Annotated in this window: 45 protein-coding genes (2 of these 45 running past the window's edge); 25 read left to right on the forward strand and 20 right to left on the reverse strand. The window is 73.7% G+C overall.

What is annotated here, in order from left to right:
- Positions 1–138 carry the end of an alpha-N-arabinofuranosidase gene (locus OKX07_RS17040; protein WP_265629179.1) on the forward strand. 1,401 nt of this gene lie to the left of the window's left edge, so only the last 138 of its 1,539 coding nucleotides appear in the window; the start codon falls outside the window, past its left edge; it ends in the stop codon at positions 136–138.
- A gap of 272 nt (positions 139–410) precedes the next feature.
- Here the strand turns inward: OKX07_RS17040 and OKX07_RS17045 are convergent, their stop codons facing one another.
- Entirely contained in the window at positions 411–1,097 is a 687-nt protein-coding gene (locus OKX07_RS17045; protein WP_265629180.1) for a TetR/AcrR family transcriptional regulator, read from the reverse strand.
- A 155-nt stretch (positions 1,098–1,252) separates the two neighbouring features.
- Between OKX07_RS17045 and OKX07_RS17050 the strand changes: the two genes are divergently transcribed.
- The gene (locus OKX07_RS17050) at positions 1,253–4,048 is read left to right on the forward strand and encodes an MMPL family transporter (protein ID WP_265629181.1); all 2,796 of its coding nucleotides are present in this window, start codon (positions 1,253–1,255) and stop codon (positions 4,046–4,048) included.
- A gap of 23 nt (positions 4,049–4,071) precedes the next feature.
- Positions 4,072–6,258, forward strand: coding sequence for a YhgE/Pip family protein (locus OKX07_RS17055; protein ID WP_265629182.1), 2,187 nt, complete (start codon positions 4,072–4,074; stop codon positions 6,256–6,258).
- A gap of 166 nt (positions 6,259–6,424) precedes the next feature.
- Here OKX07_RS17055 and OKX07_RS17060 read toward each other — a convergent pair whose 3' ends face one another.
- The 5 genes from OKX07_RS17060 to OKX07_RS17080 form a co-directional block, all read right to left on the reverse strand.
- Positions 6,425–7,474, reverse strand: a complete 1,050-nt coding sequence (locus tag OKX07_RS17060) for an ABC transporter permease subunit (RefSeq protein ID WP_265629183.1) — start codon at positions 7,472–7,474, stop codon at positions 6,425–6,427.
- Positions 7,471–8,583 carry an ABC transporter permease gene (locus OKX07_RS17065; protein ID WP_265629184.1) on the reverse strand — a complete coding sequence of 371 codons (1,113 nt, stop codon included), beginning with the start codon at positions 8,581–8,583 and terminating at the stop codon, positions 7,471–7,473. The genes OKX07_RS17060 and OKX07_RS17065 overlap by 4 nt, the downstream gene beginning before the upstream one ends.
- Complete coding sequence (locus OKX07_RS17070; protein ID WP_265629185.1) at positions 8,580–10,085, reverse strand: sugar ABC transporter ATP-binding protein; 1,506 nt, start codon at positions 10,083–10,085, stop codon at positions 8,580–8,582. Before OKX07_RS17070 ends, OKX07_RS17065 begins: the two co-directional genes overlap by 4 nt.
- Before the next feature lie 149 nt (positions 10,086–10,234).
- Positions 10,235–11,236, reverse strand: a complete 1,002-nt coding sequence (locus OKX07_RS17075; protein ID WP_265629186.1) for an ABC transporter substrate-binding protein — start codon at positions 11,234–11,236, stop codon at positions 10,235–10,237.
- Between the two features lie 321 nt (positions 11,237–11,557).
- The gene (locus OKX07_RS17080; RefSeq protein ID WP_265629187.1) at positions 11,558–12,604 is read right to left on the reverse strand and encodes a LacI family DNA-binding transcriptional regulator; all 1,047 of its coding nucleotides are present in this window, start codon (positions 12,602–12,604) and stop codon (positions 11,558–11,560) included.
- 401 nt (positions 12,605–13,005) lie between these two features.
- Between OKX07_RS17080 and OKX07_RS17085 the strand changes: the two genes are divergently transcribed.
- From OKX07_RS17085 to OKX07_RS17095, 3 genes are all read left to right on the forward strand, one after another.
- Entirely contained in the window at positions 13,006–15,324 is a 2,319-nt protein-coding gene (locus tag OKX07_RS17085; protein ID WP_265629188.1) for a cellulose binding domain-containing protein, read from the forward strand.
- Positions 15,325–15,462: 138 nt separating this feature from the next.
- Positions 15,463–15,864, forward strand: a complete 402-nt coding sequence (locus OKX07_RS17090) for a hypothetical protein (protein ID WP_265629189.1) — start codon at positions 15,463–15,465, stop codon at positions 15,862–15,864.
- A 110-nt stretch (positions 15,865–15,974) separates the two neighbouring features.
- Complete coding sequence (locus tag OKX07_RS17095; protein WP_265629190.1) at positions 15,975–17,060, forward strand: hypothetical protein; 1,086 nt, start codon at positions 15,975–15,977, stop codon at positions 17,058–17,060.
- A gap of 101 nt (positions 17,061–17,161) precedes the next feature.
- On the opposite strand, the gene idi is transcribed toward OKX07_RS17095, so the two are convergent.
- A complete protein-coding gene (gene idi / locus OKX07_RS17100; RefSeq protein ID WP_265629191.1) occupies positions 17,162–17,686 on the reverse strand; it encodes an isopentenyl-diphosphate Delta-isomerase in 525 nt (174 codons plus the stop codon).
- Between the two features lie 498 nt (positions 17,687–18,184).
- On the opposite strand from idi, the gene OKX07_RS17105 reads away from it, so the two are divergent.
- From OKX07_RS17105 to OKX07_RS17130, 6 genes are all read left to right on the forward strand, one after another.
- On the forward strand, positions 18,185–19,306 hold the full coding sequence (locus OKX07_RS17105) for an ABC transporter substrate-binding protein (protein WP_265629192.1): 1,122 nt from the start codon (positions 18,185–18,187) through the stop codon (positions 19,304–19,306).
- Positions 19,306–20,172 (forward strand): ABC transporter permease, encoded by an 867-nt coding sequence (locus tag OKX07_RS17110; protein WP_265629193.1) that lies wholly within the window; start codon positions 19,306–19,308, stop codon positions 20,170–20,172. Before OKX07_RS17105 ends, OKX07_RS17110 begins: the two co-directional genes overlap by 1 nt.
- Positions 20,148–21,014 carry an ABC transporter ATP-binding protein gene (locus tag OKX07_RS17115; protein ID WP_265629194.1) on the forward strand — a complete coding sequence of 289 codons (867 nt, stop codon included), beginning with the start codon at positions 20,148–20,150 and terminating at the stop codon, positions 21,012–21,014. The genes OKX07_RS17110 and OKX07_RS17115 overlap by 25 nt, the downstream gene beginning before the upstream one ends.
- Positions 21,011–22,417, forward strand: a complete 1,407-nt coding sequence (locus OKX07_RS17120) for an LLM class flavin-dependent oxidoreductase (protein ID WP_265629195.1) — start codon at positions 21,011–21,013, stop codon at positions 22,415–22,417. The genes OKX07_RS17115 and OKX07_RS17120 overlap by 4 nt, the downstream gene beginning before the upstream one ends.
- Positions 22,414–23,436, forward strand: a complete 1,023-nt coding sequence (locus OKX07_RS17125; RefSeq protein WP_265629196.1) for an aldo/keto reductase — start codon at positions 22,414–22,416, stop codon at positions 23,434–23,436. Before OKX07_RS17120 ends, OKX07_RS17125 begins: the two co-directional genes overlap by 4 nt.
- 425 nt (positions 23,437–23,861) lie before the next feature.
- Positions 23,862–25,127 (forward strand): hypothetical protein, encoded by a 1,266-nt coding sequence (locus OKX07_RS17130; protein WP_265629197.1) that lies wholly within the window; start codon positions 23,862–23,864, stop codon positions 25,125–25,127.
- A 10-nt stretch (positions 25,128–25,137) separates the two neighbouring features.
- On the opposite strand, the gene OKX07_RS17135 is transcribed toward OKX07_RS17130, so the two are convergent.
- The 6 genes from OKX07_RS17135 to OKX07_RS17160 all read right to left on the reverse strand — a co-directional run bounded on the left by OKX07_RS17135 (position 25,138) and on the right by OKX07_RS17160 (position 33,594).
- Positions 25,138–25,719, reverse strand: a complete 582-nt coding sequence (locus OKX07_RS17135) for a GNAT family N-acetyltransferase (RefSeq protein WP_416220796.1) — start codon at positions 25,717–25,719, stop codon at positions 25,138–25,140.
- Positions 25,720–25,899: 180 nt separating this feature from the next.
- Positions 25,900–27,453 carry a glycoside hydrolase family 43 protein gene (locus tag OKX07_RS17140; RefSeq protein WP_265629199.1) on the reverse strand — a complete coding sequence of 518 codons (1,554 nt, stop codon included), beginning with the start codon at positions 27,451–27,453 and terminating at the stop codon, positions 25,900–25,902.
- A 53-nt stretch (positions 27,454–27,506) separates the two neighbouring features.
- Positions 27,507–28,391, reverse strand: coding sequence for a carbohydrate ABC transporter permease (locus OKX07_RS17145; RefSeq protein WP_265629200.1), 885 nt, complete (start codon positions 28,389–28,391; stop codon positions 27,507–27,509).
- Complete coding sequence (locus OKX07_RS17150) at positions 28,391–29,404, reverse strand: carbohydrate ABC transporter permease (RefSeq protein WP_265629201.1); 1,014 nt, start codon at positions 29,402–29,404, stop codon at positions 28,391–28,393. Before OKX07_RS17150 ends, OKX07_RS17145 begins: the two co-directional genes overlap by 1 nt.
- Positions 29,405–29,412: 8 nt before the next feature.
- On the reverse strand, positions 29,413–30,702 hold the full coding sequence (locus OKX07_RS17155; protein ID WP_265629202.1) for an extracellular solute-binding protein: 1,290 nt from the start codon (positions 30,700–30,702) through the stop codon (positions 29,413–29,415).
- A 309-nt stretch (positions 30,703–31,011) separates the two neighbouring features.
- Positions 31,012–33,594: an ATP-dependent Clp protease ATP-binding subunit gene (locus OKX07_RS17160; RefSeq protein WP_265629203.1), complete on the reverse strand. Its 2,583-nt coding sequence runs from the start codon at positions 33,592–33,594 to the stop codon at positions 31,012–31,014.
- A 372-nt stretch (positions 33,595–33,966) separates the two neighbouring features.
- Here OKX07_RS17160 and OKX07_RS17165 point away from each other — a divergent pair, with 372 nt between their 5' ends.
- From OKX07_RS17165 to OKX07_RS17215, 11 genes are all read left to right on the forward strand, one after another.
- Positions 33,967–35,184 carry a toxic anion resistance protein gene (locus OKX07_RS17165; protein WP_265629204.1) on the forward strand — a complete coding sequence of 406 codons (1,218 nt, stop codon included), beginning with the start codon at positions 33,967–33,969 and terminating at the stop codon, positions 35,182–35,184.
- A 36-nt stretch (positions 35,185–35,220) separates the two neighbouring features.
- Complete coding sequence (locus OKX07_RS17170) at positions 35,221–35,739, forward strand: hypothetical protein (protein ID WP_265629205.1); 519 nt, start codon at positions 35,221–35,223, stop codon at positions 35,737–35,739.
- Complete coding sequence (locus OKX07_RS17175; protein ID WP_265629206.1) at positions 35,736–37,304, forward strand: AAA family ATPase; 1,569 nt, start codon at positions 35,736–35,738, stop codon at positions 37,302–37,304. The genes OKX07_RS17170 and OKX07_RS17175 overlap by 4 nt, the downstream gene beginning before the upstream one ends.
- Positions 37,301–38,593, forward strand: a complete 1,293-nt coding sequence (locus OKX07_RS17180) for a hypothetical protein (RefSeq protein ID WP_265629207.1) — start codon at positions 37,301–37,303, stop codon at positions 38,591–38,593. The genes OKX07_RS17175 and OKX07_RS17180 overlap by 4 nt, the downstream gene beginning before the upstream one ends.
- Positions 38,590–39,585, forward strand: coding sequence for a glutamate ABC transporter substrate-binding protein (locus OKX07_RS17185; RefSeq protein ID WP_265629208.1), 996 nt, complete (start codon positions 38,590–38,592; stop codon positions 39,583–39,585). Before OKX07_RS17180 ends, OKX07_RS17185 begins: the two co-directional genes overlap by 4 nt.
- Positions 39,582–40,715 carry a hypothetical protein gene (locus OKX07_RS17190; RefSeq protein ID WP_265629209.1) on the forward strand — a complete coding sequence of 378 codons (1,134 nt, stop codon included), beginning with the start codon at positions 39,582–39,584 and terminating at the stop codon, positions 40,713–40,715. The genes OKX07_RS17185 and OKX07_RS17190 overlap by 4 nt, the downstream gene beginning before the upstream one ends.
- A complete protein-coding gene (locus OKX07_RS17195; protein ID WP_265629210.1) occupies positions 40,712–43,063 on the forward strand; it encodes a serine/threonine-protein kinase in 2,352 nt (783 codons plus the stop codon). Before OKX07_RS17190 ends, OKX07_RS17195 begins: the two co-directional genes overlap by 4 nt.
- Positions 43,057–44,547, forward strand: a complete 1,491-nt coding sequence (locus tag OKX07_RS17200; protein WP_265631949.1) for a PP2C family protein-serine/threonine phosphatase — start codon at positions 43,057–43,059, stop codon at positions 44,545–44,547. The genes OKX07_RS17195 and OKX07_RS17200 overlap by 7 nt, the downstream gene beginning before the upstream one ends.
- 58 nt (positions 44,548–44,605) lie before the next feature.
- The gene (locus OKX07_RS17205) at positions 44,606–45,883 is read left to right on the forward strand and encodes a VWA domain-containing protein (RefSeq protein WP_265629211.1); all 1,278 of its coding nucleotides are present in this window, start codon (positions 44,606–44,608) and stop codon (positions 45,881–45,883) included.
- Positions 45,880–46,698 carry an FHA domain-containing protein gene (locus OKX07_RS17210; protein WP_265629212.1) on the forward strand — a complete coding sequence of 273 codons (819 nt, stop codon included), beginning with the start codon at positions 45,880–45,882 and terminating at the stop codon, positions 46,696–46,698. The genes OKX07_RS17205 and OKX07_RS17210 overlap by 4 nt, the downstream gene beginning before the upstream one ends.
- A gap of 118 nt (positions 46,699–46,816) precedes the next feature.
- Positions 46,817–47,755 carry a hypothetical protein gene (locus tag OKX07_RS17215; protein ID WP_265629213.1) on the forward strand — a complete coding sequence of 313 codons (939 nt, stop codon included), beginning with the start codon at positions 46,817–46,819 and terminating at the stop codon, positions 47,753–47,755.
- 396 nt (positions 47,756–48,151) lie between these two features.
- On the opposite strand, the gene OKX07_RS17220 is transcribed toward OKX07_RS17215, so the two are convergent.
- The 4 genes from OKX07_RS17220 to OKX07_RS17235 form a co-directional block, all read right to left on the reverse strand.
- A complete protein-coding gene (locus OKX07_RS17220) occupies positions 48,152–48,892 on the reverse strand; it encodes a hypothetical protein (protein WP_265629214.1) in 741 nt (246 codons plus the stop codon).
- Positions 48,893–49,080: 188 nt separating this feature from the next.
- Positions 49,081–49,566, reverse strand: coding sequence for a DUF6318 family protein (locus tag OKX07_RS17225; protein WP_265629215.1), 486 nt, complete (start codon positions 49,564–49,566; stop codon positions 49,081–49,083).
- A gap of 501 nt (positions 49,567–50,067) precedes the next feature.
- Positions 50,068–53,832 carry a S8 family serine peptidase gene (locus OKX07_RS17230; RefSeq protein WP_265629216.1) on the reverse strand — a complete coding sequence of 1,255 codons (3,765 nt, stop codon included), beginning with the start codon at positions 53,830–53,832 and terminating at the stop codon, positions 50,068–50,070.
- Between the two features lie 114 nt (positions 53,833–53,946).
- A complete protein-coding gene (locus OKX07_RS17235) occupies positions 53,947–54,324 on the reverse strand; it encodes a VOC family protein (protein WP_265629217.1) in 378 nt (125 codons plus the stop codon).
- Positions 54,325–54,474: 150 nt separating this feature from the next.
- On the opposite strand from OKX07_RS17235, the gene OKX07_RS17240 reads away from it, so the two are divergent.
- On the forward strand, positions 54,475–54,957 hold the full coding sequence (locus OKX07_RS17240; protein ID WP_265629218.1) for a PPOX class F420-dependent oxidoreductase: 483 nt from the start codon (positions 54,475–54,477) through the stop codon (positions 54,955–54,957).
- Positions 54,958–54,984: 27 nt separating this feature from the next.
- On the opposite strand, the gene OKX07_RS17245 is transcribed toward OKX07_RS17240, so the two are convergent.
- From OKX07_RS17245 to OKX07_RS17255, 3 genes are all read right to left on the reverse strand, one after another.
- Positions 54,985–55,449 (reverse strand): VOC family protein, encoded by a 465-nt coding sequence (locus OKX07_RS17245; RefSeq protein ID WP_265629219.1) that lies wholly within the window; start codon positions 55,447–55,449, stop codon positions 54,985–54,987.
- A gap of 5 nt (positions 55,450–55,454) precedes the next feature.
- On the reverse strand, positions 55,455–55,946 hold the full coding sequence (locus tag OKX07_RS17250) for a helix-turn-helix domain-containing protein (RefSeq protein ID WP_265629220.1): 492 nt from the start codon (positions 55,944–55,946) through the stop codon (positions 55,455–55,457).
- A gap of 66 nt (positions 55,947–56,012) precedes the next feature.
- Positions 56,013–56,498 carry an acyl-CoA thioesterase gene (locus tag OKX07_RS17255; protein WP_265629221.1) on the reverse strand — a complete coding sequence of 162 codons (486 nt, stop codon included), beginning with the start codon at positions 56,496–56,498 and terminating at the stop codon, positions 56,013–56,015.
- 113 nt (positions 56,499–56,611) lie between these two features.
- Between OKX07_RS17255 and OKX07_RS17260 the strand changes: the two genes are divergently transcribed.
- Positions 56,612–57,671, forward strand: partial view of an aminotransferase class V-fold PLP-dependent enzyme gene (locus OKX07_RS17260; protein WP_265629222.1) — the 5' portion only. It continues 26 nt past the right edge of the window; only the first 1,060 of its 1,086 coding nucleotides appear in the window; it begins with the start codon at positions 56,612–56,614; its stop codon lies beyond the right edge, outside the window.

Consider the following 57,671-nt stretch of genomic DNA (forward strand, 5'->3'; position numbering starts at 1 on the left):
CACGCGGCCCGCGTCGAGGCCGGGCACGTGACGACGCTCGACGACGCCCCGGTCACCGCGAGCGCCGTCGGCTCGACGACGCTGCGCCTCCCCCCGGAGTCCTGGACCGCCCTGGCCGGCACCGCCACCCTCACCTGACGGCGCCCACCCCCTCCCTCCTCCCCGCGAGAGAGCAATCCAGCACCACCCGCGCCGGGACTGGATTGCTCTCTCGCGGAAAAAGGGGGGCGGCGCCACCACCCCGGGCTACCACCCCCCGGGCGTGAGAGAGCAATCCAGCACCACCACCCCGGAGCTGGAATGCTCTCTCGCCCCACGAAGGGGGGCGGCGCCACCACCCACGGGCGTGAGAGCGCAATCCAGCAACTACACGCGACTGGATTGCTCTCTCACCGGGGGGTGGGGGTGGGTCAGAGGGGGGTGGTGAGGCGGTCGGCGACGACCGGGAGCCACGTGGCGGCGTCCTCGCGGGCGCGGGCGGCGGGGTGCGGGTCCCCGGAGAGGTCCGCCGCGTGCAGGTCGGCCAGGTAGCCGGCGGTGAGCACGCGCATCACCTGGCGCGCGGGCAGCACGAGGCGGCGGCCGAGCGTGGGCATGAGCCGCTCGATCTCGTCGGCGACCTCGTCGGTCATCTGGCGGTCCAGGTCGCGGTAGTGCTGCGCGACCTCGGGCTGGCGCATGGCCAGCAGCGTCAGCTCGGCGTTGATGACGCGCCAGCGGCGGTCGTCGGAGATGCGCTCGAGCAGGAGCTCGAGGAACCCGGTGATCGCGGCGAGGTCCATGCCGACGTCCCGCGTGCCCTCGTCCTGCGCGCACTCGCCCTGCGCGACGGCCAGGGCGCCACGCAGCTCGTGCAGGCGGCGGCGGTGCTCGCGGGCCGCGAGGGCGAGCAGCAGGGCGTACTTGCTCTCGAAGTTCGAGTAGAAGGCGCCGCGGGTGAAACCTGCGCGCTCGCAGACGGCCTCGATGGACGTCGCGTCGACGCCCTCGTCGGCGAACAGGTCGAAGGCCGCGTCGAGCAGCCGCTCGCGTGTGTGCTGGCGGCGCCGGGAGACCGTGGGGTCGGCGACGGCGTCCGTCGTGCTGGTCCCGCTCATCGTGCGCCTCCTCGCCGCCGGTCCGTGCGTCCGCTCACTGAGCCTACCGCTACCGATACAGCCCTGTATCGCATACAGTCCTGTATCGAGGCCGTGCTGTCGTGCGGCGCCCGGACGCCGCCGTCCTCCCCACCCCACCGAACCTGGAGCAGGCTGTGTCCTCTGCGCTCTACCGCCTCGGCCGTGCCGCGTTCGCGCGTCGGCGCGCCGTCATCGGCGCCTGGTTGGCAGCCCTGGTCCTCGTCGGCGCCGGTGCGGGCCTGCTCGGCGGCACGCTCGACAACTCCGTGACGATCCCCGGCACCGAGTCGCAGGCGGCGCTCGACCGGCTCTCCGCGACGTTCCCGGAGGCCGCCGGCACGTCCGCGCAGGTCCTGGTCGTCGGCGAGGACGGCGCGCAGGTCGACCAGCCCGACGTCGTCGCGGCCGTCGACGAAGCGATCGCGGAGCTCCTGGACGTCGAGGTCGTCACCTCGGCCGTCTCCCCGTTCGACACCGAGACGCCCGGCGCGTCGGCCGTCAGCGACGACGGCCAGGCCGCGCTGATCACGCTGTCCCTCGAGGGTGAGGGCGTCGCCATGGGCGACGAGATCAAGGACGGCCTGCGCGCCGTCGTCGACGACCTCGACGCCGCCCTGCCCGAGGGGTACGAGGCGACGATCGGCGGGCAGCTCTACGCGCAGGAGTTCCCCGGCCTGACCATCACCGAGGCGCTCGGCGTGGCCGTCGCGTTCGTCGTGCTGATCGTCACGCTCGGGTCGTTCGCCGCCGCGGGCATGCCGCTGCTCAACGCCCTGCTCGGGGTCGGCCTGTCGACGCTGCTCGTCTTCGTCGCCGCCGCGTTCACGTCGGTCACCAGCACCACCCCGCTGCTCTCCCTGATGCTGGGCCTGGCCGTCGGCATCGACTACGCCCTGTTCATCGTCTCCCGCTACCGCGAGATGCTGTCCACCGGCCTGCCCCCGCAGGAGGCCGCGGCGCGCGCCAACGCGACCGCGGGCTCGGCCGTCATCTTCGCGGGCCTGACCGTGATGATCGCCCTGGTCGGCCTGGGCGTGGCCGGCATCCCCTTCCTCACGACGATGGGCGTCGCGGGTGCCGCCGCCGTCGGCGTGGCCGTGCTCGTGTCGATCACGCTCGTGCCCGCGATGCTGGGCGTCGCCGGCGACCGGCTGCGTGCGCGCCCGTCCCGACGCGCCCGTCGTGCGGCCGCCGCGCAGCCGGACCCCGCGCAGCGGGTCGCCGCGCGTGCCGCCACCGGGTCCGGGTCGGCCGCGACGACGTCCGGCCCGACCGGCGGCGACGACTGGGACCTGCCCGCGCACCACAACCGCTTCTTCGCGGGCTGGGTCCGGCTCGCGACCGCGCGCCCGTGGATCACGGTGGTCGTCACCGTCGGCGCGCTCGCCGCGCTCGCGTTCCCCGCGCTGGACCTGCGGCTCGCCCTGCCCGACGCGGGCGTGCAGCCCGTCGGCTCGTCGCAGCGCATCACCTACGACCGCATCTCCGAGCACTTCGGGGCCGGCGCCAACGGCCCGCTCGTGATCACCGGCAGCATCGTCACCAGCGACGACCCGCTGCAGCTCATGGAGGACGTCGCCGACGAGCTGCGGGGCCTGCCGGGGGTCGAGGACGTGCCGCTGGCCACGCCGAACGCCTCCATCGACACCGGCATCGTGCAGGTCGTCCCGACGACCGGCCCGACCGACCCCGCGACCGCCGAGCTCGTCCGCGCGATCCGCGACCTGCGGCCGCAGATCCTCGCCGAGCACGGGTTCGACCTGTCCGTCACGGGCTTCACCGCCGTCGGCATCGACGTGTCCGCCAAGCTCGGCGCGGCGCTGCTGCCGTTCGCGGTGTTCGTCGTCGGGCTCTCGCTCGTCCTGCTGACCATGGTGTTCCGCTCGATCGCCGTGCCGCTGAAGGCCACGCTCGGCTACCTGCTGTCGGTCGCCGCCGCGTTCGGCGTGGTCGCCAGCGTGTTCGAGCACGGCATCGGCGCCGACCTGCTGCACGTGTCGCGGCTCGGGCCGATCATCTCGTTCATGCCGATCGTCCTCATGGGCGTGCTCTTCGGCCTGGCGATGGACTACGAGGTGTTCCTCGTGTCCCGCATGCGCGAGGACTACGTGCACTCCGGCAACGCCCGCGCGTCCATCGTCACGGGCTTCGTCGGCTCCGCGAAGGTCGTCACCGCGGCCGCCATCATCATGGTCGCGGTGTTCTTCGCGTTCGTCCCCGAGGGGGACTCGAGCATCAAACCCATCGCGCTGGGTCTGGCCGTGGGCGTCGCGGTCGACGCGTTCGTCGTCCGCATGACGCTCGTGCCGGCCGTCATGCAGATCCTCGGCGACCGCGCGTGGTGGATGCCGCGCGGCCTGGCGCGTGTGCTGCCGTCGTTCGACGTCGAGGGCGAGGCGCTGCACCGCGAGCTCGGCCTCGCGTCGTGGCCGGGCGACCCCGACGTCGTCGTCGCCGCGCGGGACCTGCGCCTCGCGGTCGCCGACGGCAGCGACGTCGTGAACCTCGCCGTGCGTCGGGGCGAGGCCCTGGTCGCGCGCAACGACGAGCCGGCGCGCGTGGCCGCGCTGCTGCTCACCGTCGCCGGCCGGCTCACCCCCGCGGGCGGCGACCTCAAGGTCGACGGGTACCTGCTGCCCGTGCGCGCCGCGGCCGTGCGTCGCCGCGTCGGGTACGTCGACCTGCGGGCGGAGGGCGTCGACGCGCTCGTCGCCGCGGTCGCCGAGCGGCCCGCGGTCCTCGCGGTCGACCGTGTCGACCTCGTCACCGACCCGCAGATGCGTGCGCACGTCGCCCGCACCCTCGCCCGCGCCGCCGACGCGGGGACGACCCTCCTGCTCGGCGTCGTCGGCACCGCCGACACCGACGACCTGGTGCCTGCCGGCACCCCCGTGACCACCCTCGCGCCGCACACCGGCGTCCTCGCGTGACCGCGCAGGAAGGACCGCAGCCGATGTCCCGCACCTCGCTGACCAGCCCGTCCGTCCGGCGGTGGCCCGCCGTCGTCGTCGCCCTCGCAGCGCCCCTCGCGCTCGTCGTCGTGCTGCTCGCGGCGTCGTGGGCGCCCGCCGACGGCCTGGCCCGCGTGCAGGCCGCCGTCGTCAACCAGGACGAGCCCGTGACGCTCGAGGGGCAGTACACGCCGCTCGGGCGGCAGCTCGCCGGCGCCCTCGTCGAGGGCTCGGACGACGCCGCCAACTACGACTGGGTCGTCACCGACGAGGCCGACGCCACCGCCGGTCTCGCCGACGGCACGTACGCGGCCGTCGTGACGATCCCGGAGAACTTCTCCGCCGCCGCGACGTCGTTCGCGGCCGGCGACGGCACCGCCGAGCAGGCGACCGTGGACATCGCGTCGCCCCGCGGGGCGACGGCGGTCGACCAGGTCGTCGCCTCCACGGTCGCGACGACCGCGACCCGTGTCCTCGGCAACCAGCTGACCAGCACGTACGTCGAGAACGTGCTCGTCGGCTTCTCGACCCTCAGCGAGCAGCTCGGCGACGCCGCCGACGGCGCCACGCAGCTGGCCGACGGGGTCCGGGCCCTGTCCGACGGCACCGGGCTGCTCACGACGGGCGCGGACGGGCTCGCGGGCGGCGCGACGCAGCTGTCGAGCGGCGTCGCGGCCGTCGCGGACGGCGCGAACAAGCTCGCGGGCGGGACGTCGCAGATCGCCGGCGGCGCACGCACGCTGGCGGACGGCGCGCAGCAGCTCGCCGGGGGCGCCGGACAGTCCGCGTCGGGAGCGCGGGAGCTCGCGAACGGCGCGACGACGCTGACGTCGGGGACGACGCAGCTCGCGGGCGGTCTGGCACAGACCTCGGCGCAGATCAGCGACCCGGCGGCCGGGCTGCCGGCGCTGGCGGCGGGCGCGGACGGCATCGCCGCGGGGACCCGGCAGCTCATCACCGAGATGCTCTCGACCGCGCAGCTCCTCGTCTCGGTCAACGCGTGCACGTCCCCGGACGACAGCACGACGTGCGCGATCGCGCTCGGCCAGGTGGCCGCGCTGGAGGCGCAGCTCGAGCCGACCACCGCAGACTCCCTCGTGAACGGTGCGGACGCGCTCGCCCGCGGGGTCGGCGCAGCGGTGACCGGTGACGGCACCGCCCAGAACCCCGGCCTCGTCGTCGGCCTGCAGCAGCTCGCCGCGGGGGCCGCGCAGGTCGACACCGGGACGCAGCAGCTCTCGGGAGGCGCGGGTCTGCTCGCCGACGGGCTGGACCAGCTCGCTGCCGGCACGTCCGGGCTCGCGGACGGCGCCGCGGACCTGGCCGACGGCGCGACGCAGGTCGCGAGCGGGTCCTCGCAGCTCGCGGCCGGCATCGCCCAGCTCGACGGCGGCGCGTCCCAGCTCGCCGACGGCACGGCGCAGCTCGCCGACGGCGTCCGACAGACCGACGACGGTGCGGCGCAGCTCGCCGACGGGTCCGCGGAGCTCGGCACCGGGCTCGGCCAGGCCGTCGAGCAGCTCCCGACGACGCCCGCCGACGAGCGCGCGAACCTGGCCCAGGTCGTGACCTCGCCCGTCGCGGCCCCGACCTCGACCGTCTCCGGGCCGCTGGGCCCGGTGTCGACGCTCGTCGCGGTCGCGCTCTGGATCGGCGCGCTCGTGCTGTTCCTCGTCATGCGGCCGCTGCCCGTGCGCGTCGCCGGGTCGACGCGGTCGGCGCTCGCGCAGGCCGCCGGGGCTCTCGCGCTGCCGGCGCTGCTCTCCGTGGTCGCGGGTGCCGCGGTCGGCGCCGTCGCGGGCGGGATCACCGACCAGGGCGCAGGGCGGACCGTCGGCCTCGCGGTCGTCGGTGCGGTGGCCGCGGTCGCGCTGGCCGCGTTCCACCAGGCCGTCGCCGCCTGGTTCGGCACCGCCGGCCGCGTGGTCGCCGTGGTCGCGGGCTTCGCGTTCCTCGTCGCCGGCCTGGCCGCGACGGTGCCGGCCTGGGTCGGCACGTCGGTCGACTGGCTGCCGCTCGGCGCCACCGCGGACGCGCTCGGTGCGGTCGTCGGGGAGTCCCCCGCGTCGCTCGGGGGCGCGATCGTCGCCCTCGTCCTGTGGGTGGCCGCGAGCGTCCTGGCGACCGCAGGTGCGGCGACCCGCGCCCGCCAGGCCGTCGGCACCCGCACCCTCGCCGCCTACGCCTGAGGCGGCAGGGGCTGGATCGCCTCTGGCGCCCCGATGGGGGTGCTGGATTGCTCTCTCGCGACCCTGGGGGTGGGTGGGGTGGGGCTGGATCGCCCTCTCGCGCTTGGGGTGCAGGGCGATCCAGCTCGCTACCTGCGCGTGAGAGGGCGATCCAGCCCCTGTCCGATCAGCGACGACGGACCGTCAGCACCCGCTGGAGGATGACGAACGCGAGCAGGACGACGCCGATGAAGACGCGCGTCCACCACGAGTCGAGGCCCTCGCGGGCGATGAGCACCTGGATCAGCCCGTACACCAGGACCCCGGCGCCGGTGCCGAGCACGAAGCCCACGCCGCCGGACAGCAGCGTGCCGCCGATGACGACGGCCGCGATGGCGTCGAGCTCCATGCCGATGCCGGTGAGGTTGAACCCCGACTTCGTGTAGAGCGCGAACAGCACGCCCGCGATGCCCGCGCAGGTGCCGGAGATGACGTACACCCACACGCGCGTGCGCGCGGGCCGCAGGCCCATGAGGTTGACCGCCGCGCCCCCGTCGCCCGCCCCGAGCCCGTACACGGACCGGCCGAACCGCGTGTAGTGCAGCACCACGAACGCGATGAGCAGGACGGTCAGCGCGATGAGCATGCTCGCGTTGATGCGCCACAGCTCGCGGCCCTCACCGAACTTCAAGCTCCACGCGGCGAGCGCCGAGAAGCCCTCGTCGTCGATCTTCAGGGAGTTGACGCTGATGACGTTGGCGAGCCCGCGCGCGAGGAACATCACGGCGAGCGACGCGATGAAGGGTTGGATGTCGAACATCTGCACCATCACACCGATGAGCAGCCCGCACGACGTGCCGATCAGCACGCCCACGATCAGCACGACCGGCAGCGGCAGGCCGGCGGTGAACATCTCCGCGATCGACAGGCCGACGAGCGCGACGACTGCCCCCACGGACAGGTCGATGCCGCCGGTGAGGATGACGAACGTCATGCCGACGGCCAGCACCAGCAGGTAGGAGTTGTCGACCAGCAGGTTCGACAGCAGCTTCATGCTGACGAAGTCGACGCGCTCGGTGGAGTACCGCTGCTGCCCGACGCCCAGCATCACCAGGAGCGTCAGCACCGTGCCCAGCACGGGCAGGAAGCGCCGGTCGAGGCCTCGCAGCGCGCGGCGTGCGCGGTGCGCGACGGCCACCACGGCGGAGTCGGGCTTGACCATCTCGTCGGTGCTCATGCCGTCACCTCCATGGCGCTCGTCGTCTCGACGGGGGCAGCCGGGGCGTCGGAGCGGTCGGCCCGTCGTCGGCCGCGCAGCATCGCGCGCAGCGTGGGCGACGCGGCCACGCACACCGCGATGAGCACGATCGCCTTGAACAGCGGGGTCGTCTGCGAGGGCAGCTGGAAGATGATGACGGCCCGCTCGAGCGTGCTCAGCAGCATCGCGCCGACCAGCAGCCCGCCCAGGTAGAACCGCCCGCCGTCGAGCTTGGTGCCGCCGAGGACGACGACCATGATCGCGTCCAGCTCCTTCATCAGGCCGATGTTGTTGGCGTCGGCCGCCATCGTGGGCGCCCCGTAGACCAGGCCCGCGAGCGCCGCGAGCACGCCCGCGATGACGTAGACGGTCCACGTGGTGCGCCGCGCCTGGACGCCCGCGAGGCGGCTGGCCTCGCGGTTGATGCCGATCGACTCCAGGAACATGCCCAGCGCGGTGCGTCGCACGACGAGCGCCACGAGGACGAACGCCGCGACCGCGATGATGACCGGCGTCGGGATGCCCAGGACGAACCCGGACCCGATCGTCTTGAACGGTGCGCTGGTCACGGTGGTGATCTGGCCCTGCGTGATGAGCATCGCGATGCCGCGCCCGGCGACCATGAGGATCATCGTCGCGATGAACGGCTGGATCCCGAGCCCGGCGACCATGGCCCCGTTGAACGCCCCGCCGAGCGCACCGACGACCAGCCCGAGCAGCACGGCCACCAGGACGGTGCCGACGTCTCCCGGGTCGGGCGCGTTGTCGAGGTACGTCAGCGACACCGCCAGGCCGATGGCCATGACCGCGCCGACGGACAGGTCGATGCCGCCGGTCGCGATGACCAGGCACATGCCGAGCGCGAGCAGCAGCGGTGTGGCGCTGTTGCGCAGCAGGTCGACGAGCTGGCCGAACAGGTGGCCGTCGCGGACCGTGACGTCGAGGAACCCGGGGCTCATGACGCCGCACGCCAGCAGCAGCGCGATCAGGGCGAGGACCGGCCAGAACAGACCGTGGTGGGTGACCTCACTCACGATCGCGGCGCCGCGGGACGTCGCCGGTGTCGCCGCGGGGAGGGTCGGGGTCATGCGTGGGCTCCGCTCTCGGCGATGGTCTCGAGGATCGTGGCGGTCGTGACGTCGTCGGTGTTGACGAGGTCGTCGACCTTGGCGCGGTCCCGCATGACGACGAGCCGCTGGCTCAGGCGCAGGACCTCCTCGAGCTCGGAGGAGATGAACACGACGGACATGCCGTCCTGGGCGAGCTCGGTGACGAGCTTCTGGATCTCGGCCTTGGCGCCGACGTCGATGCCGCGGGTCGGCTCGTCGAGGATGAGCAGGCGCGGGGCCGTCGCGAGCCACCGCGCGAGCAGCACCTTCTGCTGGTTGCCGCCCGACAGGTTGCGAATGAGCGCGTTCGGGTTGGCCGGGGTGATCTGCAGCGCGGTGATGTACTTCGCGACGACGTCGTCGAGCTGGCGGCGGGGCAGGGGTCGCCAGGTGCCGCGCCGGGCCTGGAGCGCGAGGGCGATGTTCTCGCGGACGGTGAGGTCCCCGACGATGCCCTCCTTCTTGCGGTCCTCGGTCGAGTACGCGATGCCCCGCTCGATCGCGCCGAGCGGCGACGTCAGCTTGGTGAGCGTGCTCTGCACGCGGACCTCGCCCGTGTCGGCCCGGTCGGCGCCCGAGAGCAGCCGCGCCATCTCGGTGCGTCCGGAACCGAGCAGGCCGGCGACGCCGAGGATCTCCCCGGCGTAGAGGTTGACGTCGAACGGCTGGATCGACCCGGCCTTGCCCAGGCCGATGGCCGTGAGGAACGGCGTCTCGCGCTCGGAGTGGATCGTGATGGTCGAGCGCGCCTTCTCCTCGATGCCCGCGAGCGCCTCGCCCGACTTGCCGATCATCGCGGCGATCAGCGCACGGCGGGGCAGGTCGGCGACGAGGTGCTCACCGACGAACTGCCCGTTGCGCAGCACGGTCAGGCGGTCGGAGATCTCGTAGATCTGGTCGAGGAAGTGCGAGACGAACAGGATCGCGACCCCGTCGTCCTTGAGCCGGCGCACGACGCGGAACAGCTCGGCGACCTCGGCCTTGTCGAGGCTCGACGTGGGCTCGTCGAGGATGAGCACCTTGGCGTCGACGACGAGCGCACGCGCGATCGCGCACAGCTGCTGGACGGCGATCGTGTGCGAGGACAGCATCGAGCGCGGGTCGATGTCGAGGTTGAGACGCGCGAGGAACTCGGCGGCCCGGCGGCGGGTGGCCCGCCAGTTGATGAACGGTCCGCGGCGCACCTCGTGGCCGAGCATGACGTTCTCGGCCACCGTGAGGTTCGCGCAGAGGTTGACCTCCTGGTAGACGGTCGAGATGCCGGCGGCCTGCGCCTGGCTGGGACCGTCGAACCGCAGGTCCTGACCGTCGACCTCGATCCGACCGGAGTCGATCGAGTAGACGCCGGTGAGGGCCTTGATGAGCGTCGACTTGCCGGCGCCGTTCTCCCCCATGAGCGCGTGCACCTCACCCGGGAACAGCCGGAAGGGGACGTCGTCGAGGGCCTTGACGCCGGGGAACGCGATGGAGATGCCGGTCATCCGGACGACCGGAGCACGATCGGCGGGGGCTCGATCGGCGGGGGCACCCTCGGCGGGGACGGGGTGTGGTGCGGACATCGGTGTCCTTCCTTGCGGACGTGACGACCGGGCGGTCGGCGGGTGCCGACCGCCCGGTCGGCGCTCGTGCGTCAGTACGCGCGGGCGTCCACGTCGGCCTGCGTGATCGTCTGGTCGAACGCCTCGTCGATGACGATGGTCTCCTTCGGCACGTCCTCGCCGTCGTAGACCTGCTGGATCAGCTCGGCCAGCTGGTCGCCGAAGACCGGGTTGCACTCGACGACGTAGTTGAACTTCTTGTCGACGAGCGCCTGCAGCCCGTCACGGACACCGTCGACGGACACGATCTGGATGTCCTCGCCGGGGACCTTGCCCGCGGCCTCGATGGCCTCGATGGCGCCCAGGCCCATGTCGTCGTTGTGCGTGAAGATCATGGTCATGTCGGGGTACGCCTGCAGGGCGGCCTCGACGGCCGTCTTGCCCTCGGCGCGCGTGAAGTTGCCCGACGCCTTGCCGATGATCTGGTCCCCGACGACCTCGCCGAAGCCCTCCTCACGGTCGACCTGCGCACCGGAGCCGAGCGTGCCCTGCAGCTCGAAGATCTTGGCGTCGGGCGCGTTCTCCTTGACCCACTCGCCGGCGGTGGTGCCCTCCTGCGTGAAGTCGGCCCCGATCCAGGTGACGAACGGGTCCTCGACGGTGGTGTCGACCGTGCGGTCGACGAGCACGACGGGGATGCCCGAGTCCTTGATCTCCTGCAGGACCTCGTCCCAGCCGGTCTCGATGACCGGGGAGAAGGCGATGACGTCGACGTCCTGCGCGATGAAGTCGCGCAGCGCCTTGATCTGGTTCTCCTGCTTCTGCTGCGCGTCGACGAACGTCAGGTCGAAACCTGCCTCCTCCGACAGGCTCTCCTTGACGGACTCGGTGTTGGCGGTGCGCCAGCCGGACTCGGCGCCGAGCTGCGAGAAGCCGACGCGGATGAGCTCACTGCTGCTGCCGCTGTCCTCGCTGCCCCCGTCGCCGGCGTCGCCGGACGTGTCCGAACCGCCACCACAGGCCGCGAGGGCCAGGACCGTGAACGTCGCGACGAGACCGGCCATACCGGTACGCGCGCGGTTGATGCCCTTCATGCAACTCCTCCTCGAGCAGCGCGGCCGACGTCCTCGTCGACCGTCCAGGGATGCGTGACGCAGATGAGTGTGAACGTTCTCAAGGAGGACGTCAACGCACCCAGGTTGCGGTTCGATCACGAGCGTCACCGCAGGCCACAGGCGAAAACCGGCGCGGGGGCGCGCTCCGTGTGAGCGATCACATCCGATCGTGCCTCCCACCTGCAGTATCGTCACAAAGCAGACCCCCCAGGTTCCCGCAGCGCGACCGTCGGCGCAATGGCCATCTGCACCCCGCCGCGCCACCCGATCGCCCGCTCACCACCCGGACGGGCGACCTGCTCAGAGCAGCACGCGCGCCGGGTCCCGGGGCCGCGCGGTGCTCTCGCGCACCAGCAGCCGCGGCGAGACGGACACCGACGACGACGTCGCGATGCCGTCGCGGGCCGCGAGCAGCAGCTCGACGCAGCGGTAACCCAGCTCCTCGAGCTCCTGCGCGACCGTCGTCAGCGGTGGCACGAAGTGCGCGGACCCGTCCCCGTCGTCGTACCCGACGACGGACACGTCGTGCGGCACCTTCAGCCGCGCGTCCGCGAGCGCGTGCATCATGCCGAGCGCGAGCAGGTCGTTGGCCGCGAAGATCGCGGTCGGCAGGGTCGAGCGCCGCCGGCGCACCCGCGCCACGAGCTCCTGGCCCGCGAGGTACCCGACCTCGGCGCTCCAGTCGTCGGCCCACAGGGTGCGGGGGGCCAGCCCGGCCGCCGCCATCGTCTCGCGGAAGCCGACCGCGCGCGCCCGTGCGTCGACCCACGGCGCCGGCCCGGCCAGGTGCAGCACGTCGCGGTGGCCCAGGTCGAGCAGGTGCTGGGTGGCGACCTTCGCGCCCGCCTCCTGGTCGATCGCGACCGCGAGCGCGTGCTCCCCGGCAGCCCGACCGGCGACGACCACCGGCACCTGCGTCTTGGACTCCAGGACCGCCGCGGCCGCCTGGTCGTGCGACGCCACGACGACGATGCCGTCGACGCCCTGGTCCAGCAGGTGCTCGATCGCGGCCGTGACCTCGTCCTTGTGCTGCAGGTCCACGGTCGCCAGCGACACGAACAGGCCCTTGGCCCGCGCCGCCTGCTCGATCGACACGAGCGTGCGCGTCGGACCGAACAGGTGGGACCCCGAGGAGACGACGCCGAACACGCCGGAGCGTCGCGTCTTGAGGGCTCGCGCGGCGATGTTGCGCCGGTACCCGAGCTGCTGCATCGCGTTCAGGACACGCTGGCGGGTGTCCGTGGCGACGTTCGGGTGGTCGTTGATGACCCGCGACACGGTCTGGTAGGACACGCCGGCGACGCTCGCGACGTCCGTGATCGCCGGCGGCCGTGGCCGGGCGTTCACCACGCGACCACGCGCGCACGGGCTGGGCGCGGACCGCGCGCCGACGCCGGGCACGCAGGAGAGGCGGCAGTCACGGCGCTCACCTCCATTTGGTCGACGACCCGCACGGGGCTCCACCGTGAGCCGCTCCTCGCACAGTAGCCCGGATAGGCACGCAGGAGGACGTACTCGCCCCGCCCGACGTGAACCGATTCGTCCCGTGCCGCGGGCCTCCGTCACGCCCGTGCGCGGCGGTGTCGCTCCAGGTCGCGGCCGCGGGCGGGAGCAAATCGCTTCACATGCGGTGCCGGAAGCGCTTCGCCCCTAACGTCGACGACGCCGGGCCGGCCGTGGCTCACCCACGGACCCCGGCGCGACGCTCCGGGACGCGGACGCGGACGGCACGGCGAAGGGTCGAGACCATGCAGCGACGCACGACGGCAGCGCTCGCCGCGGTGGCAGCAGCCGCCGTGGCCGGGCTCGTGACCGCGCCGGTGGCCTCCGCCGCCGTCGGCTGCAGAGCCACCTACACGGTCACCAGCCAGTGGCCGGGCGGGTTCGGCGCCGACGTGCGCGTCGACAACCTGGGCGACGCGCTGTCGGGGTGGACGGTGACGTGGGACTTCACCGCGGGCCAGAGCGTCCAGCAGGCGTGGAACGGGACCGCCACGCAGTCCGGTGCGCGGGTCAGCGTCACCAACGCCGGCTGGAACGGCACCGTCGGCACCGGCGGGACGATCGCGTTCGGGTTCAACGGCGCGTCGGGGAGCAGCAACCCCGTCCCGACGTCGTTCGCGGTCAACGGCACGACGTGCACGGGCGCCGTCGCGCCCACGTCGTCCCCCACCGCCACGCCGTCGCCGACCCCCAGCCCGACGCCGACGGCGACCCCCACGCCCAGCGCGAGCCCGACGCCCAGCCCGACGCCCAGCCCCACCGCGAGCCCGACCCCCAGCCCGACCCCGACCGCCACCGTCGTGCCGAACCCCGTGCCCACGACCCCCACGGCCGGGGCCCGCCAGCTCGAGGACCTCGACCGGGGACTGATCTCCGTGCGGTCCGGCAACGGCAACCTCGTGCAGTGGCGCCTGCTCGGGTACGAGGACCGCGGCACCGGGTTCCACGTGTACCGCGACGGCACGCGCATCACGTCGTCGCCGGTCACGGGCTCGACCAACCACCTCGACAACGGCGCCCCCGCGGGCGCCCGGTACACCGTGCGGGCCGTCGTGGGCGGCACCGAGCAGGCCGCGTCGCCCACGTCCCTCACGTTCGCCGACGGCTACCTCGACGTCCCGCTGCAGCGGCCGTCGTCCGACCACGTCATCAACGACGGGTCCGTCGGCGACCTCGACGGCGACGGGGACCTCGACGTCGTCCTGAAGTGGGACCCGTCGAACGCCAAGGACAACAGCCAGGCCGGCGTCACCGGCAACGTCTACCTCGACGGGCTGCGGCTCGACGGCACGCGGCTGTGGCGCATCGACCTGGGCCGCAACATCCGCGCCGGCGCGCACTACACGCAGTTCCAGGTCTACGACTACGACGGCGACGGCAAGGCCGAGGTCGCGGTCAAGACGGCCGACGGCACGCGGTCGGGCACCGGGCAGGTCATCGGCAACGCGAACGCCGACCACCGCAACGGTGAGGGCTACGTGCTGGGCGGGCCGGAGTACTTCACGGTCTTCCGCGGGGACACGGGCGCGATCGGCGCGACGACGGACTACGTGCCGCCCCGCGGGACGGTCTCGAGCTGGGGCGACAGCTACGGCAACCGCGTCGACCGTTTCCTCGCCGGGACCGCCTACCTCGACGGGCAGCGGCCGTCGATCGTCATGGCCCGCGGCTATTACACGCGCACGGTCGTCGCCGCCTGGGACTACCGCGACGGGCAGCTGACGCGGCGCTGGACGTTCGACTCGAACAGCTCGACGGCCGGCAACTCCGCCTACGCCGGGCAGGGCAACCACTCGCTGTCGATCGCCGACGTCGACGGCGACGGGCGCGACGAGATCGTCTACGGCGCGTCGACGATCGACGACAACGGCCGCGGCCTGTGGGTCAACGGCACGGGCCACGGCGACGCCGGGCACGTGGGCGACCTCGTGCCGTCGCGCCCGGGGCTCGAGTACTTCAAGGTCACCGAGGCGACCAACCAGCCGAACATGTGGGTGGCCGACGCCCGCACCGGCCAGACGCTGTGGCGCAGCGCCAGCGGCTCCGACAACGGCCGCGGCGTCGCGGCCGACGTCCACGCGGGGAGCCCGGGCGCCGAGGCGTGGTCGTCGGCCGAGGCGGACCTGCGCAACGCCGCCACCGGTGCGTCCGTGGGCCGCAAGCCGTCGTCCGCGAACTTCCTGGCCTGGTGGGACGGCGACCCGGTCCGCGAGCTGCTCGACCAGACGAAGATCGACAAGTACGGCACCGGAGGGGACGCACGCCTGCTCACCGGCGCGGGCGTGCGGGCGAACAACGGCACCAAGGCGACGCCGGTGCTCTCGGGCGACATCCTCGGCGACTGGCGCGAAGAGGTGATCTGGGCGCGGTCCGACGAGGGCGCGCTGCGGATCTACGCGACGCCCGTCACCACGTCGCACCGGGTGCCGACCCTGCTGCACGACGCGATGTACCGCGTGGCGCTGGCCTGGCAGAACACCGCCTACAACCAGCCCCCGCACCCGTCGTTCTTCCTGGGTGACCCGTTCACGCCCCCGGCGCAGCCCCCGATCTACGTCCGCTGACGGGCCCACCGGCCTGGGGTGGGGTCGACGGCGGAACCTTCCGCCGTCGACCGCCCCCGTGGCACCCGCTGCGTTCACTACCGTGCGGACTCGCCCCTCGATCGTCGAGGGACCCTGTTCCTGCGGAGGCGGACACCCGTGCCCGAGATCGTCGAGCTCAGCCAGTGGCTCAAGAACCAGCCCCAGACCTTCACCACCAAGAAGCGCATGATGGTCTTCACCGACCTGATCTACACGCCGACCAACGAGAAGGTCGTCACGGGGTTCCGCTACTTCCGCAACCCGATCACCGACGTCGTCGCGGCGTTCGACGCCGACGACCTCGAGGCGATCGCCGCGCTCGAGTTCGCGCTCGACGAGGACGGGGACGCGGACACGTCCGCCGTCTGCCTCCTGCTCGCGTACACGAAGTCCGGCTCGTACCTCGCGGCCCAGCCGCAGGAGTACCAGGACTACATGCCCACGGTCGTGCGCGAGCCCAAGGCCTTCGCGACGCCCCGCGCCCGCGCGCTCGCCGAGGCGCTCGACCAGTCCGCCTGACCGCACGGGTGGGGCGGTGAGTCCGCCCCACCCCGGTGCGCCGCTCGGGGCACGTACGTGCGGCGCGGTCGCGCGCTCCTGTGTGAGGGTGTGCGACGGGAGGCGCGACGGTGGCAGACAGGATCGACCCGACGCGGGCCGGGTACGCGTTCGCCAACAGGTTCGTCAACGTGCTCGTCACGCTGCCGAACGGCACGCCGCTGCGCACCGCCGGCCTGTGCGGCGGCATGGCGTACTCGATGCTCGACCACGCGCGCGCGGGGCGGGACGTGCCGTCCTGGCCCGCGGGCCTGTTCGCGCCCGGCCGCGTGCCCCCCGACGGGCACCTCGTCGCCGACCACCTCCGGTCGCGCCAGCTCGACTCGTTCCGGTCGCTCTCGGCGCTGCGGTTCGTCGGGTGGTCGGTCCTGCCGGACGCCGACCTCGGGCCCGTGGCCGGCGTCCGCACCCGCACCCGCCGTGAGCTGCCCGGCATCCTGCGGGCACTGACCCGCGGACGGCCGGTCGTGCTGGGCATGGTCGTCGCGCGCAACCCGGTGCGGTCGGGCGACAACCACCAGGTCGTCGCGACGGGCTTCACGCGCGACACCGCCACCGGGGACGTCGTCCTGGCGCTGCTCGACCCGAACACCCCGGGGCGTGAGGTCACCCTGGTCGAGACCGCCGACGGCTGGCGCGCGAGCAACGGCCGCCTGTGGCGCGGGTTCTTCCACCACGCCTACGCGCCCCGCACGCCCCCGCCGCTGCCGAGCGCGTCACGACGTCCGACGGCGCGCGTGCGCGCGGGCACGCCCCTGGCCCTCGTGCACGTCGCGACGGGCCGCCTCCTGGTCGTCGGCGACGGCGAGCCGGCACTGCACGCGACGGGCGCGACGACGTGGGTGCCGACGTCCGGGGACGACCCGGGCCTGCTGGGCGAGGGCGCGCGGGTCCGGCTCGTCGCGACCGACGCCCGCCGCGGGGGTCGCGACACGCTCGCGCTCGTCGACGGCACCCCGACCCTCGCCGTCACGCCCGGCGGCGCGGCGACCGACACCTGGCGCGTCGTCGTCGACGGCGGCGGCCCGTGGCGCCAGGGCTCGCGCGTCCGGCTGGTCCACGACGCGACGGGCGCCCTGCTGCGCGGCGGCACCGCGCACCCGACCACGACGTTCAGCCCCGACCCCTCCACCTGGTGGACGATCGCGTCGATCTGACACCACCCCGCACCCCCACCACCCCGTCGAGTGCGGGGGAAGCACCTCGAGTGCGGGGGAAACGACCCCCGCACTCGTGCGGTACCCCCCGCACTCGTGGCTCAGTCGGTGGGGTGGGCGTTCATGAGGCGCAGGACGTCGACGAACCAGGGGGTCGTCAGGCCCGCCTCGACCATCTCGTGGGCGCGCTCCGGGGTGACCCAGGCCGTCTCCGCGACCTCGGCGGGGTCCGGGCGCAGCTCGCCGGTGCACCCGCCCACCAGGACGTGGTCGTGCTCGCTCTCGACGTGGCCCGACGCGCCGTCCTGCGCCCGGTACCGGAAGGTGCCGACCTCGCGCACGTCGACCAGCTCGACCCCGAGCTCCTCGCGCACGCGCAGGGTCGCGCGGGCGTGCAGGTCCGCACCGGGCAGCGGGTGGCCGCAGCACGTGTTGGTCCACAGGCCCGGGAAGCGCAGCTTGGCGTCCGCGCGGCGCTGCAGCAGCAGCTGCCCGTCGGGCCGCGTGACGACCACCGAGAAGGCCCGGTGCAGGCGGCCCGGAGCGCTGTGGGCCTGCCCCACGGTCGTCGAGCCCGTCGCGCGCCCGTGCTCGTCGACCAGCTCGACCAGGTCCGTCTCCGCCATGCGCCCGCCCTCCCCCTGCACGCGTCCGCCGGGCCTGCGGCGTGCCCGGCAGGCGGGGCCGGGGACCGGCAGACGCCTACGGTGTCCGGTCGTCGCCGCGGGGGCAAGTCGGGGCGGGTGGGCGTCGCGTCTCAGGATGCGGTCGTCAGTTATATCCGACCAATTCGGTATGTCATTCTCTTCCGCATGACCACCGCCCCGCACACCGCAGCGTCGCCGCTGCGCGTCCGTGCGTGTCGGTCGTGTCCGGCCCCGCGCTGTCGCTGACCCGCCGCCCCACCCGCGACCCGTCGCCCGCGATCCGTCGCCCGCGGCCCCCGTCGCCACGGCCGTCCCCCCGCCTCCCGGCGCCCGGCCTCCCTCGCCACCGGCACGTCCCCACCCGTCGTCGTCCGCCACCCCAGGACCGACGCCGGGAGGCCCGGACGTGTGCCCGCACCCTGCCCGACCACCGCCGCGTCGTCGACGACGGCCCCTCCCTGCCCGGAAGGCTCCACCATGCCGTTCGCACCTCCCGACCGGACCCGCGCCGGCCGCACCGGCCGCACCGCGCGTCACCGCCTCGCCGCCGTCGCGGCCGCGGCCCTCCTGCCCGCCCTGCTCGCCGCGTGCGCCGGCGACGCGTCGGCCGACGACCCCACGACGGCGCCCGCCACGGCCGCGCTCCCCACCGCGGTGCCCGCCGGGACGACGCTCGTCGTCGGTGACCCGACCACCCAGAAGGCCGTCGCGATCGCCGGCGACGACCTGGACTCGGACCTCGGCTTCACCATCGAGTGGGCCAACCTGTCCGGCGGGCCGCAGACCACCGAGGCGTTCCGGGCCGGGGCCCTGGACGTGGGCGCGGTCGCGGACATCCCGCCGATCCACGCGGAGTGGACGGGGCTCGACGTGAAGATCGTCGCGGCCGTGTACCGCGAGGACTGGCAGGAGAACCCGATCTACGAGTTCGGGGTCGCGCCCGGGGTCGACGGCGTCGAGTCCCTCGAGGACTTCGCCGGGCACCGGGTGGCGTACTCCCCCGGCCAGGCGCAGGGCGTCATCGTGCTGCGCGCGCTCGAGGAGGCGGGCCTGACCCAGGACGACGTCACGCTCGTCGAGCTGCCCAGCAACGGCGACGTGTACACCACCGCGCTCGCCGCGGGCGAGGTCGACATCGCGCCCATCGGCGGCGTGCAGATCGCCCGCTACCTCGAGAAGTACGGCCCCGACGGCGCCCACACCGTGCGCCACGGCCTGCGCGACGACCCGAGCCACCTCTACGTGCCGACGACGGTGATCGACGACCCCGCCAAGGCTGCGGCCCTGCGCGCCTACGTGCAGCTCTGGGCGCAGGCCAAGCTCTGGGTGCACGACCACCCCGAGGAGTGGAAGGCCGGGTACTACGTCGAGGACCAGGGGCTGAGCCCCGCCGACGCCGACTACCTGGTCGGGCGCGCCGGCACCCCCGACGTCCCCGCGGACTGGACCGAGCACATCGCCCGGCACCAGGAGACCGTCGCGCTGCTCGCCGCGGCCACCGGCAACGACGTGATCGACGCCGCCGACCTGTGGGACGAGCGCTTCGCGCCCGTCGTCGCCGACGCCGCAGCCGCCTACCGCGAGCAGGAGGCCGGCTGATGTCGACCCTCTCCCTGCCCCGGGGCCTGACGCGACCGGTCGACCGGACTCCCGCGCGCCCGTCGCCCGCGCGCCGGGCGTCGCGCACCGGCCGCCGCCTCGGCCCGGGCCGGCCGCTGCGCGGCGGACCGCTGATCGGGCTGGGCGTGCTGCTGGGCGTCTGGGCCCTCGGCAGCGCCGTCGGTCTCATCGACCCGCGCACGCTGTCCGCACCGTGGACGGTCGTCACGACGGGCGCGGACCTCGTCGCCGAGGGGCGCCTGCAGGAGCACCTCGCGGTGTCCGCCGGGCGCGCGCTGTCCGGGCTCGTCCTCGGCATCCTCGCCGGGACCGTGCTCGCGGTCGTCGCCGGGCTCAGCCGCTGGGGCGAGGCGATCGTCGACGGGCCCGTCCAGCTCAAGCGGGCCATCCCGAGCCTCGCGCTGCTGCCGCTGCTCATCCTGTGGCTCGGCATCGGCGAGACCATGAAGGTCGTCACGATCCTGCTCGGCGTCCTCATCCCCGTGTACATCCACACGCACAACGGCCTGCGGACGATCGACGCGCGGTACGTCGAGCTCGCCGAGACCGTGGGGCTGTCGCGGTGGCACTTCCTGACCAAGGTCGTGCTCCCCGGGGCGCTGCCCGGCTTCCTGCTGGGGCTGCGGTTCGCGGTCACCGGCTGCTGGCTGGCCCTGGTGGTCGTCGAGCAGATCAACGGCACCGCCGGCATCGGCTACATGATGGAGCTCGCCCGCACCTACGGCCAGACCGACGTCATCGTCGTCGGGCTCGTGCTCTACGGGATCCTCGGCTACGGCTCCGACCTGCTCGTCCGTCTCGTGCAGAGGAGGGCCCTGTCATGGCGACGCACGCTGGCGGACTGACCGCCCCGGGGCCCACCGAGGACGCGCGCGTCCCGGCAAGGTCCGCCGTGCCCGCACCCGCCCACGGCGTCCTGGCGGACGAGCGCGTGACGACGGACGACGGGTCCGTCGTCGTGCGCGACCTGGTCCGGGCCTACGGGCTCGGCGAGGGCGACGGCCGCGTGCTGCGCGGCCTGGACCTCGACATCGCCGCCGGCGAGTTCGTCGCGATCCTCGGGCGCAGCGGCTCCGGCAAGAGCACCCTGCTGCGCGCCCTGGCCGGGCTCGACCACGACGTGCACGGCACGGGCACGATCGCCGTCCCGCAGCGGGTGTCGGTCGTGTTCCAGGACTCGCGGCTGCTGCCGTGGGCGCGGGTGCTCGACAACGTGACCCTCGGCCTGCGCGGTCCGGGCGCCCGCGACCTCGGCACCGAACGCCTCGCGGAGGTCGGCCTGGCCGGGCGCGAGCGCGCGTGGCCCACCGAGCTGTCCGGGGGCGAGCAGCAGCGGGTGTCCCTCGCCCGGTCCCTCGTCCGCGAGCCGCAGCTGCTGCTCGCCGACGAGCCGTTCGGGGCGCTCGACGCCCTGACCCGCACCCGCATGCACACGCTGCTGCGCGAGCTGTGCGCGCGGCACCGGCCCGCGGTGCTGCTGGTCACGCACGACGTCGACGAGTCGATCGTCCTCGCCGACCGCATCGTCGTGCTCGACGCCGGGCGCATCGCGCTCGACGTCCCCGTCGACCACCGCGACCCGGCCGACGCGGGCTACGTGGCGCTGCGCCGCGAGCTGCTCGACGCCCTGGGCGTCCCGGTCGTCGTCCACCCGCCCTCACCCGAGCACGACAGGAGCACACCATGACCACCCGACCCCGCCGCGAGGGGCAGCTGCACCTCAACGCGTTCCTCATGAGCACCGGCCACCACGAGGCGTCGTGGCGCCTGCCGGAGTCCGACCCGTCGTACCGGAGCACGAACATCGCGTACCTGCAGCGCCTGGCCCAGACCGCCGAGCGCGGGCACCTGGACTCGATCTTCTTCGCCGACGGCCCGGCGCTGTTCAGCGACGTCGGGCGTCGACCCTCGGGCACGCTCGAGCCGACGGTCGTGCTGGCCGCGATCGCGGCGGTGACCAGCCGCATCGGGCTGATCGCCACCGCGTCGACGACGTACAACGACCCGTACAACCTGGCGCGGCGGTTCGCGTCGGTCGACCACATCAGCGGCGGTCGCGCCGGCTGGAACATCGTGACGACGGCCCACCTCGACGCGGCACGCAACTTCGGGCTCGACGAGCTGCCGTCCCACCGCGCCCGGTACGCCCGCGCCGCCGAGTTCATCGACGTCGCCCTGGCGCTCTGGGACTCGTGGGAGGACGACGTCGAGATCGGCGACAAGGAGACCGGGGTCTGGGGGGACGCGGCGCGCATCCACCCTCCGGGGCACGTCGGCGAGCACTTCGGCGTGGCCGGGGCGCTGACCACGCCGCGCTCGCCGCAGGCGTACCCGCTGCTCGTGCAGGCGGGGTCGTCCGACGACGGCAAGGACCTGGCCGCGCGGTACGCGGAGGCGGTGTTCACGGCGCAGCAGACGCTCGACGACGCGCTCGCGTTCGCGACCGACCTCAAGCGGCGGGCCGTCGAGTGGGGCCGTGACCCCGCGGGGCTGCTCGTGCTGCCGGGCATCGTGCCCGTCATCGGGGCGACGCAGGCCGAGGCTAAGGCCAAGGAGGACGAGCTCGACCGGCTGATCCGGCCCGAGTACGCGCGCGCCCAGCTCGCCAGGACGCTGCGCGTCGCCCCCGACGACCTGCCGCTCGACCGCGAGCTGCCGGCCGACCTGCCGGGCGAGGACGAGATCGAGGGCGCCAAGTCCCGGTACACGCTGATCGTCGAGCTGGCCCGGCGCGAGCGCCTGACGGTGCGGCAGCTCATCGGTCGGCTGGGCGGCGGGCGCGGGCACCGGACGTTCTCCGGGACGGCCGAGCAGGTCGCCGACGCGATCCAGGAGTGGTGGGACGCGGGTGCCGCCGACGGGTTCAACATCATGCCCGCGGTGCTGCCGTCGGGCCTGGAGGACTTCGTCGACCAGGTCGTGCCCGTGCTCGTCGACCGCGGCCTGTTCCGCGACGCGTACACCGGCACGACGCTGCGCGACCACTACGGGCTGGCCCGTCCCACGCACCCGCGCCACCGCACGGGCGCACGCGACCTCGGCCGCGTCGCCACCACCACCAGCGCCACCCACGAAGGAGCACGCGCATGACCACGTACCGTCCGCTCGGCCGCACCGGGGTCCAGGTGTCCCCGCTCACGCTCGGGACCATGAACTTCGGCGCCTGGGGCAACCCCGACCACGACGCGTCGGCCGCGATCCTGCACCGCGCGCTCGACGCCGGCATCAACGTCGTCGACACCGCCGACGTCTACTCGCGCGGCGAGTCCGAGACGATCGTCGGCAAGGCCCTCGCGGGGCGTCGCGACGACGTGGTCCTCGCGACCAAGGTCCACGGCCGGCTGTCCGACGAGGTCAACCACGCGGGCAACTCGCGGCGGTGGATCGTGCGGGCCGTCGAGGACTCGTTGCGTCGGCTGCAGACCGACCGGATCGACGTCTACCAGGTGCACCGCCCGGAGCCGGGGACGGCCCTGGACGAGACGCTCGGCGCGCTCGACGACCTCGTGCGTGCCGGCAAGGTCCTGTACGTCGGGACGTCGACGTTCCTGCCGTCGCAGATCGTCCAGGCGCAGTGGGTCGCGGCGGACCGCCGGTACGCCCGGCCCGCGACCGAGCAGCCGCCGTACTCGGTCCTCGCGCGGGGCGTCGAGCGCGAGGTGCTGCCGCTGGCCCTGGAGTACGGGCTGGGCGTGCTGCCGTGGAGCCCCCTGGCGGGCGGCTGGCTGTCGGGGCGCGCACTGGACGGCGCACGCGGGGACTCCCCGCGGCACCAGCGCCAGCCGGGCCGTCACGACCCGACGCTGCCGGAGAACGTCGGCAAGGCGGAGGCGGTGCAGCAGCTCACGAAGGTCGCGGAGGCCGCTGGGCTGACCCTCGTGCAGCTCGCGCTCGGGTTCGTCCTGGCGCACCCCGCGGTGTCGAGCGCGATCATCGGCCCGCGCACGCAGGCGCACCTCGACGCGGCCCTCACGGCGCTCGACGTCCGCCTGCCGGCCGACGTCCTCGACGAGATCGACCGCATCGTCCCGCCGGGCACCACCCTCAACCCGGCCGACGCGGGCTACCACCCCCCGTCGATCACGGACCCCACCACCCGCCGCCGCTGACCCACACCGCGCGACCGTTGCTGGATTGCTCTCTCACCACCTGGTGAGAGAGCAATCCAGCACTCCCCTGTGAGCGCGAGAGAGCAATCCAGCCCGTGCCTCCGGGCGCGAGGTAGCGAAACCGGTCACCGGATGACGGCGAGAGGGCGATCCAGCACCTGGCTCCAAGCTGGACCGCCCTCCCGTCGCCGGCGGACGCGCTCCCCCTCCGAGGGTGTCAGACCCCTGTGGGAGCCTCGCACCGACGGGACGGACGACGGGGGCAGCCGATGGGTCGAGGTGTCGGGGAACTACTCGCGCGGCTGGGTCGCGCAACGAGGTCGGCCGCACCCGCGGCCCGGTCGCAACCTCGGGTCGCCCCGTCCACATCCGCCGCCCAGGTCGTCGACACGCGTCCCGTCGACCCGATGGCGGAGACGCGCAGGGTGATCGACGCCTACGACGCGTTCTGGCGCAGGATCCGGCGACTGATCGGAGGCGGGCTGCTCTCCGCAGTCTTCACCCTGGCCCTGATCTGGGTCGTGGTCGGACTCAACGAGTGGTCCGCGCACCGTGCCGCACCGGATCAGTCGGTGACGCTGCTCGTGCCCGCACCGAGCTCGGACAGGGTCATCGCGGCGCTGTCCTTCCTGGTCGTGCTGTCGATCGCGTTGCAGGTCGCGGTGAGCGCCGACCGCGCCGCGAGGCCGGCGGCCCCGCACACCGCGCCCGATGTGGAGCTCGCAGGGCGCACCCTCCTGCTGCAGAACGTCGCGAGGGCGATGGTCTTCCTCTCGTGGCTGACAGCCCTCGTGGCCGTAGGCCCGCACCTGGCCGACGCGCCGCGAGTCCTCGACGTCGCGGGAGTCGGCGGGCCGATCCTCGGCGCGCTCCTCGTGTCGTTCTTCGCCGCCGACGCCGCCGAGCTGGCGTCGGACCCCGACGCTGTCACTCTGCGTGCCCGGGCACGTCGCCAGGTCCGGCTCGAGCGCCTGGTCGCAGCAGTACGATCCCTGGCCGCCCGTCGGGCGTCGTCCACGGTCGAGCATGTCCAGGATGCGCTGCTGCTGACTGCCCCGATGGCGGTCGTCGGCACGGCGTGGGCGATGGGCTGGACCACACCGTCCGCCGCCGTGTCCGCACTCGTGCTGCTGTCCGGTGGGATCGCGATGTTCACCTTGGCGGCGTACATGGCCGCGACCCGGGAGTCCCTCGGCCTCGCGGCGCTCGCCTCTCTCTGGGGGATCCTCAGCGTCGTCCTCTGGATCTGGGCGTTCTTCTCTGCCTGGGCAGCTCTGGACGTGCCGGACGAGCGAGTCGCGGGCGCACTGGCTGCTGTGGCGGCGGGTGCCGTCGTGCTCGGCACGTCGGCGTGCCTCACCCTTGCCGTGGTGTCCCGGCCTGCCACCGGGAGACGGCCGCTGCTGCGCGGTGCTGCTCTCGGCTTGGTCGTGCTGGACCTGAGGAGCGTGCGCTCCGACCGTGACCGCTGGTCACGTCGCTCGGGCGCCGCCGAGCCGGTGGTGCGCAGCGGTCTCCACGCGGCGTGGCCGTGGGGATGGCTCGCGAGCGACCTCCATCCCGTTCGGGGCGCGCACGTAGGGGCGGAGCAAGATCGACCACCTGTCCACCGGGGCGGGCGCACCTGGCCCTGGACGGTCCCGGTCGCGCTTCTCGTCGGGCTCCCGGTGCTGGTGTACCTGGTCGGGTGATCTCGACGAGTCACCGGCCGACAGCGACACTCACCCCTGCTCCGGATTCACAGTCCTCGGTGGCCGGGTTCAGCACCTGGAACATCGCGTGGTCCTGCCAGGTGCCCGCGATACGCAGGTACTGCGGCGCCGTGCCGTACCGCGTGAACCCGTTGCGCTCGAGCACCCGCTGGGACGCGGTGTTGTGCACCAGCGTCTCCGCCTGGACGCGGTGCAGACGGAGCTCGCCGAACGCGACGTCCAGCATCTCCGCCACCGCGGCCGTCGCTAGGCCACGGCCGTTGTTCGCCTCCGCGACCCAGTAGCCCAGCGCGCACGACTGCAGAGCCCCGCGGACCACGCCGGACAAGGTCGCCCGGCCCACCACGCGCCCCTCGTCGAGGACGACGTGGACGCGGCCGAGGCCACGCCCTGCCAGGTCGATCGCGTCACGGACCACGTCGCGCTGCCCGGCGGGCGTGAAGTACGCGTCGTCGCGGACCGACTGCCACGGGGCGAGGAAGGCGCGGTTGGCGACGAGGACGTCGACGAGCGCGGGCACGTCGTCGAGGGTGATCGGGCGGGTCGTCCTTGGGTGGGTCACGTCCCCCATCCTCTCGGGCTCGCCACGGTCCGCCCGCACCCCGGCGTGACTGGATTGCTCTCTCGCGCCCATCAAGTGGAGCTGGATTGCTCACTCACGAGGTGGTGAGAGAGCAATCCAGCCCCGGGGCGGCTGGATTGGACTCTCACGCCCATGGGGGGTGAGAGGTCGATCCAGCCCGTGCCGGCATCAGTCGGTCGGCGTGTACTCCACGCGCTCGATGTGGGCGATGGTCTGCGTCGGGCGGCCGTTGCTCGTGCCGTAGACGCCGAGCCACAAGCCCAGGAAGCCGCCGGTCGCGACGGTGTCGAGGTCGGTCGCCAGGGCCGAGCCGACGACGACGGGTGCGTCGTCGCCCGCACCGACGAGCAGGTCCAGGTCCACGCCGCGCGCACGGACGACGAGGGTGAGCGGGGAACCGCCGGTCACCGACGCCTCGCCGAGGACACGGTCCTCGTCGCGCTGCCGGTGCACGACCTGCGCGCGGACGACACCGTCCTGGGTGGTGACGGCCAGGCGCACGTGGTCCTTCTCGGACTGCCGCACGGCCACCCCGACCTCCTCACCCTCGGCGAGGTCGACCCCCACCCGCACCGTGAGGTCGGCGTCCTGGTGCTGCAGCCGCACCCCGAGGAACGCGGGGACCTCGACGTCGGCGAGGGTCGCGGCGCGCAGCGGCAGGTCCCAGCCGTCGCCCGCGGGCGTGGCGACCTGGGTGGGCAGCGCGCGCACGGCGGTCCACCGCGGGTCGTCCGACGGCACCGCACCCGAGGTCAGCCCCTGGACCAGGCCCCGCGCGGGGCCCGTCGCGAACGGCACCTCGACCTCGTCGGGCACCCGCCCGACGCCCGGCGCGAACACCGGCCAGCCGTCCTCCCAGACCACGGGGACGAGGAACGTCTCGCGGCCCAGCGGGTAGTGGTAGCCGCCGTACGTGCGCATGGCCAGCAGCACGGCCCACCAGCTGCCGTCGGCCGCCTCCACGAGGTCCGCGTGGCCCGCCCCGACCACCGGGTACTGCCGCCCCAGGTGCCGGTGCGTGAGGATCGGGTTGCCCCGGGTGCCCACGTACGGGCCGGTCACGGACTCCGACTGGGCGATGCTCTCGGCGTGGTGGAACTCGGTGCCGGCCTCGGCCGCCATCAGGTAGTACGTGCCGTCGACCTTGTAGAGGTGCGGGGCCTCGGCCCAGACGGCGCCCTTCACGGCCCCGGACCACACCACGTGCTCCGGGCCTGTGAGCTTGGTGGTCGCGGGGTCGAGCTCGCGGATCCACACCTCGGTCTGGTGGAACCACTCCGGCTCGCGCGCCAGGCGGGTGCCGTGCACCCAGATGCGGCCGTCGTCGTCGAAGAAGATCGACGGGTCGATGCCGTCGGCGTCGAGCCACATCGGGTCCGACCACGGGCCGGCCGGGTCCGTCGCCGTCATGACGAAGTTGCCGCCCGGGTTGCCGTGCGGCTGGCCGACGAGCGTGCAGATGACCCAGAACAGGCCGTCGTGGTGCCGGATCGTCGGCGCGTAGAGGCCACCGGAGGACGCGATGCCGGTGTAGTCGAGCTGACCGGGCCGGTGGACGACGTGGCCGATCTGCTCCCAGGTCACCAGGTCCCGGCTGTGCAGCACCGGCAGGCCCGGCAGGTACTCGAACGTCGAGGTCACCAGGTAGTAGTCGTCACCCACCCGGCAGATCGACGGGTCCGGGTAGCACCCGGGAAGGATCGGGTTCTGGACCGTGCTCATGCGTGGTCGACCTCCATGTCGATCAGGGTGGTGCCAGGTGCGTGCTGCAGTACTCAGCCCTTGACGGCGCCGGTGAGCCCACCGACGATGCGCCGCTCAAACATCGAGAAGAAGACCAGGGCGGGGATCATCGACAACGACACGAACGCCAGCACGCGGGCGGTGTCGACCGAGTACTGCGAGGCGAACGACTGCACGCCCAGCGGCAGCGTGTACATCACCTCGTCGTTGAGGATGAACAGCGGCAGCATGTAGCTGTTCCAGCTCGCGACGAACGCGAGGATGCCGACCGTCACGACACCCGGCAGGGACAGCGGGACGACCATCCTGACGAAGAACCCGAGCCGGCTCGCACCGTCGATCGACGCGGCCTCCTCCAGCTCCTTGGGGATGGCCCGCAGGAACGGCACGAGGATGATGACGGTCACCGGGAGCGCGAACGCGATCTGCGGCAGGATGATGCCGGCCAGGGTGTTCATCAGGCCGAGGTTCTTGATGAGGATGTACAGCGGCGTGATGGCCACGGTCATGGGGAACATCAGGCCCGCCGCGAACAGCGAGTACATCGCCCCCCGGCCGTTGAACCGGTAGCGGGCCAGCACGTAGCTCGCCATGAGACCGAGGACCACCACGCCGGCCGTCGTCGCGATGCCGGCGATCGCGGAGTTCGCCGCCTGCTGCCAGAACAGCGAGCTGGTGAGCACCGACGAGTAGTTGCCCCACTCCCACGTGGTGGGGAACCCGGACGGGTCCGCGGTGATCTGCGAGTTCGTCCGCAGCCCGCCGAGGATGATGAAGGCGACGGGTCCGATGCACAGGCCCACGAGCAGCCACGCGACCACATACACCACCGGGTTGACCCGCTCGAGCGTCGATCCGCGGCGGCGCTTGGGCACCGGGGGCCTGGCCGGGGTCGTCGGCACGGCGACGGCAGTCATCACTTCGTCCCTCCCGTGAGCGCACCCTCGGTGTCGCGCCGGAGCACGAAGCGCTGGTACGTGAGCGCGATGACCAGCGAGATGAGGAACAGCACGACGGCCACCGCGTTGCCGAAGCCGTAGTTCCCGGCGTTGCGCCCGTTGAGCACCATGTACGTCGCCATCGTCGAGGTGCCGGCCGTGGCGGACACGTACTGGCCCCAGATGATGTAGACGAGGTCGAACAGCTGCAGCGCCCCGATGATCGACAGGAACGCCCAGATCCGCATCGTGGGCCCGAGCAGCGGCAGCGTGATGCTGCGCTGCGCCTGCCAGAACGACGCCCCGTCGATCGCGGCGGCCTCGTGCAGCTCCTCGGGGATCGACTGCAGCCCCGCGAGGAAGAGGATCACGGCGAAGCCGATGTACTTCCAGGTGATGATGATCATCAGCGACCAGATCGCGATGTCGGGGTCGGACAGCCAGTCGACCGCCCAGGACTCGAGCCCGATCTTCGTGAGGAACCCGTTCACCGCGCCCGTCGTCTGGAGCATCAGGCTCCAGCCGACGCCGACGATGACCTCGGAGATGACGTAGGGCACGAAGATCAGCACCCGGATGACCGAGCGCCCGCGCATCCGTCGGTTGAGCAGCAGCGCGAGCGCCACCGCGGCGGGTCCCTGCATCACCAGCGACATCACGACGATGAAGCCGTTGTGCCGCAGCGCGTCCTGGAACGTCGGGTCCTGCAGGATCGCGACGTAGTTCTGCAGCCCGATGAAGTCGGTGGCCGGGCCGTAGCCCTTCCACCGGAAGAACCCGTAGTACGCCGCCATGACGACGGGGAAGATCACGAACGCGACGAAGACGACGATCGCCGGGCCGGCGAGCAGGGCGATCTCTGCCCGCTGGCGCCAGTCGATCCCGCGGGGCCGACGGGCCGGGGACGGTGCCGTACGGGCACCGTCCCCGGCCGCGGGGCCGGCCCCGGGCGACGTCGCCTCCAGCGCGTTCCCGCCCTGGGAGCTGGTCATGGAGGCTGCTACTCCTTGGCTGCCGCGGCGTTGACGGTCGCGACGATGCTCTCGGCGTCGCCCTGACCGGCCAGCATCTCGACGACGGCCGTGTTCAGCGCGTTGCCGACGTTCTGACCGAACAGGGTGTCGAGCCACACCGACACGTACGCGGCGTCGTTGTACGCGGCGAGCACGTCCAGCAGGGCGGGGTCGGTGACGACGCCCTGTGCGTCCTTGCTGGCCGGGAGCGTCACGAACGCCTCGGCGAACGCCTCCTGGTTCTCCTTCAGGAGCAGGAAGTTGAGGAACTCGGCGCACTCCACCGGCGCATCGACGTGGCAGGTGAGGCCGTCGATGCCGCCCATCATCGCCGTCGGGTCGCCCGCGCCGCCGTCGACCGCCGGGAACGGGAACCAGCCGAGGTCGGCCAGCGGCTCGCCGTCCGGCGTCAGCCCGCCGATGACGCCGGGGTCCCAGGCACCCATGAGCTCCATGGCGGCCTGGTGGTTGGCCACGAGGCCCGCCGAGGAACCGGCACCCTGCTGCGCGGTGGTCGTGAGGTAGCCCTCGTTGAAGGGCTCCTTCTCGGCGAACGCCGCGAACTCCTCGCCGGCCTGCGTCCAGCACGGGTCGTCGAAGCTGCGGTCGGCGGCGGCCGCGGCGATGGTCTCCTGCGAGCAGGCCCGCAGCGCGTAGAAGTAGTACCAGTGCGCGGCCGGCCACGCGTCCTTGGCACCCAGCGCGATCGGCTCGACGCCCGACGCCTCGAGCTTGGCGACGGCGTCCTCCAGCTCGGCCATGGTCGTCGGCAGCGTCTCGATGCCGGCCGCGGCGAACAGGTCCTTGCTGTAGAAGATGCCGCCGGGCAGCACGGCGGTCGGGATGCCGTAGACCTTGTCGTCGATGGTGAAGGCGTCGATCGTCCCGCCCAGGGCGTCGCGCGTGGCGTCGTCGACCAGGTCGGTCAGGTCCATCACCTGGCCGGCCTCGACGATGTCGGCGAGCTTGCCGCCGCCGCGCGCCATGAAGATGTCCGGGGCGTCGCCGGAGTTCAGGGCGGTCTGCAGCTTGCCGTCCATCTCCTCGTTCTGGACGACCTGCAGGGTGATCTCGACACCGGGGTTCTCGGCCTCGAAGGCCGCCGCGATGTCCTCCTGGTAGGCCTTGCCGTCGTCGGTGGTGGAGTTGTGCCAGAACGTCATCTGGACCGCGCCGTCGCCGCCCGCACCGTCGTCGTCCGAGCCCGCGCAGGCGGTGAGCGCCAGGGCTCCCATGACCACCGCGGCCGCAGCCGCGAACGTCTTCTTCGTCGTCATCGTCTGTCCTCTTCGTCGAGTCGTCCGATCCCGATCCCGGACGCGTGCGCCGGGTGCCGCCTGGAGAGCCGGGATGCGCCGACCGGCTGCGCGCGCCACGCACGGACGCGCTCCGTCCCTCGTTGGACGGCTGCCGGACGCACCCGCGTCATGCCGGGCGACCGGTACCGACTGTGGCAGCACGCGTGTGTAACGTCAAACCTGCACAACACCGTCGGATGGGACCCCGGCGTGGCGCGCCTCTCGGCGCGCACGACGAAGGCCCCGGCCCCTTGCGGGGCCGGGGCCTTGCGTCGGTGGTGCCGGCGGTCAGGAGGCCGGGGCGAGACCCGTGCCGCCGTCGCCGCGGGCCGTGGCCGGCGGGGCGGGCGGGACGTCGGTGCCGGAGTGCGGGGTCCCGACGGCCGCGCCGACGACCAGGGGCTCCTTGTCGCGGGTGCTGCGCGGGACGCCCGTGAAGATGAACTCCCCGAGCAGACCCTCGCCCTGCGCGTCGACGATGACCGTCTGACCGGCCTTCAGCTCGCCGAACAGGATCTTCTCGGACAGGGCGTCCTCGATCTCCCGCTGGATCGCACGGCGCAGCGGCCGGGCGCCCAGGACCGGGTCGTAGCCCTTCTCCGAGAGCAGCTTCTTGGCCGCGGGCGTGATCTCGATGTCCATGTCCTTGTCGCGCAGGCGCTTGGCCAGCTTGGCGATCATGAGGTCGACGATCTGGAAGATCTCGGGCTGCGAGAGCTGCGGGAAGACCACCACGTCGTCGACGCGGTTGAGGAACTCGGGACGGAAGTGCGTCTTGAGCTCGTCGTTGACCTTCGCCTTCATGCGCTCGTAGTCCGTCGCGAGCTCGCCACCGGCCTGGAAGCCGGTCATGACGCCCTTGGCGATGTCCCGCGTGCCGAGGTTCGTGGTCATGATGATCACGGTGTTCTTGAAGTCGATGACGCGGCCCTGCGAGTCGGTCAGGCGACCGTCCTCGAGGATCTGCAGCAGCGAGTTGAAGATGTCGGCGTGCGCCTTCTCGACCTCGTCGAACAGGACGACGGAGAACGGCTTGCGGCGCACCTTCTCGGTGAGCTGACCACCCTCGTCGTACCCGACGTACCCGGGGGGCGACCCGAACAGCCGCGACACCGTGTGCTTCTCGGAGAACTCCGACATGTCGAGCTGGATGAGCGCGTCCTCGTCCCCGAAGAGGAACTCGGCCAGCGCGCGGGCCAGCTCGGTCTTGCCGACGCCCGTGGGTCCGGCGAAGATGAACGACCCACCGGGACGCTTCGGGTCCTTGAGGCCCGCCCGCGTGCGGCGGATGGCCTGCGACAGCGCCTTGATGGCCGCGTCCTGGCCGACGACCCGCTTGTGCAGGTTGTCCTCCATGTGGAGCAGGCGGCTGGACTCCTCCTCGGTGAGCTTGAACACCGGGATGCCCGTGGCGTTCGCCAGCACCTCGGCGATGAGCTCCTCGTCGACCTCGGCGACGGCGTCCAGGTCGCCGTTCTTCCAGGCCTTCTCCTTCTCGATGCGCTTGAGCCCGAGCTGCTTCTCCTCGTCGCGCAGGCGCGCAGCCTTCTCGAAGTCCTGCTCGTCGATCGCGGACTCCTTGTCGCGACGCGTCTCGGCGATCTGCTCGTCGAGCTCGCGCAGCTCCGGCGGGGCCGTCATGCGACGGATCCGCAGGCGCGCACCGGCCTCGTCGACCAGGTCGATCGCCTTGTCCGGCAGGTACCGGTCGTTGACGTACCGGTCGGCCAGGGTCGCAGCGGCGACGAGCGCGGCGTCCGTGATGGAGACGCGGTGGTGCGCCTCGTAGCGGTCGCGCAGGCCCTTGAGGATCTCGATCGCGTGCTGCAGGTTCGGCTCGGCGACCTGGATCGGCTGGAAGCGACGCTCCAGGGCCGGGTCCTTCTCGACGTACTTGCGGTACTCGTCGAGCGTCGTGGCACCGATGGTCTGCAGCTCGCCGCGCGCCAGCATGGGCTTGAGGATCGACGCGGCGTCGATCGCGCCCTCGGCGGCACCCGCGCCGACGAGGGTGTGGATCTCGTCGATGAACAGGATGATGTCGCCGCGCGTGCGGATCTCCTTGAGGACCTTCTTCAGGCGCTCCTCGAAGTCACCGCGGTAGCGGGAGCCGGCGACCAGCGCGCCGAGGTCGAGCGTGTAGAGCTGCTTGTCCTTCAGCGTCTCCGGCACGTCACCGCGCACGATGTCCTGCGCGAGACCCTCGACGACGGCCGTCTTGCCGACGCCGGGCTCACCGATCAGCACCGGGTTGTTCTTGGTGCGGCGGGACAGCACCTGCATGACCCGCTCGATCTCCTTCTCGCGCCCGATGACCGGGTCGAGCTTGCCGTCGCGGGCCGCCTGCGTGAGGTTGCGGCCGAACTGGTCGAGCACGGCCGACCCGGACGGCTGCCCCTCGGCGGGGCCGCCCGACGCCACGGGCTCCTTGCCCTGGTAGCCGGAGACGAGCTGGATGACCTGCTGGCGCACGCGGTTGAGGTCGGCGCCCAGCTTGTTGAGGACCTGCGCGGCGACACCCTCGCCCTCGCGGATCAGGCCGAGCAGGATGTGCTCGGTGCCGATGTAGTTGTGGCCGAGCTGCAGCGCCTCGCGCAGCGACAGCTCCAGGACCTTCTTGGCGCGCGGCGTGAAGGGGATGTGACCCGACGGGGCCTGCTGGCCCTCGCCGATGATCTCCTGCACCTGGGCGCGGACCGCCTCCAGGGAGATCCCGAGCGACTCCAGGGCCTTGGCCGCGACACCCTCACCCTCGTGGATGAGTCCCAGGAGGATGTGCTCGGTGCCGATGTAGTTGTGGTTGAGCATCCGCGCCTCTTCCTGGGCGAGGACGACCACGCGACGGGCTCGGTCCGTGAATCTCTCGAACATGTGCACTCCTCACGAGCGGCGTGCCCCGGTGGCACCGCGCAGCAGGGGTTTGCGCGGAGCCGACGAAGCGGCGTGTTTCGATGCTAACGGCGGGGTACCCCCCGGACGTCCTCTGTTCGCCGCAGGCGGAGAGCGCGGGGACCTGCTGCCGCACCGACGCGGAGCGCGCCGTCCTGACCGGAAAAGTGCGCGACCTCGAAGCCGCTGTCCGGCAACGACGCCGCACCGAGGCGACACCCGCCCGCCGACCGGTGGAACCACCGCCACCGTCCGACCGTTCTGCTCAGCACGGCCGGGCGTTCCGGTACCGTGACCAGCACCGTCGTCGTCCGACGTCAGCCGCGCCACCAGCGCCTCCCAGGAGGACCTCCGATGACCCAGCCGAGCCCCCTGCAGCCGCCCGCGTCGGCGTCCGCCTTCGCGCTGGAGGCGCCCGCGCCCGTCGCGGCCGTGGCCACGCACGACGCCCCGGCGATGGCCCCGCGCGTCGACCCCGCGGCCCTGCCGGGGCTGGACGCCAAGGTCGGCGCGTACCTGACCAGCCTCGACAACGTGCAGGCGGGGTCGCCGGAGTTCGCGGCGAAGGCCGACGACATCCGGCTCATGGGCGACTCGGACATCCGCGCGTCCGCGGACACGTCGAACCGGCTGCTGCAGGTCCCGGTGCGCGAGCTGCGCGAGGGCGGCGTCTCCGGGACGTCGCAGGTGAGCAAGTCCCTGCTGGACCTGCGCCGCACGGTCGAGGACCTCGACCCCTCCGAGAAGACGGTCGGGCGCAAGCTGCTGGGCATCCTGCCGTTCGGGGACACGCTCACCGACTACTTCCGCCGCTACGAGAGCTCGCAGAAGCAGATCGACGCGATCGTCAAGGCGCTCTACCGGGGCCAGGACGAGCTGCGCAAGGACAACGCCGCGCTGAACCTGGAGAAGCAGAACCTCTGGGACGCGATGGGCCGCCTCAACCAGTACATCTACGTCGCGAGCTCGCTGGACACGCAGCTGTCCGCGAAGATCGCGCAGCTCGAGATCGCCGAGCCCGAGCGGGCGCGCGCGCTGCGCGAGGACGTCCTGTTCTACGTCCGCCAGAAGCACCAGGACCTGCTGACGCAGCTCGCGGTGTCGATCCAGGGCTACCTGGCGATCGACATCATCATCAAGAACAACATCGAGCTCATCAAGGGCGTCGACCGGGCGACGACGACGACGGTCTCGGCGCTGCGCACCGCGGTGCTCGTGGCGCAGGCGCTGAACAACCAGAAGCTCGTGCTCGACCAGATCACGGCGCTGAACACGACGACGTCGAACATGATCGCCTCGACGTCCAAGCTGCTGCGCGAGCAGTCGGTGGTGATCCAGCAACAGGCGGCGAGCGCGACGATCGGCCTGCCGCAGCTGCAGCAGTCGTTCTCCGACATCTTCGCGGCGATGGACTCGATCGACACGTTCAAGGTGCAGGCGCTGGACTCGATGGCGCAGACCGTCGGCGTGCTGGAGACCGAGACGGCGAAGGCCAAGCAGTACCTCGACCGCGTGTCGCGCTCGGACCGCACCGAGGTGGCGAGCGGGTCGCTCGACCTGGGCCTGCGCTGACGCGCGGATGCACGGACGGCGTGAGGTGATGAGCAGGTGAGCGGACTCGGCGACCTCGTCGCGCGCCTGTTCGGCCGCACGCCGCGGCACGTCGTCGTGATCGAGGAGGACCCGGTCCCGACGGCCGAGCAGATCGCTGCCGCCGTCCGCGACGTCGAGGCGAGCATCGAGGGCCGCGTGCCCGCGGCGGTCACCGCACGCGTGCACCGCATCACGGGCACGGTGGAGGACATGGTGCCGCGGCTGGACCGCTTCGGCGTGGGCGACCGGCAGGCCTACACGGTCGTGGCGACGGCGACGAGCTACCTGCCGGAGGCCGTCGGCGGGTACCTGCGGCTGCCGCGCGACTTCGCGGATCGGCGCGTGGTGTCGCGCGGCAAGACCTCGCTCATGCTGCTGTGCGACCAGCTCGACCTGCTCGCGATGACGCTCGAGAAGATCTCCGACGCCGTGTCCCGCGCGGACGCGCAGGCGCTGGTCGCGCACGGGCAGTTCCTCGCCGAGAAGTTCGGGCAGTCGTCGCTGGACATGCCCGCCGGGCCGGGTGCGCCGTGAGCGCGCTGCGTGCCGTGCTCGACGCCCTGGTCGCCGCCGGCACCGCCGCGGGCCTGCCGCCGGCGGCCGTGCGCGACGAGGGCGAGCGGCTCGCCGCCGCGGTCGCGGAGTCCGTCACGGGAGCCGGTCCGGCGTGGCTGGCGGCCGTCGGACGCGCGGACGACGACCTCACGGTGTTCTTCGCCGCGGCCTCGTCGGCGCGCCGGTGGCGGCACGCGCCGAGCGACCAGCTCACCGCCCTCGTCGGCGCGCGCTCACCGCACGCGGTCGCCTACGCGGACGCGCTCGCACAGGTCGCGTCGGCCGCGTGCGACCTGGGCGAGCCGAACCTCCAGGTCGTCGCCGCCGCGTCCGTCACGGCCGCGGTCCAGCGCGCCGCCGCCGGCATCGCCACCACCCCGGAACTGGATCGCTCTCTCACCACCCCTGGGAGGGCCGGCACCCCCACCCCCACCCCGGGCGCGAGAGAGCAATCCAGTCCCGTCGCGACGGCGGGGGCGTCCGCGCCCCCGGCGCCCACCGCCGCGCCCGACGCGCCCCCGGAGAAGACGTTCGACGAGCTGCTCGCCGAGCTCGACGCGCTCGTCGGTCTCGACCGCGTCAAGCGCGAGATCCGCCAGCAGGCCGAGGTGCTGCGCGTCGAGCGGCTGCGCACCGACGCCGGGCTGACGCGCCCCTCGCTGACCCGGCACCTGGTGTTCGTCGGCAACCCGGGCACGGGCAAGACGACGGTCGCGCGGCTCGTCGCCGGGCTGTACCGCGCGCTCGGGCTGCTGAGCAGCGGCCACCTGGTCGAGGTGGACCGCTCCGAGCTCGTCGCCGGCTACCTGGGGCAGACCGCGCCCAAGACCACCGAGGTCGTCGCGAAGGCCCTGGGCGGGGTGCTGTTCATCGACGAGGCGTACTCCCTGGCGGAGGACCAGTACGGCGCCGAGGCCGTGAACACCCTGGTCAAGGACATGGAGGACCACCGCGACGAGCTCGTCGTCATCGTCGCGGGGTACCCGCTGCCGATGGCGCGGTTCATCATGACGAACCCGGGCCTGGAGAGCCGGTTCGCCACCACGATCGCGTTCGACGACTACACCGACCCCCAGCTGCGCGAGATCTTCGCGCTCGCGGCGCGCAAGGCCGACTTCGAGCCCGCGCCCGACGCCCTGGACCTCGTCGAGCAGATCGTCGCCGCGCAGCCGCGGCACGAGGGGTTCGGCAACGGCCGCTTCGCGCGGAACCTGCTCGACCGGGCGGTCCTGCGGCACGCCTGGCGCCTGCGGGACGTCCCGGCGCCGACCGTCGAGCAGCTGCGGACGCTGCTGCCGGCGGACCTGGCGATCGATGTCGAGGACGTCGCGACCGACCTGCCGGTCCCGGGCGCCGACGTCCCCGACACCCCGGCCGACGACGCCGCGGTGCCCACCGACGACACCGCGCCCACCGACGACGCCGCACCCACCGAGGACGTCGCGCCCGCCGACGACGTCGCACCCCCCACCGACCCCACCGACCCGCCCGTCCCGGACCCGGCCGTCACCGACCCGGACCCGCGCCCCGAGGAGCCCGCGTGACCACGACCGTCGTGTCCTCGACCCCGAGCCCGCCGGTGCCGACCGGCCCGCGTCGGGCCGCTCCCGTCCCGACCCGTCCCACCAGCGGCTGGCGCTCCACACCCGGGGGCCTGCGCCTGTGGGCAGCGGTGGCGGCCGTCGTCACCGCGCTCACCGGGCTGCTGGCCCTGGGCGCCGCGACGAGCCAGGGCGCGGCCGTCGGCGGGGTCCGGGACGCCGCGGCGCAGCTCGTCGGGCTGCAGGACGCGCGCAACCAGCTCGTCGCGGCGGACGCGTCGGCGACGACCGCGTTCCTCGTCGGCGGGCTCGAGCCGACGGACCTGCGCGAGAGCTACGACGTCGCGATCGATGCCGGCGCGCACGCCCTGACGCTGCTGGCCGCCAGCGGCCCCGACGGCGCCGAGGGCCTGGCGGGGGTGTCCGCGGACCTCACCACGTACACGGGCCTGGTCGAGCAGGCCCGGGCCAACAACCGGCAGGGCTTCCCGGTCGCGTCGGCGTACCTCGAGGAGGCGTCGACGGTGCTGCGCGAGGACATCGTGCCGGCGCTCGATGCCCTGGTCGCCGCCGAGCAGGAGCGCGTCGACTCCGAGCTGACGTCGGTGCGCACCGCGACGCCGCTGCTCATCGCCGTCGTGGTGCTCGCCCTGGTGCTGCTCGTGATGGTGCAGGTGTGGGTCGCGCGGCGCACACGGCGCACGTTCAACGTCGGGCTGGTCGGCGCGACGGTCGCGCTGCTGGCGATCGCGGTCGTCGGGGCGACCACCCTCGGCGGGGCGGCGTCGCGCGCGACCCGCGTGCACACCGGGCCGTACCTGGCGACGGTCGCGACGTCGCAGGCGTTCGCGCTGGTCAACGACGCGCGGTCGATGGAGGCGTTCACGCTGATCCGACGCGGGTCGGGGGCGGCGTACGAGGAGTCGTTCCGGACGAGCGTCGCCGACGCCCGGTTCGCGCTCGAGGGCGAGGGCAGCCGGCTCGACGCGTCGATGGTCGACAGGCTGAGCACGTGGGTCACGGCGCACGACGAGGTCCGGGCGCTCGACGACGCTGGTGACTGGGACGCCGCCGTCGCCCTGGTCACCAGCGACGACCCGGCAGCACCGCCCGCCCTCTTCGACGACCTGTCGACGAGCCTGGCGACCGCGGTCGACACCGGCAGCGCGGAGGTCGCCGACGGCCTGCGCGCGAGCAGCGGCTGGGTCGGCTGGCTGCTGGCCGGTCTGGGCGTGGCCGGCGCGGCACTCGCCTGGGGCGGGCTGCGCGCACGACGGGAGGAGTACCGATGAGCACGCACCTCACCCCCGGACGCCGGGGTCGCACGCGCGGCGCGCTCGCGGCGGCGGTCCTCGTCGCCCTCGTGCTGGGCGGTTGCGCGGGTCCGGCCGCGACCAGCGGCGCCGCGCCCACCGAGTCGGCACCAGCCGAACCGACGCCCACGGAGTCCGCACCTGCCGCGGCACCCGCCGCCACGTGCGACGACGCCACGACGTCCTACGCGCCGACCACCGGCACCGAGATCGCCGCCGGGTCGACCATGGCCGCGATCCGCGACCGCGGGTTCCTGCTGGTCGGCGTCTCCGCCGACACCCTGCAGATGGGCGCGCGCAACCCGTTCTCGGGGCAGATCGAGGGCTTCGACATCGACGTCGCGCGGCAGGTCGCGCAGGCGATCCTCGGCGACCCCGACGCGATCCGGTTCCGCGTGATCACCGCGGGCGACCGCATCCCGGTGCTGCAGGGGCAGGAGGTCGACCTGGTCGCGCGCGCTTTCACCATCAACTGCGAGCGCTGGCAGGACATCGCGTTCTCCGCCGAGTACTTCACGGCAGGGCAGAAGGTGCTGGTCAGCACCGAGGCCGAGGCCGCGGGCATCGCGGGCATCGAGGACCTGGCCGGGCTGCGCGTCTGCGCCCCCGAGGGCACGACCACGCTCGAGCGGCTCGACGAGTACGACGTCGAGGCCGTCGGCGCGCGCACCCACTCCGCGTGCCTCGCGCTGTTCCAGCAGGGCCGCGTCGACGCCATCACCGGCGACGACACCGTGCTCGCGGGATTCGTCGCGCAGGACCCGTACGCGCGCGTCGTGGGCGACGCGTTCAGCGCGGAGCCGTACGGACTGGGCATCCCGGCGGAGCAGGTCGACATGGTGCGCTTCGTCAACGCCGTCCTCGACGGCATGAAGGCCGACGGCACGTGGGCGCAGCTCTACGCCCGCTGGCTGGGCGAGGCGCTAGGCCCCGCGCCCGCGCCGCCGACGTCCGTGTACGGACGGTCGTGAGCGCGACCGTCATGGCTGCCGCGTCCGGTGACGTCGCCGCGCCCGTCGCCCCCGGGCGCCTGGGCGAGGCGATCGCCGCGCGCGACCTCATGGGGTACCTCGACGGGCTGCTGACGTGGCTCGACGACCGGCGCTCACGTCTGGACGCGCTCGACGCCGCCGCGCAGGCCACGGCCGACGCCGAGCGGTACACGCCCGACGTCGTCCTGGCGCTGACGGTGTGGCAGTCGGTGCGCACGCGCGCCGACGAGCTGCTCGCCGTGTGGGACAACGGGCGCGTCACCGAGGTCGAGCGCGAGCACATGTCGCAGCTCGTGTGGGGGCGCGTCGACACGCGGGCCGGTGCGTCGCCGGTGTCGCTGCCCGAGGCGCTGACGCTGTGCGACGCGATGGTCTCGGCCCTGCGCACGCGCCTCGCGTTCGACCCGGACACCGCCGACGTCGTCGCCCGCCTGCGGGGCGTGCGCGCCTCCCTGGTGCGCGCCGAGGACCTCGCGGGGCCGGACACGGAGGCGCGCGCCCGGGTCGCGGCACTGCGCGAGCGGGAGCAGAAGCTGTCGACGCAGGCCGCGCGGGGCGGCGACGTCGCGGGGCCGCTGGCCGAGCTGGAGACGCGCGCCGCGCACGCCGAGCGCGACCTCATGGTCGCCGTGTCGCAGCGCCGCTCCCTGACCCGCGCCCGCGCCGACGCCCAGGCGACCGCAGCCGCGCTGGAGAGCCGCGAACCCGCGCTGCACGCGCTCGCCGACCGCTGCCGCCGCGAGATCGCCCACGCACCGCGGTTCGCCGTGCCCGACGTGTCACGCCTCGGCGCCGTCCCCGCGGACCGCGACGGGCTCGACACGTTCGTCGCGCGGCTCGACGCGGTGCGTCGGGCGATCGACGCCGCGCAGGACGCCTACAGCGGCCCCCTGCGCGAGCGCGCCGAGCTGCGCTACCGCCTCGGTCGGGCGGCGACGCTCACGTCGACGAACGGCCGCGACGCGTCACCCACCGTGCGCGCCGCCCACGACGAGGCACGCGCCGCCGTCGAGACCACCCCCTGCGACGTGGGCCTGGCCCGCGCCCTCGTCGAGCAGTACGAGCACCTCGCCCGGCCGTTGCCGGGCGGACCTGGAGGAGCCCGATGACCAGCGCGACCGCATGCCGCGAGCCCGGCTGCACGGGGACCTACGAGGACGGCTGGTGCAACGTGTGCGGCTCGCCCGCGCCCGCCGGTGCCACCTCGACGGCCACCGGGACCACCACGCCCCCGTCGGCGACGGGACGCACCCCCGCCGGCTCGACCGCCGCGCGGACGCCCTCGTCGATGCTCGGCACGGGCATCGCGGCCGGCGCACCGACGCCCGGCGCCGTCGGCGACCCCGAGGCCGAGCGGTCCACCCGCACCGGTCGCACCAGCTCGGTGCGCCTGGCGACGGCCGCGCTCGGCTCGTCGCGCACGTCGATGACCGGGTCGCGCGCCACGCGGCGCCTCGGCACGTCGTCGACGCGGCTGCGGCGCGCCCGCCTGGGAGCCGGCCTGACCACCGTCCCGCCGGCACCCGTGGACGACCCGCTGCAGGCCGTCATGACCGACCCGCAGGTGCCCGAGCGCAAGCGGTTCTGCGCCGCGTGCGGCGAGCCCGTCGGGCGGGGGCGCGACGGGATCCCGGCCCGCACCCAGGGCTTCTGCCCCACGTGCGGCGCGCGCTTCGACTTCGACCCGCGCCTGACCGCGGGCACGCTGGTGGGCCGGCAGTACGAGGTCGTCGGGTGCCTCGCGCACGGCGGCATGGGCTGGATCTACCTGGCGCGGGACCGCAACGTGTCCGGCCGGTGGGTCGTCCTCAAGGGCCTGCTCAACACCGGTGACGCCGACGCGGTCGCGGCCGCGATCTCCGAGCGGCAGTTCCTCGCGCGCGTCGAGCACCCGCTGATCGTCGAGATCTACAACTTCGTCGAGCACGAGGGCGACGGCTACACCGTCATGGAGTTCGTCGGCGGGCGCTCCCTGAAGGAGCTGCTCACCGACCGGCGCGAGGCCACCGGCCGGGTGGACCCGCTGCCCGTCGACCAGGCCCTCGCGTTCGTCCTCGAGGTGCTGCCCGCCTTCCAGTACCTGCACGACCTCGGCCTGATCTACTGCGACTTCAAGCCGGACAACATCATCCAGGCGGGCGACGCGCTCAAGCTCATCGACATGGGCGGCGTGCGACGCACCGACGACGACCACTCGGCGATCTACGGGACGGTCGGCTACCAGGCGCCCGAGGTGCCGACCGACGGCCCGTCGGTGGCGTCCGACATCTACACGATCGGCCGGACCCTGGCCACGCTCGTCCTGGACTTCCGCGGCAACACCACGACGTACGTCGCGGCGCTGCCGCCCGTCGAGGAGACCCCGGTCTTCGCACGGTACGACTCGTTCTACCGGCTGCTGGCCAAGGCGTGCGCACCCGACCCGTCCGACCGGTTCGGGACCGTCGACGAGATGCGTGCGCAGGTGCTCGGCGTCCTGCGGGAGGTCGTCGCCGCGGACCGCGGTGCCGGCGACCCTCCGCTGACGAGCGCCGCGTCCGTGCTGTTCGAGCCGCCCGTCACCGACCAGGTCGAGCGCCCGCTCGCCTGGGACGAGCTGCCGTCGCTCAAGGTCGACCCCGACGACCCGGCCGCGGGGTGGCTGTCCGGCATCAACGTCACCGACCCCGAGCAGCGGCTCGTCGCGCTGGCCGACGCCCCGGAGGAGACCGTCGAGGTGCGGCTGCTGCGCGCCACGACAGCGATCGAGGCCGGCCGGCCCGAGGTGGTGACGTCCGCCGTCGAGGCGATCCTCGCCGAGGACCCCTGGGAGTGGCGGGCCGTGTGGACGCAGGGCCTCGCACAGCTCGCAGGCGGCGACGCGGTCGGCGCACGCGCGTCGTTCAACGCCGTCTACGGGCAGGTCCCGGGAGAGCTGGCACCCAAGCTCGCGCTCGCGGTCGCGTGCGAGCTGTCCAGCGAGCCCGGCATCGCCGAGCAGCTCTACGCGACGTGCGCGTACGCCGACGCGAACTACACGGCACCCGCCGCGTTCGGCCTCGCGCGGCTGCGCATGGCCTCCCTGCACGTCGACGACGCGCTGGCCGCGCTCGACCTCGTGACGCCCACGCGCAGCTCCTACCCCGAGGCGCGGCTGATGCGGGCGCGGGTGCTCGCGCGCTCCCGCACCGACCTGCCGTCGCTCGCCGCGGCCCTGGACTCCGTGCGCACGGTGTCGCTCGCCCCCGCGGACCGCGCGGGCCTGCGTGTCGACGTGCTGACCACGGCGCTCGCCACGGTCGAGGCCGGGGGGACCGCGTCCGGCGTGCGGCTCGACGGCCACCCGGCGACGCGCGTCGGCGTCACCGACGCGCTGGAGGCCGCCTACCGCGAGCAGGCCGCGCTGACGGAGGACCGTGCGACGCGCGTCACGCTCGTCGACCGCGCCAACGAGGTCCGGCGGTGGACGACATGGTGACCACCCCGGACCCGACGACGACCCCCGACCCGGCGAGCGCGTCCTTCGGCGGCTCGGGGGACGACGTCCACCGCGAACGTGCGAGCTCGGCGGGGCCGGAGGCGGCTGCCGGAGCGGGTGGCGGCGGGATCGTGTGCGCCGCGTGCGGCGAGGCGGCCGGTGACGGCGCCCGGTTCTGCGAGGCGTGCGGTGCGCCGTTGGGGACGACGCCCGGCGCGTCGGCCACCGCGGGTGCGTCGGCCACCGCCGGCGACCCGGTCGTCACCGGCGCGTCGGTCACCGCGGGCGTGTCGGACCCGCTGGGCACGTCGGTCGGAGCCGGCTCCTCGCCCGCCGCCGGCCCGGTCGACCCGTCGGTCCCGGCGGACCCGTCGGACCCGCCGGACCCGCCCGGGACGTCCGGCACGTCCGGCACCTCCATCGCGTCCGGCACCTCCGGCCCCTTAGGAACCCTCGACCCGCACTCCCCCGCGGGCCCCGACGGCACCGGACTCACGGCGTGCGCGGCGTGCGGTGGTGAGATCGCCGCCGACGGGTACTGCACCCAGTGCGGCGCCCGCGCGCCCGTCGAGCGCGACCACCGCGAGGAGCAGCCGGCGCCGCACGTCGCGGGCGTCACGGACGTGGGCATGCGTCGGCGGCGCAACGAGGACGCGATGGCCCTGGGCGTGGTCGGCGACGTGACCGTGCTCGTCGTGTGCGACGGCGTGTCCTCCGCCCCCGACTCCGACGTCGCGAGCCAGGCCGCCGCGACAGCCGCGCGCGACGTGCTGGTCGCCGGTGCTGCCGCCGTCGGACAGCAGGACGCGGGCGGCTGGTCCCGGCTGCTGGTCGAGTCCGGCCACCGCGCCGACGACGCCGCCCGTGCCGCCGTCGACGACGCGACCGCCCGGCAGGACCCGCCGTCGTGCACGTTCGCCGCGGCCGTCGTCGGGCCGTCGCTGCTCGTCGCGGGCTGGCTGGGCGACTCGCGCGTCTACTGGCTGCCCGACGCGGGGACCCCGGAGCAGCTCACCGAGGACGACTCCGTGGCCGCCGAGCTCATGGCCGGCGGCATGTCCCGGACTGCGGCCGAGCTCTCGCCCGACGCGCACGCCATCACGCGGTGGCTGGGCGCCGACGCCGTGGAGACGACGGCCCGGACCGTCGCGACGCGCCCCGACGGCCCCGGCTGGGTGCTCGCGTGCTCCGACGGGCTGTGGAACTACGCATCGGCACCCGAGGTCGTCGCCGACCTGCTGCGCGAGGCCCTGCAGCGCGTCGGCCCCGACCCGGCGGCCCTGTCCCGGGACCTCGTCGCGTGGGCCAACGCGCGCGGCGGGCACGACAACGTCACCGCCGCGCTCGCCCGCGTCACCGGCCCCGCCGTGCCGTCCGTCGCAGCGCCCGACGACACGCACGCCGACGACCCCGGGACCACCCCCACGGCCCGGCGCAGGCCGCCGGGTAACCTCGCGGGAGAGCCGGACGCGCCGCCGCCCTGACCGTCCGTCCCCCACCGCACCACCGTCCGACGCCCCACCGCATCGCCGAGGAGCCAGTGTGGCCACGTTCCGTGCCGAGGTCTTCCAGAACGAGTTCCTGCCCGACGGCGGGACCGACGTCCACGCGATCGTCACGGTCACGGCCGACGGCGTCGGTGGGGCGGCGACCGGCGGCGGCGGGGTCGCCGAGATCGTCATGATCGACACGTCGGGGTCCATGACGGGCCCGATGCTCGCGGCCGCCAAGCACGCCGCGCAGGTCGCCGTCGACCACATCCCCGACGGCACGTGGTTCGCGATCGTCAGCGGCAGCCACGTCGCCCAGCGCGTGTTCCCGTACCCGAACGCGCCGATCGCGATCGTCCAGATGGAGCCCGCGGCACGCGACGAGGCCAAGCGCGCGATCGCGCGGCTCGGTGCGCAGGGCGGCACCGCGATGAGCACGTGGCTGCGCCTGGCCGACCAGATCTTCGCGACCCAGCCCGCCGCGACACAGCGCCACGCGATCCTGCTGACCGACGGCAAGAACGAGTCCGAGCCGCGCGCGCAGCTGACGTCGACGATCCACGCCGTCACCGGGCGGTTCCAGTGCGACGCGCGTGGCGTCGGCGAGCGGTGGCAGGTCGACGAGCTGCGGGAGATCTCGACCGCGCTGCTCGGCACCGTCGAGCTCATCGCCGACCCGGCCGACATCGCCGACGACTTCCGCGCGATGCTCGCGACGTCGTTGTCCCGCGGGGTCGCCGACGCCCAGCTGCGGGTGTGGACGCCGCAGGGCGGGCAGGTGCTGTTCGTCCGGCAGGTCGCTCCCACGGTCGAGGACCTCTCGGCGCGGCGCACCGCCGTCACGCCGCTCGTCGGCGCGTACCCCACGGGCGCGTGGGCCGACGAGTCCCGCGACTACCACGTCGCCGTCCGGCTGCCGTCGAAGCCGCCGGGCGCCGAGCAGCTCGCCGCACGCGTGCAGGTCGCGGTGGCGGACGAGGTCGTCGCGTCGGGCCTGGTGAAGGCCGCCTGGTCCGACGACGCGTCGCTCACCGCGCGCATCAGCCCCGAGGTCGCGCACTACACCGGGCAGGCCGAGCTCGCCGCCGTCATCCAGGAGGGCCTCGCGGCGAAGGCGTCCGGGGACGAGGCGACCGCGACGGTCAAGCTGGGGCGCGCGGTGCAGCTCGCCGCCGAGACGGGCAACGAGGAGGCGACGTCCAAGCTGCGGCGCGTCGTCGAGATCGACGACGAGGAGCACGGCACGGTGCGGCTCAAGCGCAGCGCGTCCCGCCTGGACGAGATGGCCCTGGACACGGCCTCGACGAAGACGTCGCGGGTGCGGCGATGAGCACGGTCACCTGCCCCGACGGGCACGCGAGCACCTCGACGGACTACTGCGACGTCTGCGGTGCACCGATCGCGTCGGCCGCGCCCGCGAGCACCGGGGCGACGCCCGCCGCCGCGCCACCCTCACCGAGCGCGTGCCCGCACTGCGGGTCGCCCGCCGCGCAGGGCGCCCTGTTCTGCGAGAACTGCGGGTACGACTTCACGACGGGTGCGACGCCGGTCGCCGCGCACGGGACGTCGTCGCTCGACCTGGGCCTCGACCCGGCCGCACTCCCGTCGCCCACGACCGACCCGCACGACCCCGCGCCGGACCCGCTCGAGGCGCCGGCCGCCGTCGTCGCCCCGCCGGCCGCCGGTGAGCCGTCGGCGTCGTCGGACCCCGCCGCGCCCCTCGCCCCGCCGCTGCCCGGCGAGAACACGTGGGTCGCCGAGCTGTGGGTCGACCCCGACTGGTACGCCGCCCAGCAGGCCGAGGACCCCATGCCGTCCGTCGGGCTGCCCGTGCTCGTGCCGCTGCGCGAGCGCAGCGTCCTCGTCGGCCGGCCGTCGGCGTCCCGCAACATCCGCCCGCAGATCGACGCGGGCGCCGACAGCGGCGTCTCGCGGCGGCACTGCCAGCTCAACACCGACGGTCACCGGTGGTGGGTCGAGGACCTGCAGTCGTCGAACGGCACGTTCGTCGCGCGCGTCGGTGCGGCCCTGCCGGACGACCCGATCCCCGCGGGGCAGCGGCACGAGCTGGAGGACGGCGACCGGCTGTACCTCGGCTCGTGGACGCGGCTCGTCGTGCGGCGGGCGCTGCCGGGCGAGGCGTAGGGGTCGCGGCCGCCACGGCCGAGCGGGCGAGGTCCGCTCGCGCGGGAGTCCGTCGCCGCTCGACGGCCGCATGATGGAGGGAGCACGACTCCCGCCACCGTCGATCGGACCCCGCTTCATGAGCCCCACCCGTCATGTCCTGCGTGGTGTGATCGCGGCCGCGACCGTGGTCGCGGTCGTCCCGCTCGCCGCCGTCGGCGCCCACGCCGACCCGCCCGCGCCGACGCCCGGGCCCGCCGTCACCGCGATGTGGGTGTGGGACAACCCGCTCGACCGGTCCGTCGACGCACGCGGCACCGCGTACGCCCCGGCGGACACCGCGACGCTCGCCGCGTTCGTCCGCGACCAAGGGCTGACGACCGTGCACCTGTCCGCGCCGTGGGCCTCGGACGAGGGGCCCGTCGCGCCGTGGCTGACGGCGACGATCGCCGCCGTGCGCGCGGAGGGCGCGACCGTCGGGGTGCTGGGCGGCGACCCGCCCTGGCTCCACCAGCCCGCGCTCGCCGTGCAGTGGATGCAGGCGGCGACGCACGGCCGGACCGTCGACCACGTGCAGCTCAACGTCGAGCCGTGGACGCGCCCCGAGTGGTTCACGGACCGGACCGGATCCGTGACGCGGTGGCTGGCGCTGCTCGACACCGTGCGCGCCGCGCTGCCGCCGGGCGTCGGGCTGGGCGTCGACGTCCCCTACTGGCTGGCGTGGGAGCCCTGGGGCACGGGCACCATCGCCGACGCCGCGATGGCCCGCGCCGACCGCGTGGAGATCGTCGCGTTCGTCGACCACGCCCACGGCACCGATGGGATCCTCGCGCTGTCCGCCGACGCGGTCGCCGCCGCCGTCGCCGCGGACCTGCCGTTCACGGTGGGCGTCGAGACGGACACCCCGGCCGTCGCCGGGGGCGCGGAGTGGACGTTCGGCGACGACGGGCTCGGCGTCCTGGTCACCGAGACAGCCCTGGTCCACGACGCCCTGGCGGGAACCCCCGGCTACGAGGGCGTGGCGGTCCAGCACTACCGCACCTGGCGCACCCTCCAGGACGAGACCCCCACCCCGTAGAGCCACCCCACGCACACCCCCCCCCGTGTGCGCGAGCGAGCAATCCAGCCCTTCCACCCCGGGGGGCCCTCCCCCCTTGGGCGCGAGAGAGCAATCCGGCCCCACCGACCCCCTCCCCACATCCGCGAGAGAGCAATCCAGCCCGCCAGGCCCCGCCCCGCGCCCCGCGCCCCGCGAGAGAGCAATCCAGCCCATCAGGACCCGCCCCCCGCACGCGAGAGAGCAATCCAGCCCACCACCGCCCCACGCCCGCGAAAGAACAATCCGGCCCGCCCGTGGCCCCGTGAGCCCGGAAAGTGGTCGCGGAAGGGATCTGGCGCCGAGGTAGTGGTCACATCTGTGACCACTACAGGCACAGTCCCGCGGGCGGGCGGGCGGGTGGGTGGGTGGGTGCTGTCAGCTTCGGGCTTCGCTGGGGTGCCAGCCCTCGCAGCCGGGGGCGTCCGGGTTCTGGTCACAGGTCTCGGACACCAGGCGTGCCGTGCGTTCCTGGACCTCGAACGTGTGGCTGGTCGCCGTGGTGGTCGCGGTGCCCGTCACCTCACGCCACTGCGGGTCACCGGCGACCTGGTACCGGCCGCTCCACTCGGTCGTCAGCGTGATCGCCACGTGGCCGAGCTCCTCGTACTCGTGGAACACGTCGAACGCCGGGTGCGGACGCCCCGGGTCGCGCGTCACCGTCGAGTGCCCGTCACCCCAGGCGTAGGTGAACCGCGACGGGGTCGCCTCGACCGTCACCGGGAAGCCCATGACCTCCGTCGTCAACGTCACCGGGGTGGGGTCGGTGTAGACGATCGTCTCGATCTTCGTCAGCACCCAGTCACCATTTGGCTGCACGTTCAGGATCGGCGCAGGCAGGGGGAGGCGTCGGAAGTCCTCGGCAGTCAGGACCGGGACGACTGCTGCCCCGGCGCACGACCCGTAGTCCGCCTGCTCCCACTCGCTCCACGTCGTCGACGGCGGGATCTGGAACCGCCGCCACCGCGGCGGCCGCGGGGTCTCACCCTCCGCGCACACCGGGGTGCCGTAGCGGACGCTGAACTCGCAGGGGCCTGGGTGCCAGTTGCTCTCCTCGTCCACGCACGCGTCCGCGAACATCGACTCCCACACGACCGCCGACGACACACCCGAACCCACGGGCCGGGGCCCTTCGTCGCCGGTCTGACGGCCGGACCACTGACCGAGGACGTCGAACGCCCCACCGGGGGCGGCCGCCCGTGCGGCGCTCCGGAAGCTTCGCTCGTCGGGTGGCGCTGCGGATGCCGGGGATGCATACCCGACGACGCCCAACGCGACGAGGAGCGAGAGCGCCCTCAGCGCGGATCTCACTCGTCGACCACCAGGATGTCGACGGCCTCGACCGTCCACGCCCCGCCGTCCCAGCTGATCGCGAAGACGAAGTCTGCGGTGGTCGGGGCCGACTCACCGACAACGTCGCCGTCGTCGGAGAGCTTCTGCGACGCCGCTTGCTGCACCCGCAGCTCGACCGAGAACCACTCGTCGGGCCTGATCTCCGTCGAGCGACTGGTCAAGATGACAGAGGCCTCCCCGACGGACGTCTCGCCGTTGGAGATCAGGCTTGCCACGCTGTCGTCCACGTAGGTGCAGACCTCGCACGACTCCGCCGACATGGCGAGCAAGGGTGCCGCATCGAGGGCGGAGAACGCGTAGTCGTACAGCGCGACGAACTGCGTCCCCGCAGCGATCGCCCCCTCCGGGGTGGGCTCGGAGATCAAGGCCGGCGGGGTGGGGAACGCCATCGGGGTCGGCGTCGGGGTCGGCTCAGCGGTTGGCGTCGGCGTCGGCGCCACCGTCGTCGGCGACACCACAGGTTCGCCCCCGCCGCCCGTGCACGCACCCACCAGCACGACGGTCAGCACCGCCACCACGCCACCCAACACGCCACGCCCACGTCCTCGCATGCGCCGAACCTACCGATTCCGGACATGTCCATGGGTCGACGGCGTCAGCCTGTGGACAACCGCACTCGGCCATCCTCCCCGGCGGCTCTCCACACCGGAGTAGCCCTGCGACAACGAGCTCAGATCGGCCATCGGCGGTCGTGACCGACATCAGCCCGGTCTCGCGGGCGCCGTGTCGTCGTCGATGCGTCAACCCCAGGGAGCTCCGTCGTCCGGTCGGTACCGCGGCCCACATCCCGGGACCCGGCTGCCGCGAGCCCGGGCTGAGTCGTCGTTCCGCGCTCTGTCGACGACTCAGCCCGGTCTCGACGACCGCCCGTACCGACCCGTGGGACGGGCACGCGACGGCGGCACCCACCGTCCAGGTGGGTGCCGCCGTCGCGACCGGGCCTACAGCTTGTCGAGCACCGCGACGCTCGCGAAGCCCTTCCTGACGAACCGCGTGCCGCAGATCGGGCTGAAGCCGGACGCCGTCACCGCCACCGAGTAGCTCCCCGCGACCGCCGTCTGGGCGTAGCTGCCCGTGAGCACGCCGACCTGCTTGGGACGCTGCACGAGCCGCGGGTCGACGATCGTCACCCGGCCGGGGCTCACGACGCCCGCGGTGCGGGTACGGCCGCCGTTGACCGCCGCGCCGTTGCTCCGGCCCGTGGCGCCGCCGCGGGACAGGCCCGTGGGCTCCCGCGTCGTCGCACCGAGCACGAGCTGGTCGACCCGGCGCGCGAGGATGTCCTCGCCGTTCGCCGCCCGGAGCTGGTCCCGCAGCAGCACGAGCTGCGCGAGGTGGGCGCGGGGGGTGTCCGGCGTGCCGTCGGCGAGGAAGTCCCGCGGCAGCTTGACGGCCGAGAGCCGGTCCCGGTGCTTGTCGAGCAGGTCCGCGCTCGTCGCCACCGGTGCCGCGATCCTGGCCGCCACCTTGGTGCCGTCGATGCCGCCGAGACGGTCACCGATCGTCGTCCTCATGCTGAGGGTGTCGCCGACGACCATGCGCGTGGGCAGCTCGAGCTGCAGCGCGAGCGGCGACCGGACGAACCCGCCGACGGTGTACGGCGTGTGCTGGCGGCGGTCCGTCGCGACCTCGACCGTCCACAGGCCCGGCTCCGGGTCCTGGATCGTGAAGCTCACGTAGCCGTCGCCGGCGTTGCGGAGGAACTCGGTCGCCGACCGGGGCAGCCACCGCCCGCTGGGCGCGCGCAGCCGCACCGCGATCTGGCCGTTGCCCTTGGGGTCCCGCGGCACGAACCGCAGCGCCGTGTCGTGCCACGCGACGGTGAACATCACCGACTCGGCGCACCCGTCGACCCAGCCCGACACCTGCGACACCGAGGCCGCAGACGACTCGTTGACGATGACGCCGTCGCCGGTCACCTGCCCCCGGATGTAGTTGTAGATCTCGAAGAGGTCGTCGATCGTCGGCATGAAGTAGTACCGGCCGCCGGTGTCGTCCGCCAGCTGTGCCAGGAGCGCCTGGTCCGACGCGGGACCCATCGCGCAGCTGTAGATGGGAAGGTCGGCCGGCAGCGCCGCTGCGGCGTCGACCGCCCACGGCTTGGCGGGGTTGGCCTCGTCGCAGCCCTTGTTGTCGAACCCGTCGGACAGCAGCACCATGGCCCGTCGGGAGCCGGCGCCGGCGAGCATGCTGCCCGCCTCCTCGATCCCCGCACCCATGAACGTGCACCCGCCGAACCCGATGCCGTCGACCGCGGCGGCCGCCGCGTCGCGCGTCGACTGGTCCACGATCTGCTGGGGGGCACCCGTTCCCGGGTACTCCTCGTCCCCCGAGTCACCGAAGCTGACGACCCCCACGGAGTCGTCCACCCCCATGAGGTCGATGAACTGGCGGGACGTCTGGCGGGTGATGTCGATGTAGCCGAAGGCCTGCATCGAGCCCGACCGGTCGAGCACCGTGACCACGCTGACCGGGTCGGCCGCGGGCACCTCGGCGTTGTCGATCACCAGGGCGAAGTCCTGCCACGTCCCGACGATGTCGGTGCGGGCGGACGCCGCGATGTTCGCCGCGACGACCGTGACCTCGTAGACGCCCGTCGGGTTCTGGATGACGGCGCCCTCGGTGTTGTTGAGGTCGTCCGCGGTGCCGCCCGTCGTCGAGAAGGCGCCCGTGAACACGTTGCCGCGGAACACCTGGTTGGTGTCGACGTGCCGGACCTCGAGGTCGAGGTCGTTCACCAGCGCGGGGTTCGCGCCGACCGCGCCCGCGGCGTCCGACCAGGTCAGCGTGACGCGCAGCGGGAGTGCCGCGACGGCCGGCGCCACGCGGATCGTGAACTCCTGGCCCGTCGCGGTGAACGCCTGCCGCTGGTCGACGAAGATCTTCGGCCCACGGTCGGCGGCGGGCGACTGCAGCAGCGCGTTCTCGATCGAGACGCGCCCCCAGCCGGCGTCGTTCGTCGGCCCGGCCGCGATCGTGCCGCCGGCGCCGTTGGTGCCCCCGGCGACGGGCTCGGCGCTGGAGACCATCAGCGCCTTGACCAGTGCGGGGCTCGGCGTCTTGCCGATGCGGGTCTGACGCCACCAGTCGATCAGCAGCGCGGCGTTGCCCGCGACGTGCGGCGACGCCATCGACGTGCCCGACATCGGCGCGTGCACGGCGTGCAGGACGCCGCCGGTGTCCGTGTACGGGCCGCTGCGGAACCCGACGGGGCTGTAGGTGGAGATGATGTCGGTGCCCGGCGCGACGACGGTCGGCAGCATCCGGCCGTCCGCGGCAGGACCCCGCGACGACGACGTCGCGAGGCCGCGGATGTCGTCGGGCGTGGTCATCTCCCCCGGGCGCGCGTTCAACGAGTTGCCCACGAGGATGGCGTTCTTCGTGCACTTGGTGACCGTGCCGGCCCCGGAACCGCTGTTCCCTGCCGAGAAGACGACGACGAGCGGCGTCTGGTCGGTCGCGGTCGCGTCGGCGTCGCGCACGCCCAGGTCCACGGTGCGGTCGTCCGCGGAGTAGGCGGTGCCGTTCATCGCCCACGAGTTGTTCATGACGTCGGCGCCCTGGAGCACCGACTGCTGCACGCGCGCTGCGACCGTGCCGCCGAGCTCGATGAGCCCCACGGACGCGCCTGGCGCCACGCCCTGCCCCAGCAGGAACCCCTGCGGGTCGACGTCGCCCGAGTCGCCGTCGCCCGCGGCGATGCCGGCGACGTGCGTCCCGTGCCCGTCGGTGTCGGCGCCGACGACGGCTCCGCCCGCCGAGTCGACCACGAACGCGAGGCGTCCGGCGAGGTCGGCGTGGACGGTCACCGGGTCGTTCGTGTCGATGCCGGTGTCGCAGACCGCGATCGTGACACCGCCGCCGTCGATCCCGAGAGCGGTGAGGTTCGCGGCGTAGCCGGTGTTCGGCAGGGTGGCCGGCGGCGGCGTGGCGTCGAGGTCCTCCATGACGACCTGCGAGCTGCGCTCGTCCTCGAGCACCGGTGCGTGCACGGCGTCGATCCAGCGCACGTCGTCGTGCTCGGCGACCGTCGCCAGTGCGTCGGTCGGCAGCTTCGCGGTGATGCTCCGGAACGCGTCCGGTGACTCCGGTCCCACCTCCAGCACGGCGCCGCCCGATGCGACCACGAGCGCCGCGACGCCGTCGACGTCACCCTCGGCGAGGACGCCGATGTCGACCGCCTCGACGGGTCCCAGGCCGCGGTCCGTGCCGACGGCCGGGTCACCGCTCAGCAGGTCCGGGTTGACCTTCCAGGCCGGCGCGAGCGCGCCCGTCCACTCGACGAACGGGAGCGCCGTGGTCGAGGCCACCGCCGTCGCGTCGGCGCGCACGTAGTAGGAGTGCGGGCCGACGGCCTCGACGACGCGGACGCCGCGCTCGGCGAGCGTCGCGAGCCACGACTCCTGGACCGGCCCGACCAGCTGGACCAGGTGGTTGACACCGGCGGTCCGGACGGGCTCGAACCCCTGCGGCGTCACCGGGAGGTCCTTGCCGGTGGTGTCGATCTCGTACGTGAAGAGCCGGATGGTGTGCGGGTCGCGCACGGCCTTCACGCGCCACCCCTCGCGCTCGAGCCGCTCGACCTGGCCCTCGTCGGCGTCGACGACGAACCCGCGGTCGAGCGCACTCACGACGGCGACGCCGCCGCCCTCGACGACCGACCGGTCGAGCTCTGTCCGATGGACGATGACATGACGTTCAGACATCTCGCTGCCCCCACTGCGTGACCCAGACCTGCACGAGCGCCGGCGGCGCGCGACACGGACGAGGAGGGGACAAAACGCCCACCCGATACGCGGGCGGCCGCGGGCGCCGCCGGATCACCCGGTGGCCCAGACGCCGAGCTCGTTGCCGCTCGGGTCGCGGAAGTGGAAGCGGCGCCCCCCGGGGAAGTCGTACGGGCCCGCGGTGACCGTGCCCCCCGCGGCGAGGACCGCGGCGACGCTCGCCTCCAGGTCGGCCGAGTAGAGCAGGACGAGCGGACCGCCCGGGGCGACCTCGTCGTCGAGGCGGAAGCCTCCCACCTCCGCACCCCCGGCGCCGCCCGGGCCCTGGATCCCGACGTAGGCAGGACCCGGTCCGTAGTCCGTGAAGGTCCAGCCGAAGGCCGCGCCGTAGAAGGCCTTGGCCGCGTGGAGATCGGTCATGCCGATCTCGATGTAGTCGATCGTGTGGTGCGTGGGCGCAGTGTCCGACATGCCGCGACTGTCCCACCCACCACCGACAGGCCACGGCGGTGGTGGGTGGCCGACCGCGGCGCAGTCCGGAGAGTGGTCAGGTCTGCGCCGCCGCGGAGCAGAAGTGGGCGCACCTGCGCCCACTTCCGTCACCAGTCGTAGGGTCGGGGGATGGCACGCTCCGTCGCTACCACCACCTCCGTCGACCTGGACGGGCTGCTCGAGTTCGTGCGGCCGCGGCACCACCTGCTCCTCGTCACGACGCGCGCCGACGGGCGCCCGCAGGTGTCGCCGGTGAGCGGCGGCGTCGACGACGCGGGCCGGATCGTCGTCTCGACGTACCCGGGCCGCGCCAAGACCCGCAACGCGGAGCGCGACCCGCGGGTCAGCGTGTGCGTCCTGTCGGACACGTGGGACGGCCCGTGGGTGCAGGTCGACGGACGCGCCGAGGTGCTGCACCTGCCCGAGGCCGAGGACGCGCTCGTCGACTACTACCGCTGCATCGCGGGCGAGCACCCCGACTGGGACGAGTACCGCGCGGCGATGCGTCTGCAGGGCAAGAGCCTGATCCGGGTGACCCCGGAGCGCTGGGGCCCGCTGGCGACGGGCGGCTTCCCGTCCGACGTCGCCGCGCGGCTGGACGCGACGGGCTGAGCGCCCGCCGCGTCCGCCCGGCGGGCGTCAGCCGACCGTCGCCCCCGACCAGCGGTCCCTGTCCGCGTCGGAGACCTCGCGCTGCCGGCTCGGCTCGGTGATGCGGACGTGGTTGCCGAACGGGTCGCGCAGCGCGCAGTCGATGCCGTAGGGCTGCTCCGTGGGGTCCTCGGTGAACTCGACGCCGCGGGAGCGCAGCTCGTCGTACGTCGCCCGGCAGTCGTCGGTGTAGAGGATCGCGACGACGCCGAGCGCCCCGCGGGTGACGAGGTCGCGGACCTGGGCGGCGACCTCGGGGCTCAGGGCCGGCGGGCCGGGGACCTCGAGCAGCAGGTGCCGCTCGGGGTCGGCCGGCAGGGACACGGTGAGCCAGCGCATGAACCCGAGGTCCACGTCGTTGGAGACCTGGAAGCCGAGCTTGCCGACGTAGAAGTCCAGGGCCTCGTCCTGGTCGAGCACGGTGACACGGGTGATCGCGATGGAGGTGAACATGACGCTCACGCTACGGACGCGGCCCCCGGCGGCGCTTCTCCGAAACTGCTGACCCGCGTCCACGCGGCGACGATGCACGCGGGGGCGGCGGGTGCCGCGCGCCCGTCCCCGCCCGGGGGTGCGTCGCCGCCCCGCCCGTCCGACGACGCGGCCAGCCGCTGGTCGCGCCGGTACTGGGACGGCGACCGTCCGACGACGTCGCGGAAGGTCCGCGAGAACGTGCCGAGGCTGTCGAAGCCCACGTCGAGAGCGACCTGCGTGACGGGTGCGTCCGTGTCGCGCAGCGCCGCGCACGCGCGTTCGAGGCGGCGGCGCTGCAGGTAGCGGTGGGGCGGCTCGCCGAACACGGCCCGGAACTCGCGCGCGAAGTGCGACGGCGAGACGTAGGCGACGCGCGCGAGCGTCGGGACGTCGAGCGGCCGGGCGTAGTCGCGGTCCATGGCGTCCCGCGCACGCAGCAGCCGCAGGTTCAGCCCCTCACGCGCGGTCGTCGTCACCCGGCCCATCCTGCTCCACCGGGAAGGGGGACGGGGTGGGCGGGACGCGCCCCCTCGCTCGTCCGCTCACCAGGGGCGCAGCTCCGGCGTCGGGCCCGGGCACGCGGCGAACGTCGTGCGCTCCTCGTCGGTGAAGGCGCGCGGCGTGTGCGTCGCCCGGTCGAGCTGCACCATGCGCGACCGGGCGCGCAGCGCGACGACCGCGCCGGGCGCCTCGCCGTCGAGGACCTCGTACGCGAAGTCGACCGACGAGCGCCCCAGCCGCGGCACCCACACCTCGACGACGACCGGCGCCTGACGGAACCGCAGGGGCGCCAGGTAGTCGATCTCGTGCTTGACGACGACCAGCAGCGACGCGGTCGTCACGCCGAGCTCGTCGACGCCCATCCGCGGGAAGAGCGTGAACCGCGCGTCGTCCAGGAACCGCAGGAACGCGGCGTTGTTGACGTGCCCGAACAGGTCGACGTCCGACCAGCGCACCTGCATGACGACGCGGCCGCGGCCGGAGGGCACCTCCACGGGTGGCGGGACAGCGCCCGCGGTCTCGTCCATGCGCCCACGCTACGTCCCGCGTGCGGAGCGCCGCCCGGCACCGGCCCGCCGGGAGGCCACCACGTCGGAAGTGGCCGTTGTGCGCCGCCCCGCCCCTCGCCACAGTGGTCGTCATGGCGCCCACCACCCTCGGCACGTCCACCTCGATGTCCCTCGCCGGCCTGCGCGCCCGGATCGCGCCGACGCCCGGCTACCTCGACGCGGCGACGGGTGGCCTGCCGCTGCGCGCGACGACGGACGCCCTGCACGCCGCGCTCGACGAGTGGGCCGCCGGGCGCGCCTTCCCCACGACGTACGACGTCGCGGTCGCGGCGTCGCGGGACGCGTACGCGCGGATCGCCGGCGTCGACGTGGACCGCGTCGCGATCGCCGCCCAGGCCTCGCCGCTCGTCGGGCTGGTCGCGGCGGCGCTCCCGGACGGCGCGCGCGTCGTCGTCCCCGACGGGGACTTCACGTCCGTCACGTACCCGTTCCTCGCGCACGCCGACCGCGGGGTGCGCGTGGACGCCGTGCCGCTCGAGCGGCTCGCGGACGCGGTCGCCGACGGGTGCGACGCGGTCGCGACGTCGCTCGTGCAGTCCCGCGACGGGCGCGTCGTCGACCTCGCGGCCGTGCGGGCGGCGGCGGCCGACGTGGGCGCGCTGCGCGTCGTCGACGTCACGCAGGCCGCCGGGTGGTACCCGCTGGACCCCGCGTCGCACGGCCCGGAGATCACGGTCTGCTCGGCGTACAAGTGGCTGTGCGCGCCGCGCGGCGTCGCCTTCCTCACGACGACGCCCGAGGCCGACGCGCTGCTGCGCCCGCTCGCGGCCGGCTGGTACGCGGGCGCGGACCGGTGGGCCTCGGTCTACGGCACCGACATGCGTCTCGCGCCCGGCGCGCGCCGCTTCGACACCTCGCCGGCGTGGCTCGCATGGATCGGCGCGGTGCCGGCGCTGGAGGCGTTCGCGCAGGTGGACGTCGCGGAGGTCCACGCGCACGACGTCGGGCTGGCCGACGGGCTGCGCGCGCGGCTGGGCCTGCCGCCCGCCGGGTCGGCGATCGTGTCGCTGCCGGACGACGACGCGGGCACCGTGCGCGCCCGCCTGACGGCCGCGGGTCTGCGGGTCGCGGGTCGCGGGGGCGGTGTCCGGCTGGCGTTCCACGTCTGGAACGACGCGTCGGACGTCGAGC

The organism is Cellulomonas sp. S1-8 (assembly GCF_026184235.1).
GTDB lineage: Bacteria > Actinomycetota > Actinomycetes > Actinomycetales > Cellulomonadaceae > Cellulomonas.

Excerpts from the sequence above, each read along its gene's own strand:
- OKX07_RS17055 (WP_265629182.1), top strand. The coding sequence starts at position 4,072 with ATGTCCCGCACCTCGCTGACCAGCCCGTCCGTCCGGCGGTGGCCCGCC.
- OKX07_RS17240 (WP_265629218.1), top strand. The coding sequence starts at position 54,475 with ATGGCACGCTCCGTCGCTACCACCACCTCCGTCGACCTGGACGGGCTG.
- OKX07_RS17165 (WP_265629204.1), top strand. The coding sequence starts at position 33,967 with ATGACCCAGCCGAGCCCCCTGCAGCCGCCCGCGTCGGCGTCCGCCTTC.
- OKX07_RS17155 (WP_265629202.1), bottom strand. The coding sequence starts at position 30,702 with ATGACGACGAAGAAGACGTTCGCGGCTGCGGCCGCGGTGGTCATGGGA.
- OKX07_RS17160 (WP_265629203.1), bottom strand. The coding sequence starts at position 33,594 with ATGTTCGAGAGATTCACGGACCGAGCCCGTCGCGTGGTCGTCCTCGCC.
- OKX07_RS17065 (WP_265629184.1), bottom strand. The coding sequence starts at position 8,583 with ATGACCCCGACCCTCCCCGCGGCGACACCGGCGACGTCCCGCGGCGCC.
- OKX07_RS17150 (WP_265629201.1), bottom strand. The coding sequence starts at position 29,404 with ATGACCAGCTCCCAGGGCGGGAACGCGCTGGAGGCGACGTCGCCCGGG.
- OKX07_RS17200 (WP_265631949.1), top strand. The coding sequence starts at position 43,057 with ATGGTGACCACCCCGGACCCGACGACGACCCCCGACCCGGCGAGCGCG.
- OKX07_RS17070 (WP_265629185.1), bottom strand. The coding sequence starts at position 10,085 with ATGACCGGCATCTCCATCGCGTTCCCCGGCGTCAAGGCCCTCGACGAC.
- OKX07_RS17195 (WP_265629210.1), top strand. The coding sequence starts at position 40,712 with ATGACCAGCGCGACCGCATGCCGCGAGCCCGGCTGCACGGGGACCTAC.
- OKX07_RS17235 (WP_265629217.1), bottom strand. The coding sequence starts at position 54,324 with ATGTCGGACACTGCGCCCACGCACCACACGATCGACTACATCGAGATC.
- OKX07_RS17210 (WP_265629212.1), top strand. The coding sequence starts at position 45,880 with ATGAGCACGGTCACCTGCCCCGACGGGCACGCGAGCACCTCGACGGAC.
- idi (WP_265629191.1), bottom strand. The coding sequence starts at position 17,686 with ATGGCGGAGACGGACCTGGTCGAGCTGGTCGACGAGCACGGGCGCGCG.
- OKX07_RS17230 (WP_265629216.1), bottom strand. The coding sequence starts at position 53,832 with ATGTCTGAACGTCATGTCATCGTCCATCGGACAGAGCTCGACCGGTCG.
- OKX07_RS17115 (WP_265629194.1), top strand. The coding sequence starts at position 20,148 with ATGGCGACGCACGCTGGCGGACTGACCGCCCCGGGGCCCACCGAGGAC.
- OKX07_RS17255 (WP_265629221.1), bottom strand. The coding sequence starts at position 56,498 with ATGGACGAGACCGCGGGCGCTGTCCCGCCACCCGTGGAGGTGCCCTCC.
- OKX07_RS17140 (WP_265629199.1), bottom strand. The coding sequence starts at position 27,453 with ATGAGCACGGTCCAGAACCCGATCCTTCCCGGGTGCTACCCGGACCCG.
- OKX07_RS17060 (WP_265629183.1), bottom strand. The coding sequence starts at position 7,474 with ATGAGCACCGACGAGATGGTCAAGCCCGACTCCGCCGTGGTGGCCGTC.
- OKX07_RS17085 (WP_265629188.1), top strand. The coding sequence starts at position 13,006 with ATGCAGCGACGCACGACGGCAGCGCTCGCCGCGGTGGCAGCAGCCGCC.
- OKX07_RS17215 (WP_265629213.1), top strand. The coding sequence starts at position 46,817 with ATGAGCCCCACCCGTCATGTCCTGCGTGGTGTGATCGCGGCCGCGACC.
- OKX07_RS17245 (WP_265629219.1), bottom strand. The coding sequence starts at position 55,449 with ATGTTCACCTCCATCGCGATCACCCGTGTCACCGTGCTCGACCAGGAC.
- OKX07_RS17125 (WP_265629196.1), top strand. The coding sequence starts at position 22,414 with ATGACCACGTACCGTCCGCTCGGCCGCACCGGGGTCCAGGTGTCCCCG.
- OKX07_RS17045 (WP_265629180.1), bottom strand. The coding sequence starts at position 1,097 with ATGAGCGGGACCAGCACGACGGACGCCGTCGCCGACCCCACGGTCTCC.
- OKX07_RS17120 (WP_265629195.1), top strand. The coding sequence starts at position 21,011 with ATGACCACCCGACCCCGCCGCGAGGGGCAGCTGCACCTCAACGCGTTC.
- OKX07_RS17145 (WP_265629200.1), bottom strand. The coding sequence starts at position 28,391 with ATGACTGCCGTCGCCGTGCCGACGACCCCGGCCAGGCCCCCGGTGCCC.
- OKX07_RS17075 (WP_265629186.1), bottom strand. The coding sequence starts at position 11,236 with ATGAAGGGCATCAACCGCGCGCGTACCGGTATGGCCGGTCTCGTCGCG.
- OKX07_RS17135 (WP_416220796.1), bottom strand. The coding sequence starts at position 25,719 with ATGGGGGACGTGACCCACCCAAGGACGACCCGCCCGATCACCCTCGAC.
- OKX07_RS17110 (WP_265629193.1), top strand. The coding sequence starts at position 19,306 with ATGTCGACCCTCTCCCTGCCCCGGGGCCTGACGCGACCGGTCGACCGG.
- OKX07_RS17105 (WP_265629192.1), top strand. The coding sequence starts at position 18,185 with ATGCCGTTCGCACCTCCCGACCGGACCCGCGCCGGCCGCACCGGCCGC.
- OKX07_RS17185 (WP_265629208.1), top strand. The coding sequence starts at position 38,590 with ATGAGCACGCACCTCACCCCCGGACGCCGGGGTCGCACGCGCGGCGCG.